This window comes from Microvirga aerophila (assembly GCF_003332305.1).
Lineage (GTDB): Bacteria > Pseudomonadota > Alphaproteobacteria > Rhizobiales > Beijerinckiaceae > Microvirga > Microvirga aerophila.
The window spans coordinates 1-54737 of sequence record NZ_QOIO01000009.1 but is presented as its reverse complement, the minus strand read 5'-3'; the positions used below and the strand labels follow the sequence as shown (position 1 = coordinate 54737).

General features: G+C 64.3%; 57 protein-coding genes. 28 read left to right on the top strand and 29 right to left on the bottom strand.

Features of this window, described 5'->3' with window-relative positions; all coding sequences use genetic code 11:
• Window positions 1–25: 25 nt before the first annotated feature.
• From DRB19_RS06740 to acuI, 3 genes are all read left to right on the top strand, one after another.
• Window positions 26–1486: a M10 family metallopeptidase C-terminal domain-containing protein gene (locus DRB19_RS06740; RefSeq protein WP_162815612.1), complete on the top strand. Its 1461-nt coding sequence runs from the start codon at window positions 26–28 to the stop codon at window positions 1484–1486.
• Between the two features lie 173 nt (window positions 1487–1659).
• Entirely contained in the window at window positions 1660–2904 is a 1245-nt protein-coding gene (locus DRB19_RS06735) for an MFS transporter (protein ID WP_114185269.1), read from the top strand.
• Between the two features lie 99 nt (window positions 2905–3003).
• A complete protein-coding gene (gene acuI, locus DRB19_RS06730) occupies window positions 3004–3990 on the top strand; it encodes an acrylyl-CoA reductase (NADPH) (RefSeq protein ID WP_114185268.1) in 987 nt (328 codons plus the stop codon).
• Here the strand turns inward: acuI and DRB19_RS06725 are convergent, their stop codons facing one another.
• Complete coding sequence (locus DRB19_RS06725; RefSeq protein ID WP_114185267.1) at window positions 3991–4914, bottom strand: LysR family transcriptional regulator; 924 nt, start codon at window positions 4912–4914, stop codon at window positions 3991–3993.
• A 169-nt stretch (window positions 4915–5083) separates the two neighbouring features.
• Here DRB19_RS06725 and wrbA point away from each other — a divergent pair, with 169 nt between their 5' ends.
• Window positions 5084–5683 (top strand): NAD(P)H:quinone oxidoreductase type IV, encoded by a 600-nt coding sequence (gene wrbA / locus DRB19_RS06720; RefSeq protein ID WP_114185266.1) that lies wholly within the window; start codon window positions 5084–5086, stop codon window positions 5681–5683.
• Between the two features lie 16 nt (window positions 5684–5699).
• Here the strand turns inward: wrbA and DRB19_RS06715 are convergent, their stop codons facing one another.
• The gene (locus DRB19_RS06715) at window positions 5700–6671 is read right to left on the bottom strand and encodes an L-threonylcarbamoyladenylate synthase (protein ID WP_114185265.1); all 972 of its coding nucleotides are present in this window, start codon (window positions 6669–6671) and stop codon (window positions 5700–5702) included.
• Window positions 6672–6810: 139 nt separating this feature from the next.
• Between DRB19_RS06715 and DRB19_RS06710 the strand changes: the two genes are divergently transcribed.
• From DRB19_RS06710 to DRB19_RS06695, 4 genes are all read left to right on the top strand, one after another.
• A complete protein-coding gene (locus tag DRB19_RS06710) occupies window positions 6811–8592 on the top strand; it encodes an acyl-CoA dehydrogenase family protein (RefSeq protein ID WP_114185264.1) in 1782 nt (593 codons plus the stop codon).
• A gap of 4 nt (window positions 8593–8596) precedes the next feature.
• Window positions 8597–9448, top strand: a complete 852-nt coding sequence (locus DRB19_RS06705) for an SDR family oxidoreductase (RefSeq protein WP_114185353.1) — start codon at window positions 8597–8599, stop codon at window positions 9446–9448.
• Between the two features lie 43 nt (window positions 9449–9491).
• Window positions 9492–10490 carry a magnesium transporter CorA family protein gene (locus DRB19_RS06700; protein ID WP_114185263.1) on the top strand — a complete coding sequence of 333 codons (999 nt, stop codon included), beginning with the start codon at window positions 9492–9494 and terminating at the stop codon, window positions 10488–10490.
• 119 nt (window positions 10491–10609) lie between these two features.
• Complete coding sequence (locus DRB19_RS06695) at window positions 10610–11359, top strand: SOS response-associated peptidase (protein WP_114185352.1); 750 nt, start codon at window positions 10610–10612, stop codon at window positions 11357–11359.
• 291 nt (window positions 11360–11650) lie between these two features.
• Here the strand turns inward: DRB19_RS06695 and DRB19_RS06690 are convergent, their stop codons facing one another.
• Window positions 11651–12901, bottom strand: a complete 1251-nt coding sequence (locus tag DRB19_RS06690; RefSeq protein ID WP_114185262.1) for a class I SAM-dependent RNA methyltransferase — start codon at window positions 12899–12901, stop codon at window positions 11651–11653.
• The gene (locus DRB19_RS06685; RefSeq protein ID WP_114185261.1) at window positions 12894–13622 is read right to left on the bottom strand and encodes a TlyA family RNA methyltransferase; all 729 of its coding nucleotides are present in this window, start codon (window positions 13620–13622) and stop codon (window positions 12894–12896) included. The genes DRB19_RS06690 and DRB19_RS06685 overlap by 8 nt, the downstream gene beginning before the upstream one ends.
• 110 nt (window positions 13623–13732) lie before the next feature.
• On the opposite strand from DRB19_RS06685, the gene DRB19_RS06680 reads away from it, so the two are divergent.
• Window positions 13733–14452, top strand: a complete 720-nt coding sequence (locus DRB19_RS06680; protein WP_114185260.1) for a superoxide dismutase — start codon at window positions 13733–13735, stop codon at window positions 14450–14452.
• Window positions 14453–14617: 165 nt separating this feature from the next.
• Here the strand turns inward: DRB19_RS06680 and dxs are convergent, their stop codons facing one another.
• The 8 genes from dxs to ygfZ form a co-directional block, all read right to left on the bottom strand.
• Window positions 14618–16525: a 1-deoxy-D-xylulose-5-phosphate synthase gene (gene dxs, locus DRB19_RS06675; protein ID WP_114185259.1), complete on the bottom strand. Its 1908-nt coding sequence runs from the start codon at window positions 16523–16525 to the stop codon at window positions 14618–14620.
• 95 nt (window positions 16526–16620) lie between these two features.
• The gene (locus tag DRB19_RS06670; protein WP_114185258.1) at window positions 16621–16869 is read right to left on the bottom strand and encodes an exodeoxyribonuclease VII small subunit; all 249 of its coding nucleotides are present in this window, start codon (window positions 16867–16869) and stop codon (window positions 16621–16623) included.
• Window positions 16870–16958: 89 nt separating this feature from the next.
• Window positions 16959–17471, bottom strand: a complete 513-nt coding sequence (locus tag DRB19_RS06665; protein WP_114185257.1) for a tyrosine phosphatase family protein — start codon at window positions 17469–17471, stop codon at window positions 16959–16961.
• Between the two features lie 73 nt (window positions 17472–17544).
• Window positions 17545–18144: an HD domain-containing protein gene (locus DRB19_RS06660; RefSeq protein WP_114185256.1), complete on the bottom strand. Its 600-nt coding sequence runs from the start codon at window positions 18142–18144 to the stop codon at window positions 17545–17547.
• Window positions 18144–18752, bottom strand: coding sequence for a DNA-3-methyladenine glycosylase I (locus DRB19_RS06655; RefSeq protein WP_114185255.1), 609 nt, complete (start codon window positions 18750–18752; stop codon window positions 18144–18146). The genes DRB19_RS06660 and DRB19_RS06655 overlap by 1 nt, the downstream gene beginning before the upstream one ends.
• Window positions 18753–18919: 167 nt before the next feature.
• Window positions 18920–19570 carry an FMN-binding negative transcriptional regulator gene (locus DRB19_RS06650; protein WP_114185254.1) on the bottom strand — a complete coding sequence of 217 codons (651 nt, stop codon included), beginning with the start codon at window positions 19568–19570 and terminating at the stop codon, window positions 18920–18922.
• 105 nt (window positions 19571–19675) lie between these two features.
• A complete protein-coding gene (locus DRB19_RS06645; RefSeq protein WP_114185253.1) occupies window positions 19676–21616 on the bottom strand; it encodes a hybrid sensor histidine kinase/response regulator in 1941 nt (646 codons plus the stop codon).
• 138 nt (window positions 21617–21754) lie between these two features.
• Window positions 21755–22624, bottom strand: a complete 870-nt coding sequence (gene ygfZ / locus DRB19_RS06640) for a CAF17-like 4Fe-4S cluster assembly/insertion protein YgfZ (protein WP_114185351.1) — start codon at window positions 22622–22624, stop codon at window positions 21755–21757.
• 74 nt (window positions 22625–22698) lie between these two features.
• On the opposite strand from ygfZ, the gene DRB19_RS06635 reads away from it, so the two are divergent.
• The gene (locus DRB19_RS06635; RefSeq protein WP_114185252.1) at window positions 22699–24039 is read left to right on the top strand and encodes a dihydroorotase; all 1341 of its coding nucleotides are present in this window, start codon (window positions 22699–22701) and stop codon (window positions 24037–24039) included.
• Here DRB19_RS06635 and DRB19_RS06630 read toward each other — a convergent pair whose 3' ends face one another.
• From DRB19_RS06630 to DRB19_RS06610, 5 genes are all read right to left on the bottom strand, one after another.
• Entirely contained in the window at window positions 24040–24864 is an 825-nt protein-coding gene (locus DRB19_RS06630; protein WP_210207446.1) for a prephenate dehydrogenase/arogenate dehydrogenase family protein, read from the bottom strand.
• 206 nt (window positions 24865–25070) lie between these two features.
• The gene (locus DRB19_RS06625) at window positions 25071–25343 is read right to left on the bottom strand and encodes a hypothetical protein (protein WP_114185250.1); all 273 of its coding nucleotides are present in this window, start codon (window positions 25341–25343) and stop codon (window positions 25071–25073) included.
• 133 nt (window positions 25344–25476) lie between these two features.
• Window positions 25477–26061, bottom strand: a complete 585-nt coding sequence (locus DRB19_RS06620) for a TIGR02301 family protein (RefSeq protein WP_245439304.1) — start codon at window positions 26059–26061, stop codon at window positions 25477–25479.
• Window positions 26058–26507, bottom strand: coding sequence for an NUDIX hydrolase (locus DRB19_RS06615; protein ID WP_114185248.1), 450 nt, complete (start codon window positions 26505–26507; stop codon window positions 26058–26060). The genes DRB19_RS06620 and DRB19_RS06615 overlap by 4 nt, the downstream gene beginning before the upstream one ends.
• A complete protein-coding gene (locus DRB19_RS06610) occupies window positions 26504–27616 on the bottom strand; it encodes a citrate synthase (RefSeq protein WP_114185247.1) in 1113 nt (370 codons plus the stop codon). The genes DRB19_RS06615 and DRB19_RS06610 overlap by 4 nt, the downstream gene beginning before the upstream one ends.
• A 76-nt stretch (window positions 27617–27692) precedes the next feature.
• Here DRB19_RS06610 and DRB19_RS06605 point away from each other — a divergent pair, with 76 nt between their 5' ends.
• Window positions 27693–28763 (top strand): citrate synthase/methylcitrate synthase, encoded by a 1071-nt coding sequence (locus DRB19_RS06605; RefSeq protein WP_114185246.1) that lies wholly within the window; start codon window positions 27693–27695, stop codon window positions 28761–28763.
• Here DRB19_RS06605 and DRB19_RS06600 read toward each other — a convergent pair.
• Together DRB19_RS06600 and pdxH are read right to left on the bottom strand one after the other, a co-directional pair.
• On the bottom strand, window positions 28760–29515 hold the full coding sequence (locus tag DRB19_RS06600) for an SDR family NAD(P)-dependent oxidoreductase (RefSeq protein WP_174799918.1): 756 nt from the start codon (window positions 29513–29515) through the stop codon (window positions 28760–28762). The genes DRB19_RS06605 and DRB19_RS06600 overlap by 4 nt on opposite strands.
• Before the next feature lie 222 nt (window positions 29516–29737).
• Window positions 29738–30346 (bottom strand): pyridoxamine 5'-phosphate oxidase, encoded by a 609-nt coding sequence (pdxH, locus tag DRB19_RS06595; RefSeq protein WP_114185245.1) that lies wholly within the window; start codon window positions 30344–30346, stop codon window positions 29738–29740.
• Between the two features lie 49 nt (window positions 30347–30395).
• Between pdxH and DRB19_RS06590 the strand changes: the two genes are divergently transcribed.
• The 6 genes from DRB19_RS06590 (at window position 30396) to DRB19_RS06565 (ending at window position 34956) form a co-directional block, all read left to right on the top strand.
• Window positions 30396–30875, top strand: a complete 480-nt coding sequence (locus tag DRB19_RS06590) for an RT0821/Lpp0805 family surface protein (RefSeq protein ID WP_245439309.1) — start codon at window positions 30396–30398, stop codon at window positions 30873–30875.
• Between the two features lie 128 nt (window positions 30876–31003).
• Window positions 31004–31954, top strand: a complete 951-nt coding sequence (locus DRB19_RS06585; protein WP_114185348.1) for a DnaJ C-terminal domain-containing protein — start codon at window positions 31004–31006, stop codon at window positions 31952–31954.
• 118 nt (window positions 31955–32072) lie between these two features.
• Window positions 32073–32897, top strand: coding sequence for an enoyl-ACP reductase FabI (fabI, locus tag DRB19_RS06580; protein ID WP_114185244.1), 825 nt, complete (start codon window positions 32073–32075; stop codon window positions 32895–32897).
• Window positions 32894–33493, top strand: a complete 600-nt coding sequence (locus DRB19_RS06575; RefSeq protein ID WP_114185243.1) for a histidine phosphatase family protein — start codon at window positions 32894–32896, stop codon at window positions 33491–33493. The genes fabI and DRB19_RS06575 overlap by 4 nt, the downstream gene beginning before the upstream one ends.
• 78 nt (window positions 33494–33571) lie before the next feature.
• Window positions 33572–33964, top strand: coding sequence for a hypothetical protein (locus DRB19_RS06570; RefSeq protein ID WP_114185242.1), 393 nt, complete (start codon window positions 33572–33574; stop codon window positions 33962–33964).
• Window positions 33965–34269: 305 nt separating this feature from the next.
• Window positions 34270–34956, top strand: a complete 687-nt coding sequence (locus DRB19_RS06565) for a hypothetical protein (RefSeq protein WP_114185241.1) — start codon at window positions 34270–34272, stop codon at window positions 34954–34956.
• Window positions 34957–35421: 465 nt separating this feature from the next.
• On the opposite strand, the gene DRB19_RS06555 is transcribed toward DRB19_RS06565, so the two are convergent.
• The gene (locus tag DRB19_RS06555) at window positions 35422–36072 is read right to left on the bottom strand and encodes a LysE family translocator (RefSeq protein ID WP_114185239.1); all 651 of its coding nucleotides are present in this window, start codon (window positions 36070–36072) and stop codon (window positions 35422–35424) included.
• Between the two features lie 155 nt (window positions 36073–36227).
• Here DRB19_RS06555 and DRB19_RS06550 point away from each other — a divergent pair, with 155 nt between their 5' ends.
• Window positions 36228–37112, top strand: coding sequence for a LysR family transcriptional regulator ArgP (locus DRB19_RS06550; RefSeq protein ID WP_114185238.1), 885 nt, complete (start codon window positions 36228–36230; stop codon window positions 37110–37112).
• Here DRB19_RS06550 and DRB19_RS06545 read toward each other — a convergent pair.
• Together DRB19_RS06545 and DRB19_RS06540 are read right to left on the bottom strand one after the other, a co-directional pair.
• On the bottom strand, window positions 37109–38083 hold the full coding sequence (locus tag DRB19_RS06545; protein ID WP_162815611.1) for a patatin-like phospholipase family protein: 975 nt from the start codon (window positions 38081–38083) through the stop codon (window positions 37109–37111). The genes DRB19_RS06550 and DRB19_RS06545 overlap by 4 nt on opposite strands.
• 415 nt (window positions 38084–38498) lie before the next feature.
• Entirely contained in the window at window positions 38499–39866 is a 1368-nt protein-coding gene (locus DRB19_RS06540) for an NAD(P)/FAD-dependent oxidoreductase (protein ID WP_114185236.1), read from the bottom strand.
• Window positions 39867–40102: 236 nt separating this feature from the next.
• Here DRB19_RS06540 and pepT point away from each other — a divergent pair, with 236 nt between their 5' ends.
• From pepT to ribB, 3 genes are all read left to right on the top strand, one after another.
• The gene (gene pepT / locus DRB19_RS06535; protein WP_114185235.1) at window positions 40103–41338 is read left to right on the top strand and encodes a peptidase T; all 1236 of its coding nucleotides are present in this window, start codon (window positions 40103–40105) and stop codon (window positions 41336–41338) included.
• Between the two features lie 277 nt (window positions 41339–41615).
• Window positions 41616–42728, top strand: coding sequence for a chorismate synthase (aroC, locus tag DRB19_RS06530; protein WP_114185234.1), 1113 nt, complete (start codon window positions 41616–41618; stop codon window positions 42726–42728).
• Window positions 42729–42758: 30 nt separating this feature from the next.
• Window positions 42759–43844 (top strand): 3,4-dihydroxy-2-butanone-4-phosphate synthase, encoded by a 1086-nt coding sequence (gene ribB / locus DRB19_RS06525; RefSeq protein ID WP_114185233.1) that lies wholly within the window; start codon window positions 42759–42761, stop codon window positions 43842–43844.
• 19 nt (window positions 43845–43863) lie between these two features.
• Here the strand turns inward: ribB and DRB19_RS06520 are convergent, their stop codons facing one another.
• Window positions 43864–44805, bottom strand: coding sequence for a histone deacetylase family protein (locus DRB19_RS06520; protein ID WP_114185232.1), 942 nt, complete (start codon window positions 44803–44805; stop codon window positions 43864–43866).
• Window positions 44806–44984: 179 nt separating this feature from the next.
• Here DRB19_RS06520 and DRB19_RS06515 point away from each other — a divergent pair, with 179 nt between their 5' ends.
• Window positions 44985–45572 (top strand): L,D-transpeptidase, encoded by a 588-nt coding sequence (locus tag DRB19_RS06515; RefSeq protein ID WP_114185231.1) that lies wholly within the window; start codon window positions 44985–44987, stop codon window positions 45570–45572.
• A gap of 84 nt (window positions 45573–45656) precedes the next feature.
• Here the strand turns inward: DRB19_RS06515 and DRB19_RS06510 are convergent, their stop codons facing one another.
• The 3 genes from DRB19_RS06510 to DRB19_RS06500 all read right to left on the bottom strand — a co-directional run bounded on the left by DRB19_RS06510 (window position 45657) and on the right by DRB19_RS06500 (window position 47393).
• Window positions 45657–45845, bottom strand: coding sequence for a hypothetical protein (locus DRB19_RS06510; protein ID WP_114185230.1), 189 nt, complete (start codon window positions 45843–45845; stop codon window positions 45657–45659).
• A 195-nt stretch (window positions 45846–46040) separates the two neighbouring features.
• Window positions 46041–46883: a patatin-like phospholipase family protein gene (locus DRB19_RS06505; protein WP_114185229.1), complete on the bottom strand. Its 843-nt coding sequence runs from the start codon at window positions 46881–46883 to the stop codon at window positions 46041–46043.
• Window positions 46884–46901: 18 nt separating this feature from the next.
• On the bottom strand, window positions 46902–47393 hold the full coding sequence (locus DRB19_RS06500; RefSeq protein ID WP_114185228.1) for a MarR family winged helix-turn-helix transcriptional regulator: 492 nt from the start codon (window positions 47391–47393) through the stop codon (window positions 46902–46904).
• 168 nt (window positions 47394–47561) lie between these two features.
• Here DRB19_RS06500 and DRB19_RS06495 point away from each other — a divergent pair, with 168 nt between their 5' ends.
• The 3 genes from DRB19_RS06495 to DRB19_RS06485 are packed head-to-tail and all read left to right on the top strand — an operon-like array spanning window position 47562 to window position 50627.
• On the top strand, window positions 47562–48776 hold the full coding sequence (locus DRB19_RS06495; protein ID WP_245439303.1) for a DUF898 family protein: 1215 nt from the start codon (window positions 47562–47564) through the stop codon (window positions 48774–48776).
• A 10-nt stretch (window positions 48777–48786) separates the two neighbouring features.
• Window positions 48787–49848, top strand: a complete 1062-nt coding sequence (locus DRB19_RS06490; RefSeq protein ID WP_162815610.1) for a M48 family metallopeptidase — start codon at window positions 48787–48789, stop codon at window positions 49846–49848.
• Window positions 49848–50627 (top strand): DUF1499 domain-containing protein, encoded by a 780-nt coding sequence (locus tag DRB19_RS06485; protein WP_114185225.1) that lies wholly within the window; start codon window positions 49848–49850, stop codon window positions 50625–50627. Before DRB19_RS06490 ends, DRB19_RS06485 begins: the two co-directional genes overlap by 1 nt.
• A gap of 7 nt (window positions 50628–50634) precedes the next feature.
• On the opposite strand, the gene DRB19_RS06480 is transcribed toward DRB19_RS06485, so the two are convergent.
• Window positions 50635–51546, bottom strand: a complete 912-nt coding sequence (locus DRB19_RS06480; protein ID WP_114185224.1) for an MBL fold metallo-hydrolase — start codon at window positions 51544–51546, stop codon at window positions 50635–50637.
• Between the two features lie 134 nt (window positions 51547–51680).
• Between DRB19_RS06480 and DRB19_RS06475 the strand changes: the two genes are divergently transcribed.
• Window positions 51681–52301, top strand: a complete 621-nt coding sequence (locus DRB19_RS06475) for a biotin transporter BioY (protein ID WP_114185223.1) — start codon at window positions 51681–51683, stop codon at window positions 52299–52301.
• Between the two features lie 90 nt (window positions 52302–52391).
• On the opposite strand, the gene DRB19_RS06470 is transcribed toward DRB19_RS06475, so the two are convergent.
• Window positions 52392–52676, bottom strand: coding sequence for a hypothetical protein (locus DRB19_RS06470; RefSeq protein ID WP_114185347.1), 285 nt, complete (start codon window positions 52674–52676; stop codon window positions 52392–52394).
• Window positions 52677–52817: 141 nt separating this feature from the next.
• Here DRB19_RS06470 and DRB19_RS29795 point away from each other — a divergent pair, with 141 nt between their 5' ends.
• A complete protein-coding gene (locus tag DRB19_RS29795; protein WP_162815609.1) occupies window positions 52818–52958 on the top strand; it encodes a hypothetical protein in 141 nt (46 codons plus the stop codon).
• Window positions 52959–53055: 97 nt separating this feature from the next.
• Entirely contained in the window at window positions 53056–53427 is a 372-nt protein-coding gene (locus tag DRB19_RS06465) for a hypothetical protein (RefSeq protein WP_114185222.1), read from the top strand.
• 118 nt (window positions 53428–53545) lie between these two features.
• On the opposite strand, the gene DRB19_RS06460 is transcribed toward DRB19_RS06465, so the two are convergent.
• Window positions 53546–54538 carry a calcium-binding protein gene (locus tag DRB19_RS06460; RefSeq protein WP_114185221.1) on the bottom strand — a complete coding sequence of 331 codons (993 nt, stop codon included), beginning with the start codon at window positions 54536–54538 and terminating at the stop codon, window positions 53546–53548.
• Window positions 54539–54737 lie beyond the last annotated feature (199 nt).

Sequence of the window (54737 nt, the reverse complement as noted above, 5' to 3'; positions counted from 1 at the left end):
CCATGGACCTCTTACTAATGGCTGGATGTCCGATGAGTTTTTCATAGGGACTTGGTTGGACGAATTTGTTGGAGTTGTTGTCGACGCATTGGATCTCTGCTCGAGCGTATCCAATATCAAATTTCAGCAGGCCCAGACGATTAGCCAAGCCAACATAGTTTGGTGGATGTATCCCCTAGATCATGGTGTTTCAGGCTGGCACGAGACGCCCGCTACTAATAATTCATCCCACCAGCGCTGGGGTCTCTTCCATAGTTTGTTCCCAGAGGTCTTGAGCGAGAGGGAGTTCGGCGGTGAGTTCCGGGCGACCGTGATCCACGAGATTGGCCATGGCTTAGGTCTTGCCCATCCGCACGACGGCGGCGGTCGGGAGGATGGCACAACTTTCCCTGGGGTGAATGGGAAAAATGAACTTGGTCAGAACAACCTGAACCAGTCCGTCTATACGAACATGTCGTACAACGGTGGCCTCAACACCGTCGCAAGTGGTGGCCTCAAGTATGGCAACCAAGGCGGGCTCGGCGCCTTCGACATTGCTGCCATTCAGGTGCTCTATGGCACCAACATGACCACCGCTACCGGCAATAACGTCTACACGCTGCCGACCAAGAACGATAGGGGCACCGGTTGGGCTTCGATCTGGGACGCGGGCGGTAATGATACCATTAGCGGTGTCGGTTCGACGGCACCCGTCACCATCGATCTTCGTGCAGCCACCCTACAGCCTGGTGATCCCAATGCTGGTGGCTATATCTCGCAGCAGAACGCGATCGCCGTCGGCTTCACCATCGCCCGCGGCGTGGTCATCGAGAACGCCGTCGGCAGTGCCCATGGCGACATGCTAATCGGCAATGCCGCCGCTAACGTGCTCGACAGCGGCGCCGGCAACGACACCTACTTCGTCGAGTCGCCCAACGACGAGGTCCGTGACGCCAGCGGCGTGGACACGGTCTACGCCACCTTCAACTTCTCCAATCTCGCCATTGAGAACGTGTTTGTCAACGGCGTGCAGGTGAAGGCGGGCGGCTTGGCAGTGGAGAACGGATTGCGTCTCCTGAAGGGAGGGCGCAGCAAGGATGTGCTAATGGGCAGTGAGGCAAACGATAGGATCGCTGGCGGTCTTGGAAAGGACGTGCTCACAGGTGGCGTAGGCCAGGATATCTTTGTATTCGATACTACGCCGTCAAAGGCCAACACAGACACAATCACCGACTATGTCGTGGCGGACGACACGATCTACATCGACAACAATTATCTGAAGAAGGTGGGTAAGAAGGGCTCAGCCACCAAGCCTGAGGTGTTGAGCAAAAAGTTCTTCACCGTTGGATCTAAGGCCAAAGATAAGGATGACTATCTAGTGTACGACAAGAAGATCGGATTATTATCTTACGATGAGGACGGCTCGGGCGCGAAGGCTGCCATCCCGCTGGTGAAGCTGTCCAAGAGCCCCAAAGGCTTCTCCGCCTCGGAATTCCTCGTCATCTGAGCCTCATCGCGCAACTTACCAATCGTCGGTTTGCATGGGCCTCGGTTCGATATCGTTGTGCGGTAGAAAGGCTGACTCATCACCCCAATTCATACCCAAGGCTACAAACTTTCAATTCTGCTGATGCGCGACTCGCGCTAGGGTGCGGCTTCTTACCGTTCAGGATGGCCGCCATGTCAGCCCAACCCGCTCAAACCCGCGTCTCGCCGGAAATGATTGTGCTTTCCGGCTGTCTGATCGCCCTCATCACCTTCGGGCCGCGGGCGTCGGCAGGCTTGTTCCAGATCCCCATGACGACGGAATATGGCTGGGGGCGCGACGTGTTCGGCCTTGCCATTGCGTTCCAGAACCTCCTTTGGGGGTTGGGTCAGCCCTTCGCCGGAGCCGTGGCGGACCGGTTCGGGGCGTTCCGGGTGCTGTGCGCGGGCGCCGTCCTCTATGCCCTTGGGCTTGTGGTCATGGCTTATGCGACCACGCCGGGCATGCTGCACCTGGGGGCCGGCATCCTGATCGGCTTCGGGTTGTCGGGCTGCTCGTTCAATCTGGTGCTGGGCGCGTTCGGCAAGCTCCTGCCCGAGAAATGGCGACCCATGGCCTTCGGAGCCGGGACGGCCGCCGGGTCTTTCGGTCAGTTCCTCTTCCCGCCCATCGGCAACGTACTCATCGATTCCTTCGGCTGGCAGCAGGCCCTGGTGATCTTCGCAGCCAGCGTCCTGCTCGTGCTGCCCCTGTCCCTGGCGCTCGCCTCCCGGCCGGGCGCCGGCGCAGCGACGGAGAGCGGCCCTACACCCGCGGCGAGCCAGTCGATCCGGCAAGCCCTGCTGGAGGCCTTCCGGCATCGGTCCTATGTGCTGCTGGTGCTGGGCTTCTTCACCTGCGGGTTCCAGCTTGCCTTCATCACGGCGCATCTTCCGGCCTATCTCAAGGATGCGGGCCTCTCGGCGGCCGTGGGCGGCTGGACGCTTGCGGTCATCGGTCTCGCCAATGCGTTCGGCTCGCTCACGTCGGGCTGGCTGTCGACCCGCATGTCGAAGCGCTGGCTGCTTGCCTGGATCTATCTCGGACGTTCCGTCGCCATCGCGGTCTTCGTCCTGCTGCCGGCCTCGCCCCTGACGTCCATCGCGTTCGGCATCTCCATCGGCCTGCTGTGGCTCTCCACGGTGCCGCCGACGTCGTCCCTGGTGATGCTCATGTTCGGCACCCGCTACATGGCCATGCTCTACGGCTTCGCGTTCTTCTCCCATCAGGTGGGCGGCTTCCTGGGCGTTTGGCTCGGCGGGCTCTTCTACGAGGTCTACGGCAACTACACCTTGGTCTGGTGGCTTTCGATCGCGCTTGGCATCGTGTCGGCGCTGATCAACCTGCCGATCAAGGAAGTGCCGGTCGATCGGGCGCCCGCGCTGCAGCCCGCCGAGTAGGGCAGGCGGCTCAAGGCTTTCGTCGAACGGATGAGGCGGTTGCGCTTGCCCTGACCCTCTGCCGCGCCACAAATGGCAGGGCATAGAGGGAGGACCGGGATGAGTGCATTCAAGGCTATCGTCATCGACAAGAACGAGACCGGCCAGACTGTCGAACTAAGGAGTTTCGACGAAGCCGATCTCATGGACGGCGACGTCACCGTCCGCGTGTCGCATTCCACTCTCAACTACAAGGATGGTCTGGCGCTCACCGGCAAGGCTCCGGTGGTCCGCCGCTTCCCGATGATCCCTGGCGTCGATCTCGCGGGAATTGTCGAAACCTCCTCCCATCCGGAGTTCAAGGCGGGCGACGCGGTGGTCCTCAACGGCTGGGGCCTCGGCGAGACGCATCTGGGAGCCTATGCGGAAAAGGTTCGGGTGAAGGGCGACTGGCTGGTTCCGCTGCCGGCAGGTCTCACGGCCGAACAGGCGATGGCGATCGGCACGGCAGGCTACACCGCCATGCTGTGCCTGATGGCGCTGGAGCGGCATGGCCTGCGGCCCGACCGTGGGCCGGCCATCGTGACCGGGGCGGTCGGCGGAGTCGGTTCCGTGGCGGTAGCGCTGCTGGCGAGGGCCGGCTGGCACGTGGTCGCCTCCACCGGGCGGCCGCAGGAGGCGGATTACCTGAAAAGCCTTGGAGCCGCCGAGGTCATCGACCGCAGCGAGTTGTCAGGCGCGGCGCGGCCGCTCGCAAAGGAGCGCTGGGCTGCCGGGGTCGATACGGTGGGGTCGACCACGCTTGCCAATGTGTTGTCCATGACGAAGTACAGCGGCGCGATCGCGGCTTGCGGCCTTGCGGGCGGCATGGATCTGCCGGCCACCGTCGCGCCGTTCATTCTCCGCAACGTGGCGTTGCTCGGCGTGGATTCCGTCATGGCCCCGAAGGCTCTTCGCCTGGAGGCTTGGGGACGCTTGGCGCGCGAGCTTGATCTGGGCAAGCTCGCCGCCATGACGTCGTCGGTTTCCCTCGATCAGGTGAGCCAAGCCGGGCGCGAGATCGTGGAAGGCCGGATCAAGGGGCGGGTGGTGGTCGAGATCAGCTGATCAGGACGCAGCGCGTTTCCCGCTGCCCTCGATCCACCGCTTCTGCTTCCCGATCTCGGTGGCCATGAAATCCATGAAGGCCCGCACTCGGGCCGACTGGCGAAGATCGGGATGGGTTAGAAGCCACAGGCCCGCCGAGAAATCCGGGTTGATGTCCGACAGGCGCACCAGGTTGGGCTTCGCATCGGCAATGAAGCAGGGCAGGGGTCCGATGCCGACGCCTGCCTCCACGGCCTCCGCCAATCCCAGCACCGTATTGACCCGATAGGAGATCAACTCCGGAGCCACGCGCTCCCGCACGTAGCGGGCGGCCTTGAGGGTGGACAGGTTGTCCCCCAGCGCCACCCAGGGTCTTGCGTAGAGAGCAGGCGAATCCTGGACGATCGGGTCGGGGAAATCGACGGCGCGGCCATAGATCGCCCAAGCAATGGTCGCCGCGCGCCGGCCCACCAACGTCTCAGGGGGCGAATCGGTCGCCCTGATGGCCACATCCGCGTCCCGCTTAGACAGGTTCAGGGCCTGGTTGGCCAACACCACGTCAAGGCGCATCTCCGGACAGGAGGTGAGAAAGCGGCTGAAGATCGGCGTAAGCAGGTGAACCAGCAGAGTGTCGTTCGTGGTCACGCGCAACTCGCCCGCAGGCGCTACGGCCTGGCCGGCGAGCTTGCGGGTGAAGGATGTGACGTTCTCCTCCATCTGCTCCGCGAGCGCCGCCATCTCCTCGCCGGCGGGCGTCAGGACATAGCCCGTTCGGTGCCGCTCGAAGAGCTTGACCCCAAGGCCCTCTTCCATCTGACCGAGCCGGCGGAAAACCGTGGAATGGTTGACTCCCAGACGTTCGGCTGCTCCCGCCAGGCCACTGGCCTCGGCGATGATTTTCACGAGCCTGAAATCGTCCCAGTCAAGGTGCTGCTGCTTGGTCATGCGCTTGCATCCACGCAATGAAAGGCCTGCATGTCTAACACTGGTTTTGCAGATTGGAAAGTTTATCCTTTGGTCAACCTGAGGATAGCCGAGCGATCGCGTTACGGCAGAATCACGGCTTCCAGCATTCCGCTTCAACCCGTCTCATTTTCACCGTTCGGAGATCACAATGGCCAAGGTCCTGGTCCTCTATTATTCTGCCTGGGGTCACATCGAAAAGATGGCTTACGCCGCCGCCGAGGGCGCTCGCGAGACCGGGGCCGAAGTGGTCGTGAAGCGCGTGCCCGAACTCGTTCCCCTCGAAGTGGCCCAGAAGGCTCATTACAAGCTCGACCAGGAAGCGCCGATCGCCTCGCCGGAGGAGCTGGCCGAGTACGACGCCATCATCTTCGGCACGGGTACCCGCTACGGTAATATGACGGCCCAGATGAAGAACTTCGTGGACCAGACCGGAGGGCTCTGGGCTCGCGGCGCACTGGTCGGCAAGGTGGGCTCGGTCTTCACGTCGAGCGCCCAGCAGCACGGCGGACAGGAATCGACCATCCTGACCTTTATCCCGGTTCTCATGCATCTCGGCATGGTGGTTGTCGGGCTGCCGTATTCGTTCACCGGCCAGATGGGCCACGACGAGGTCAAAGGCGGCTCCCCTTACGGCGCATCGACGATTGCCGGCGGCGACGGCTCCCGTCAGCCGAGCCAAGCCGAGCTCGACGGCGCCCGCTTCCAGGGCCGTCACGTGGCCGAAATCGCCGCGAAGCTCGCGAAGTAGGTCGTTCCGGCGGGGGTTATCGGTCCGCCGCCGCCCGTGTCAGCCGGTCGTTGATCGCCTCCCCGAGGCCTGCATTCGGAATGGGCCCCACCGCGATGGCATCCGCACCGGAGGCATCGAGCTGCCGCAGATAGGAAAACAGACGAGCGGCGGCCTCCACGAGGTCGCCGCTTTCGCTTAAGTTCAGGGCAACGCGCGCTGCCTCCACTCCTCGTGGCGCATCCTGGCCGAACAGGAGAGCGGCCTCGCCGCTTGCGATCTCCGACACGCCGAGCCGCACCCGCGCCCTAGGCGCGTAGTGGGATTCCAGCATGCCAGGCGCAAGCGGGTTCCCTGTCTCGTCCGCCACTGAATCGAGCGCCTGGCCCAGCATTGCATCGATGGCCTCTCGTGGCACGCCGCCCGGGCGCAGCAGGCGGGGCGGTCCCCCGAGGCAGGCGATGATGGTCGATTCGACCCCGACTAGGGCCGGCCCGCCGTCGAGAACCGCGCCGATCCGGCCTTCCAGGTCTCCCAGCACATGGTCCGCTTCCGTTGGGCTGATCCGGCCGGAACGGTTCGCCGACGGGGCCGCCACCGGGCGGCCCACATGGGCGAGCAGCGCATGGGCGAGCAGATGGGCCGGAACTCTCAGGCCCACGCTGTCCAGGCCCGCCCGGGCGAGATCGGAGATCGTCCCGGTCTTTGCCACCGGCACCACGAGCGTCAGGGGGCCTGGCCAGAAGGCCTTGGCGAGCCGCATAGCTGTGTCGTCGAACTCACCCTGCGCCAGCGCGGCGTCCAGGCTGTCCACATGGGCGATGAGAGGATTGAAGCTCGGACGTTCCTTGGCGGCATAAATGCCCGCGACAGCCTCGGCATTCGTGGCGTCGGCACCAAGGCCGTAGACCGTCTCGGTCGGGAAGGCCACGAGGCCACCGGAGCGAAGGATTTCGGTCGCACGCTCGACGCCTGCTGCATCGGCCGCAAGACGTTCGGTCTGTGCCATTGACCCATGATGGTTCACGTCTAAACTATCCCTCAATACACAAGCGCCGCCAGCGCGGGTTTAGTTGTGCTGCGACGTGCGTCAATATCAAAAGCCGCAGGCCTCGTATCGAACGCCGTGGGCCTAAAGAGGAAACACGATGAGCTACCGAGCGCCTGTCTCCGACATCGTCTTCACCATGCGCCATGTGGCGGGGCTCGATCGCGCCGTCGCGGACGGTCTTTATCCGGACCTCACGGTTGATCTGGCGCAGACGATCCTCGACGAAGCAGGGCGCTTCGCCAATGACGTGATCGCGCCTCTCAACCGGGAGGGCGACCGGCACGGCGCGGTCCTCAAGGACGGCGCCATCACCACCGCGCCGGGCTGGAAGGAAGCCTATAAGGCTTGGACGGAAGCGGGATGGAATGCCCTGCCGGGTCCTGTCGACTATGGCGGGCAGGGGCTGCCGATGCTTCTCAACTCGGCCTGCGTGGAGATGTGGAACTCGGCTTCGATGGCTTTCGGCATCGGTCCCGTGCTGACCATGGGCGCCATAGAGGCGCTGATCAAGCATGGCTCCGACGACCTGAAGGGCGGCTATCTCGAGAAGCTGGTTTCCGGTGAATGGACCGCCACCATGAATCTGACGGAGCCGCAGGCAGGCTCCGATCTCGCGGCCCTTCGCTCCCGCGCCGAGCCCGCAGGCGACGGCACCTATAGGATTTCAGGTCAAAAGATCTTCATCACCTATGGTGAGCATGACCTTACCGACAACATCGTGCATCTGGTGCTCGCGCGGCTGCCCGACGCGCCGGCGGGAACGCGCGGCATCTCGCTCTTCCTCGTGCCGAAATTCCTGCCGGACGGCACGCGCAACGACGTGCGCTGCCACTCGATCGAGCACAAGCTCGGAATCCATGCCTCGCCCACCTGCACCATGATCTTCGGGGACCACGGCGGAGCCATCGGCTGGCTCGTCGGTGAAGAGAACCGCGGCCTCAACTGCATGTTCACGATGATGAACAATGCGCGTCTGGCGGTGGGGTTGCAGGGCGTCGCCATCGCGGAGCGGGCCTATCAGCAAGCGCTGGCCTATGCCAACGAGCGCCGCCAGGGACGCGCCGCCGTCGGGGCGGTCGAGGGCATGAGCCCCATCGTGATGCATCCGGACGTGCAGCGAAATCTTCTGACCATGAAGGCGCTCACGGCCGCCGCGCGCGCGATCTGCTACATGACCGCCGAGGCTCTTGACCGCGCCCATCTGGAGCAGGACGAGGCGAGCCGAAAGAAAGCCCACGAGCGCGCATCCCTGCTGACCCCGGTGGCGAAAGCCTTCTCGACGGATATCGGCGTGGAAGTCGCTTCGCTCGGTGTACAGGTCCACGGCGGCATGGGCTTCGTCGAGGAGACCGGGGCTGCCCAGCATCTGCGGGATGCGCGCATCGCGCCGATCTATGAGGGCACGAACGGCATTCAGGCTATCGATCTCGTGGTGCGGAAGCTGCCGCTGTCCGGTGGCGCGACAGTGCAGGCGCAGATCGCCTCGATGCGCGCCATCGTCACGCGCATCATGAAGGAGGGAACGCCTGCTTTCGGCGCAACGGGACCGCGCCTGCGCGATGCGATCGAGAGCTTGGACCGGTCGACGAGCCATCTCGTCAAATCCTTGTCGTCCAACGCGCCCGCCGAGGCGCTTGCGGGCGCGACGCCTTACCTGCGGCTCTTCGCGCTCGCCCAGGGCGGCGCAGCCTTGGCGGAGGCGGCGCTTGCGGCCAACCGGCTGATATCGGAGGGCGACAACGACCCGGCCCATGCGGCGCGCATCGCGCTCTGCCGCTTCTTCGCAGAGAACATCGCGGTTGGCGCGCAGGGACTGGAGGATACGGTCATGAGCGGCTCGGGCTTCCTGCAGGATGCCTCCCTGGCTCTGGCGAGCTGATCCCATGACGCTTCAGGGAAAGACGCTCTTCATTACCGGCGCATCGCGCGGCATAGGTCTCGCGATCGGCCTTCGGGCGGCGCAGGACGGCGCGAACGTGGTGATTGCTGCCAAGACCGCCGAGCCGCATCCGAAGCTGCCGGGCACGATTTACACGGCCGCGAAGGAAATCGAGGCGGCCGGCGGCCAGGCTCTGCCGCTCGTCGTTGATGTGCGGGACGAAGAGGGCGTGAAGAGCGCCATCGACAAGACGGTGGAAACCTTCGGCGGCCTCGACATCGTTGTGAACAACGCCAGCGCCATCAGCCTCACACCCACGCCCGTGACGGACATGAAGCGGTTCGATCTGATGCACCAGATCAACACGCGCGGCACCTACATGGTGTCGAAATATGCCATTCCGCATCTGGCGAAGTCCGCCAACCCGCACATCCTCATGCTGTCGCCGCCCCTCGACATGAGCGAGAAATGGTTCGCGCCGCATCTGGCCTATTCACTGGCGAAATACGGCATGAGCCTGTGCGTGCTAGGGCTCGCCGGCGAGCTGCGGGGCAGGGGGATTGCGGTCAATGCGCTCTGGCCGCGCACGACGATTGCCACCAGCGCGGTCAAGAACCTGCTCGGGGGCGACGAGATCGTGCAGGCGAGCCGCACGCCTGAGATCCTGGCCGATGCCGCTCATGCGGTCTTCCAGAAGCCCTCGAAGAGTTTTACCGGCCACTTCCTCATCGATGACGTCTTTCTCTCCGGCGAGGGCGTGACGGATTTCGAGAAGTACCGGGTTGATCCGACGAAGCCCCTCATGCCCGATTTCTTCGTGCCGGACGACACGCCGCCGCTCTCACGCTCGTCATGAAAGTTCTGCTAGAACCCTGTCCCGACATCTGGGACCAACGGGCATGATTCTGATACACAAACCAGCCAGGCACTCCATCGCTTCGGCGGAATCGCTGGACCGGTACGCACTGCCGGCCGGGGAGCCGATTCCCGACGACGCCCTGTGGATCGACCTCATCGAGCCTACCCGCGAGGAAGACCTTCTGGTCGAGAGGCATCTCAACATCGAAATCCCCACTCGTGAGGAAATGGCCGATATCGAGCCGTCGGAGATCCTCTACAACGAGAACAACGCCCGCTACATGACCGCCCGCGTCCTGTGCAGCTCCGACACAGACACGCCGAAGCTCCTCGACGTCTCCTTCATCCTAACCGAGCGCTCGCTCGTGACGGTCCGCTACGGCGAACCACGCTCCTTTACCCTGTTCATGTCCCGGGCTGTGAAGCCCGGCGGCTGCCGGCACCAGCCGGAAGCCGTGCTCGACGGCCTGATCGAGACCATCATCGATCGAGCGGCCGAGATTCTCGGCACCGTGGGTTCCCGCATCGATCGCCTCTCGCAGACGATTTTCGAGAACGAGCGACAGGGCACGACGCGCCGCGCGGCATCGTTCCGAGCAGCCCTGAAATCCATTGGCCGGAAAGGGGATGTCATCTCCAACGTGCGGGAGAGCATGGTGTCCATCGAGCGCCTGCTCCTGTTCCTCTCAGCCAGCATCCCTCGGCCACAGCGCCAGCGCGGGTTTCAGGCCGAATGGCGCACGGCCCTGCGCGACGTGCAGTCCATCGAGGAGCACGCGACGTTCCTGTCGAACAAGCTGCAGTTCCTCCTCGACGCGACCCTGGGCCTCGTGACCATCGAGCAGAACGACATCATCAAGCTCTTCTCGGTCATGTCGGTGATCTTTCTGCCGCCGACGTTGATCGCATCGCTCTACGGAATGAATTTCGAGCTGATGCCCGAACTGAGGTGGGATTTCGGCTATCCGTTCGCCATCGGTCTCATGATCCTGGCTGCCGCGCTGCCCTATCTGTTCTTCCGCTGGAAACGGTGGTTGTAGGTTTTGCATCATCCTCGGGCTTGTCCCGGGGCCACGTCTCCTGATCGCAGTGGTCCCAGACGTGGATAGCCGGATCAAGTCCGGCCATGGCGACGTTGAAAAGCGTGGAGGACACCATCATGTGCGGGCGCTATGCCATCACCCTGGCTCCCGAGACCTACCGGGAGTTCTACGGCTACTCCGAGCAGCCGAACTTCCCGCCGCGCTTCAATGTGGCCCCTACGCAGCCGGTCCCCATCGTCATCGACCAGAAGGGCGAGCGACATTTCATGCTCGGGCGCTGGGGGCTTCTGCCGTCCTGGGTGAAGGACCCAAAGGATTTTCCCCTCGTCATCAACGCCCGCGGCGAGACGCTGGAAACCAAGCCCACCTTCAAGGCGGCGCTGAGGCGGCGGCGCTGCGTCTACCTGGCGGACGGCTTCTACGAATGGCAGCGACACGGGCGCGAGAAAGCCCCGTTCCTGATCCGCCCGCGCAGCCGCCAGCCGATGCCGCTCGCCGGCTTGTGGGAAACCTACACGGACGCCAGCGGTGGCGAGATCGACACCGCCGCCATCGTGACGACGGACGCCAACGGCACAATCTCCGGGGTGCATGACCGCATGCCGGTGATCCTTTCGCGCGATGATATCGGCGCATGGCTCGACGTGTCGGACGAACGCGCCGACGTGATGCGCCTCGTGCGCCCCTGTCCGGACGATTGGCTCGACGTGACGCCGGTGTCGAGCCGCGTCAACAAGGTCGAGAATGACGATCCGGGCTTGCAGGAGCCCCTGAGCGCGCCGGAGGTGAAGCCGGTTCCTGAGACGAAGCGCAAGGCGGCGAAGCCTCGCTCAAGCGACGAAGATGAGCAGGGGCGGTTGTTCTAGCTGTCATCCCGGGGCTGCAAAGCAGAACCCGGGATCGCATGAGGAGAAATGCGCAGGCAGCTCTCCTCCCCCCTTGCGGGGAGGAGGTGGAAGTGGGGGTCGGACAGTCGGAGCGCTGTGCTCCATTGTTGAAGCGCGAGGCTGCTACAGCCTCACCTCACTGTCTCTCACCCGGTCACACCACCCCCACCCCTATTCCCTCCCCTTGCGGGGAGGGAATAGGGGGCGCCATCCTCTTCAGGCGATCCCGGATCTTCGCTGGCGCTTCGTCCGGGTGACGATTTGGAAAGTTTACCACCGCTTCTTCGGCGCCTCGCGCCGCAGGATGCCGACCACTTCCAGATGGGGCGTGTGCTTGAACTGGTCGACCGGCACGACCCGCTCCAGTCGATAGCCTGCACCCATCAGGATTGCGGCGTCGCGCGCGAACGTTGCCGCGTCGCAGGATACGCTCACGACGAGGGGCACTTTCGAGAGTGCAAGCTGCTTCGCCTGCGCCTCCGCACCCGCGCGGGGCGGGTCGAGGACGACTGCGTCGAATGCGTTCAACTCCGGCGTGAGCAGCGGGCGTCGGAAGAGGTCGCGCACCTCGGAGCTCACGCGGCGCAGGCCAAGCGTCGCGCGGAACGCCTTGTCGAGAGCAGCGATTGCGCCCTTCTCGGTCTCGACCGCGTGAACCTCCGAGCGCTCCGCGAGCCTGAGGGCGAAGGGTCCTACGCCCGAGAAGAGGTCGGCCACCCGCTTGGTGCTCCGGCAGGCTTCCGTGACGAGCTCCGCAAGGGTCTCCTCCCCGAGGCGGGTGGCCTGCAGGAACGAGCCGGCCGGCGGAACGACCGACGCCCTGCCCATGGAGATCGCAGGAGGGCGGCGTTCGACGATCACGTCCCCATGGATCGACAGACGCGCCAGATCGAGGCGTGCCGCAAGGTCGATGAGGCTCAGTCGGTCCTTGTCCTTGAGCGGGCCGTGGCCGCGCACATCCACGTCGAAGCCCGTTCCCACAGCGGTGATTTGAACATCAAGGGGCTTGTGGGCGGCGCGCAGGTGCTCGCCGATGGCTCGGGCGATGCCGGGAGCCTGATCCTTGAGGGTCGACTCCGCGATGGGACAGAAGGCAATCTCCACGATCTGGTGACTTCTCGCCGCCATATAGCCCACATGCATGGCGCGATCGGGAAAGCGCACGTGGAGCGTGACCCGGCGACGACCTTCGCCGTGGGCGTCGATCAAGGGGTCGAGCGGCGCGTCGATGCGCGCCTGCCGCAAGGTGTGGGCGAGGGTGTTGCGCTTCCAATCCTGGTAGAAGTCGTGCCCCATGTGCTGGGTCGCGCAGCCGCCGCACTCGTCGAAATAGGGGCAGAACGGGGTCACGCGCTCGGACGAGGCGGCCTCGACCGACACGAGGTCCGCCCGCGATCCGTCCCGCTCGATGAGCACGGTTTCGCCCGGAAGCGCCTTGGGGACGAAAACGGGTCCGGATTCGCTGTCCGCAATCCCGTCGGCCTTTGCGCCGAGGCGTGTGATCGTCACCTGTTCAGCCACGGCGTGCTCCCAGCAGAAATTCCCGATTGCCGTCCCCGCCCTCGATGGGCGAGGGGGCGAGCCCCAGGGGCGTGAAGCCCAGCGAAGCCACGAAGGCCGTCATATCCTCGCAGACCGCGCGATGCACAGCCTCGTCCCGCACGATCCCCTTCTTCACGTGGTCGCGCCCCGCCTCGAATTGTGGTTTCACCAGAACCGCCAGAGCCGCGTGAGGTTTCAGAAGGGCGATGGCCGGGGGCAGCACGAGCTTGAGCGAGATGAAGCTCACGTCCGACACAAGAAGGTCCACGGCCTGCGGCACGAGGGTGGGGCTTAAGGAACGGGCATCGGTGCCCTCCAGGCTCGTGACGCGCGGCTCGCCTGCCACCTTCGGGTGCAACTGGCCGTGTCCGACATCCACCGCATACACATGGGCCGCACCCCGGAGCAGGAGCACTTCCGTGAAGCCGCCCGTGGAGGATCCGACATCCAGGCAGACGCAGCCCTGGGGATCGATGCCGAAAGCGTCGAGGGCGGCTGCGAGCTTCACGCCGCCTCGGGACACGTAAGGGTGGGGCTGCTCGGCGGCGATCTCAGCATCGCCCGGGACCGCTTCGGAGGCTTTTCGCAGAGGCGTTCCGTTGACGCTCACTAGGCCTGCCGCGATGGCCTCCTGGGCTCGTGCGCGGCTCGTGAAGAAGCCGCGCTCGACCAGGAGCACGTCGGCGCGTTTGCGGGTCATGACGCCCTCGTGATCGGTAGGTTCATCGTCTTGTCCATCGTCGCTCGTGAAACCCGTGGAATGGGCACTATCTGCGTTCCGTCGCCTCGTTGCTGTCCAATGGAGGAACCATGCAGACCGTCAGCCGTCGAAATCTTCTCATCGGTGCAACCCTGCTGGGCGCCAGCGCTGCCATTCCTCGGGCCTGGGCGCAAGGCCCCTCGGGTCCGTTCAAGCTCGATCCGCTGCCCTATGCGCCGTCGAAGAACGAGCCGCATATCGATGCGCAGACCATGGAGCTGCACTTCGACAAGCACCACAGAGCATATCTCAACAATCTCAATGCGGCGCTCAGCCAAAATGCCGAGATAGCCAAGATGCCCCTCCACGAGGTGCTGGCCAACCTGAACAAGGCGCCGGAATCGATCCGCACGGCGATCCGCAACAACGGCGGCGGCCACGCCAACCACACCATGTTCTGGCAGATCATGGGCGGATCCGGGGGCGAGCCCTCCGGCGAGTTGAAGGCCGCCATCGACCGGGACCTGGGCGGCTTTCAGAAGTTCCAGACCGATTTCAACACGGCGGGCGAGCGGCAATTCGGCTCCGGCTGGGTGTTCGTGACCGTCGATCAGGCGGGCAAGCTCGCCATCGTGCCCAAGCCCAACCAGGACACGCCCCTCATGGACGGCCAGCGTGTCCTCATGGGCAACGATGTGTGGGAGCACGCTTATTACCTCAAGTACGAGAACCGGCGCCCGGAATACCTCAAGGCGTGGTGGAACGTGCTCGACTGGGAGAAGATCGGCCAGCGCTACGCCGCCGCCAAGGCCGGGACGCTGACGGTCTAACGCCGCGCCGTCATTCCAGGGTGGCTCGCAGGACCGAGCCCGGAACCCATAACCGCAATGGCTGTAGGAAAGGACAATATGCGTCCCGCCTCTACCTGCATTGTCAGCGGCTATGGGTTCCGGGCTCTCGCTATTGCTCGCCCCTGAATGACGGTGGAGTGACGATCAGGCCCGCGCCTTGCGCGGCGCTTCCTGCCCGAGCGCCTCGAATACCTTGGTGACGATCCCGGCCGCATCCAGCCCGGCCTGGGCATACATGCGCTCCGGCTTATCATGATCCTGATAGGTATCGGGCAGGATCATCGAGCGCACCTTGAGGGTGCCGCGGTCGAGCGCGCCCTTGTCGGACAAAAGCTGCAGCACGAAGGACCCGAAACCGCCGATGGAGCCTTCCTCGATGGTGATCAGCACCTCGTGGTCGCGGGCAAGCCGCAGGATCAGCTCCTCGTCCAGAGGCTTGGCGAAACGGGCATCGGCCACGGTGGTGGAGAGGCCGCGGGCCTCCAGGTCTTCGGCGGCCCTCAAGGCCTCAGCCAGGCGGGTGCCCAGGGACAGGATGGCGACGCGGCTGCCCTCGCGGATGATGCGGCCCTTGCCGATGGCAAGCGGAACGCCCTCTTCGGGCATGTCCACGCCTACGCCTTCGCCGCGTGGGTAGCGGAATGCGATAGGACCGTCGTCATAGGCGGCGGCGGTTGCCACCATGTGCACAAGTTCCGCCTCGTCGGCCGCAGCCATCACCACCATGTTGGGCAGGCAGCCGAGATAGGCCACGTCGAAGGAGCCCGCATGGGTGGCCCCGTCCGCGCCCACAAGGCCCGCCCGGTCGAGGGCGAAGCGCACGGGCAGGTTCTGGATCGCCACGTCGTGCACCACCTGATCGTAGGCGCGCTGCAGGAAGGTCGAGTAGATGGCGCAGAACGGTTTGTAGCCTTCCGTCGCCATGCCGGCCGCGAACGTCACCGCATGCTGCTCGGCGATGCCCACATCGAAGGTGCGGGTGGGGAATTCCTTATGGAACAGGTCAACGCCCGTGCCGGTGGGCATGGCGGCCGTGATGGCGACGATCTTGTCGTCCTTTCCGGCTTCCTTGATCAGGCTCTCACCGAACACCTTGGTGTAGGCGGGCGCGTTGGCCTTGGCCTTGGTCTGGGCCCCGGTCACCACGTCGAAGGTCACGACCCCGTGGTACTTGTCGGCGGAGGCTTCAGCCGGCGCGTAGCCCTTGCCCTTCTGGGTCACCACGTGGACCAGGATCGGGCCGGTGCCGGAATCGCGCACGTTCTTCAGGATCGGCAGCAGGTGGTCGAGGTTGTGGCCGTCGATGGGGCCGACATAGTAGAAGCCAAGCTCCTCGAACATCGTCCCGCCGGTCCAGAATCCACGGGCGAATTCCTCGGCCTTGGCGGCCTTGTCGTAGATGAATTTCGGCAGCTTCTTGGCCAGCTGCTTGGCGGTTTCGCGCAGGCTCCGATAGGTGCCGCCCGACACGAGACGGGCGAGATACGACGACATGGCTCCGGTCGGGGGTGCGATGGACATGTCGTTGTCGTTGAGGATAACGATCAGGCGCGAGTGCATGGCTCCCGCGTTGTTCATGGCCTCATAGGCCATGCCGGCCGACATGGCCCCGTCGCCGATCACGGCGATCACGTTGTTCTGCTTAGCGTCGAGATCCCGCGCCACGGCCATGCCGAGGCCCGCCGAGATCGACGTGGACGAGTGAGCAGCCCCGAAAGGGTCGTATTCGCTCTCCTGGCGCTTGGTGAAGCCCGACAGGCCGCCGGCCTGACGCAGGGTTCGGATCCGGTTGCGGCGGCCGGTGAGGATCTTGTGCGGATAGGCCTGGTGGCCCACGTCCCAGATCAGCCGGTCGCGGGGAGTGTCGAAAACGTAATGCAGGGCGACTGTCAGTTCCACGACGCCCAGGCCCGCGCCCAAGTGTCCGCCCGTGACGGACACGGCGCTGATCGTCTCGGTCCGCAACTCATCGGCCACCTGACGGAGCTGGTCTTCCTGGAACTGACGGAGGTCTTCCGGCGTCGAAATGGTGTCGAGGAGAGGTGTGGACAAAATTGTTCTCGCCTGAGCGTTCTTGTGGCTAGGAGATAGGGTTCCCAAGGCCCTGGGTCAAACTGAAGGCTTAGCCGTTTTCCTTGAAAACCAAGCTATTCGGCCACATCGAGAGGGGCTGTTCCGCCGGCTTGACCGTCCGGACCGATGGTGATTTTCTCAATCCGGGCCTCAGCCTTCTTCAAAAGCTGCTCGCAGTGCTTCTTCAGGGCCTCCCCGCGCTCGTAGATGGCGATCGAGTCCTCCAGCGGCACATCGCCCCGCTCGAGCCGCCGCACGATCTCCTCGAGTTCGGCCAGGGCCTTCTCGAACGGGAGGGTCTTGATGGTAGTGGTGTCGGTCATGCCCGCTATCCGCCATTGCTTGTTCCCGCGTTATGCGGATTGCGAAGCCTCCTGGCAAGCCGCCGCCGCGGCGTGGCTTTGCCGCGCCGTCACGCGAGGCGCAGGGTGAAGGGTGTTCCCTCAGAGGCCTCCTGGCCGCGCCCGATCCGTTTCACCGCATCCACCATGCGGCCGCTTCGCCCGAGAATGTCGTCGGCAAGCGCGATGAAGCGGGCATTCGGCGTGGCGCTCGGGGAGGCCTCCCGCAGGGCGCGGGCGATGGAATCCTCGTCCCGCTCCGGCGCGAGGGCGCAGGCCGAGATGTAGGCTGCGGCTGTCGAGCGGCTGATTCCCGCCCAGCAGTGGAATACCAGCGGGCTTTCCCGGCCCCATCTCCGCACGAAGCCGAGAAGCTCTTCGATATGCTGGGCCTCCGGGAGGATATGGCCCTCCAGAGGCTCGACGATGTCGCTGACCCCGATGAACAGGTGGCGGTCCGCCGCAATCGACGTCGGGCGCTCCACCTGCGAGCCCACATTGATCAGGGTTACCACATGGCTCGCGCGGGTGGTGGCGACGGTGTCGTGCAGGCAGGACAGGGGGCAGACGTGCAGGGTCGGCATGATTGTCTCTTGATTGTCTCTTGGCGGTTGTCTTGGTCGAAGGCTCAAGCCTTACACGGATTGGATGGCCTTATCAGGGAGGCGCGGCCGTGACGGCGGTCACCCGCTCGCTGAAGCGCTCCTCGGCCTCGGAGACAGGCCAAGGCTCCAGATAGTTCAGGATCGCGCGGGGCAGGGGCTCGGGCCGGCCGAAGAACTTCTCTGCCTCCTCTCGGCCGAACCCGGCCAGATGGGTCGCCTCGAGATAGGCCGCCTGCCGGTCCGCCCGCTTGATGAACCGCTTGAGAACGGCGGCGGGCTCGGGAGCCAGGCCGAAATGGATGTGGATGGCTCCCAGGAGCCCGCCTTCGATCGCCTTGTAGGCGTCCCCGATCACGGCCTTGAAGGGCGAGATGATGTCGCCGATCACGTATTCGGGGGCATCGTGCAACAGGGTGGCGAGGCGCCAGGCCCGGGACATGTCGGGATTGAGATGGTCGGCGATAGCCTCCACCAGAAGGCTGTGCTGGGCCACGGAAAAGATGTGGTCACCGGCCGTCTGGCCGTTCCAGCGCGCCACCCGGGCAAGCCCATGGGCAATGTCGTCGAGCTCCACGTCGAGGGGCGAGGGGTTCAGGAGGTCGAGGCGTCTGCCGGAAAGCATCCGCTGCCAGACGCGGGGTTCCTTCGACATCACCGGGTCTCGGCGAGCGCCGCGCATTCCGCGTGGCGGAAGCATCCGGTGAGATGGTCGTTCACCATGCCGACCGCCTGCATGAAGGCATACACGATGGTGGGGCCCACGAAGTTGAAGCCCTCGGCCTTCAGGGCCTTGGAAATCCGACGGGAAACCTCCGTCTCGGGCCGCACGTCGGCCCGGCTCCTGAGGTTGTTCTGCACCGGACGGCCATCGACGAAGTCCCACAGGTAGCGCGAGAAGCCGCGCCGCTCCTGGATGGTGAGCCAGGCCCGGGCTCCCGCGATGGTGGCTTCGATCTTGGCCCGGTTGCGGACGATGCCGGGGTCGAGCATGAGCGCTTCCACCTGCGCCTGGTCGAAACGGGCAATCACGGCCGGGTCGAAGCCCGCGAAGGCCCGGCGGAAGTTCTCGCGCTTGCGCAGGATGGTGATCCAGGACAAGCCGGCCTGGAAGCCGTCGAGAATGAGCTTCTCGAACAGGGCCCGGTCATCGAATTCCGGCACGCCCCATTCGGTGTCGTGATAGGCGATGTAGAAATCGTCGTGCCCGGGCCACCAGCAGCGTGCCTTGTTGTCGGGGTGCAGGATCAATCCATCAGTCATGCGACACGTGTAGCGGGCTCTCGCGGAGTCGGGAAGATGGCAGGGGCGTTTGTCTCATAACGCAGATCCGCTTCGGCCTCGTTCCGGATCGGGTCCGGGGCAGGCTCTCCCGGATGCTGCCCTCCTCGGAGGCTGGCCCATCAAGGGTGAAGCGCCCAGCGCAGCCCTCAGGTTGAAGCTGGGGAAGGGCCAAACGCCTCCACGAGTTCCGCCATCCGCCGCGCCGCGTCATCCTCCGAGGTTCGCAAGCCTTCAGCCACACCCCGACGGTCGGCTTCCGGTCGATTCTGGCTGACCTTCCACTTGCCCTCGATCCTGGTGATTTCGATTTCCACGCCGATGATTCCCTTGAGCTGCGCGGCCACGAAGGAGGCGGGTGCGTCGTCCATCGACCAAGGCTCCGTCTGCCTGGCTTCCTGCCCCTGGGTCATCTCGGTAATCTGCCGCATGAGCCAAGCCGGGTCGTCAACGACCTTCATCGCCCCGTAGGCCTGCACGACCGCATAGTTCCAAGTGGGCACCACCTTGCCGGTCTCGCGCTTCGTCTCGTACCAGGACGGCGTCACATAGGCCTCGACACTCTGGAAGATCACGAGCGCCTCCCGGGTCGAATCGAAATCGCGCCACTGCGTGTTGGCCCGGGACAGGTGAGCCCTCAAGGTTCCCAGGGACGACGCAGAGGCATCCAGCCAGAAGGGCAAGGGATTGGCCACCAATCCGGCGCTGCCCAGAGTCACGAGCATGCCGAGGGGATGCGACCGGATCAGCTCATGCTGAACCTCGAGGCGCTCTTGGCGGAAGTGCGGGGGCTGATACATGGCAAACCTATTGTTCGGTCGTGGCTTCACCTAAGCAAAATCCGAGGCCGTCGACCAATCAAAGCTAGCCTTAGCGTCCATCACCCGAAGCGATGGGTGGGATTTTCAGGGTTTCGTGCGCAGCAGCCGCAGCTTCTCGGCAAGCTCGGTCCAGCGATAGGGCTTGCTGATGAAGGACGAGCCATCCGGCATCCCGTGCATGGGCAGAGTCGAGACCGGGTAGCCCGACGCGAGGAGGATTCTGATATCGGGCCGAAGCTGCCGGGCTTCCTTGGCGAGTTCGAGGCCGTTCATGCCACGCGGCATCACCACGTCTGAGAACAGCACGTCGATCGGAGCGCTGCTTTTCAGGATTTCGAGAGCAGCCGTCGCGTCGGCCGCCGTGAGCACGTCATAGCCGAGGCTGTCGAAGATTTCCGTCGCAATGTCGAGCACCTCCGGCTCGTCCTCGACGATCAGTACTTTTCCGGCGGTCTGCCGGATCTGATGCTCATCTCCCGAAGGGGTCTCTGTCTCCTCCTCGCCATCTTGGGCCGGGAGCAGCATGGTGATCGTCGTGCCCTCTCCAGGCACGCTGTCGATCCCGATATGGCCCCCGGACTGATTGACGAAGCCATAGACCTGGCTCAAGCCTAGGCCCGTTCCCTTGCCGATCTCCTTGGTGGTGAAGAACGGCTCAAAGGCTCGGGAAACCGTGTCGGACGACATGCCTTCGCCGGTATCCCGCACGGTGACGCAGATATAATCGCCTGGCTCGACCTGGCGGGTCGCGCCTTCTTCCGGGGTGAGCGTCAGGTTGCCGGTCGTGATCGTGATCGTCCCTCCGTTTCCCATAGCATCGCGGGCATTCACGACGAGGTTGAGGAGGGAGGTCTCGAATTGCGACCCGTCGACGTTCACGGATTTCAGACCCGAGCCGAGCGAGAGCCGAAGGTCGATGGCTTCGCCGCAGGCGCGGTGAAGCACGGGCTCGAATGCGGCGATCAGGCTGTTCGGATTATTGAGCTCGGGCTGGAGGGGCTGCCGGCGAGAGAAGGCCAGCAGTTGCTGCGTCAGCTTCGCGCCCCGGTCGGCCGCGCGCTGTGCGCTGTCGATCAGCCGCTTGTCCCGGGGATCGGTGGCGCTGCGGGTCAGAAGATCGAGATTGTTGACGATGATCGTCAGGAGGTTGTTGAAATCGTGGGCGATGCCGCCCGTGAGCTGCCCGACCGCTTCCATCTTCTGGGATTGGAACAGGGCGGCCTGGGCCTGCGCCAGGGCCTCCTGCGCCTCTCGCCGCTCGGTGATGTCGCGGGTGATCTTCGCAAAACCGATCAAATCGCCCCGATCATCGTAGATCGGGTCGACGACCACGCTCGCCCAGAAGCGCGTGCCGTCCTTGCGGAGGCGCCAGCCCTCATTCTCGAACTTGCCCTCGCGGGCTGCGGTCTGGAGAGCCCTTTCCGGAAGGCCCCCCGCGCGATCCTCGGGCGTGTAGAAACGGGAGAAGTGCTGCCCGACGATCTCGTCCCGTTGGTATCCCTTGATCCGCTGCGCCCCGGCATTCCAGTTGCTGACATGACCCTGAGGGTCCAGCATGTAGATGGCGTAATCGGTCACGCCCTGCACGAGCAGCCGGAAGCGCTGCTCGCTGTGCTTGAGCGCCTCCTCGGCGGCCCGCTTATCAGTGAGGTCTCGGGTGATCTTCGCGTAGCCGACCAGTTCGCGCTGCTCGTTGTAGATCGGATCGATGACCACATGGGCCCAGAAGCGGGTTCCGTCCTTGCGCAGGCGCCAGCCTTCGTTCTCGAATTTCCCATGGGCGGCGGCGATGGAGAGCGCCCGCTGCGGAAGGCCGGCGGCGCGATCTTCAGGCGTGTAGAACTTTGAAAAATGCGATCCTAGGATTTCCGCTTCCTGGTATCCCTTGAAGCGCTGCGCGCCTGCATTCCAGCTCGAAACGATTCCGGCAGGGTCCAGCATGTAGATGGCGTAATCGGTGATGGAATCGACAAGGAGCTGGAAGCGTTCGGCCGTTGGCGCTTCATACGCTGATACTGCATTCATCTAAGCTTCCCCGCGCAGCCGACATTGCGCTTATAAAAGGCGCATTCGCGGCTTGACCAAGAGTAACGCAGGTTTGTCCTCTCGGTTCCATAGAATTTATGCCTGCCCACGTGGCTGTCCTCGTTGCCCAGACAGGGTTTAGGCCTTTCGCACGGGGACTTCGAAGCCCATCCAGGCCGGCTTTTCAAGTTGCACCGGGATGCCGCCGGCCCGGATCGCCTCTCCGGCCGCCAAGGCGTCGCCCGCGCGGTCGAGCCGGATCATCACGAGGCCGCGTCCCCCGGCCCCGGTCCCGGTCTTGCCCAGCGATTTCTCGCCTGCCGTCACCTCGACCCCTGTTTCGGCCGCGAACCCACCGTCGTAAATCGCCGGCACGATGCGAGTGCGCGCGGTCCCGCGATGCTGCATACGGGACACGACCTCCTGGCCCACATAACAGCCCTTGTCGAAATCGACGCCGTGCAACTGGTCCATGAGAGCTTCGTGCGGGAAGGCGTCTCCGAACAGGAAGTCCCGGCCGCCCTCGGGGACGCCCAGGGCGATGCGGCGGGCATGGTAAGCCTCGGGTGCAACCTTGGCGAATTCCGCCGCATCCTCGGCCGCCACGATCGCACGCCAGCCGAGGGCGGGCAGACGAGGGTCGTCGGCCACCAAGCCCGCCTCGTCGTCCGGCCGGGGCTCGTCCCACCCCGCCGCGACGGCCAGGGTCTCCGAGAGGTCCTGGATCGTCACCTTGGCGCGCAGCTTGTAGAAGCCGAGGCGCTTGGCGAGTTCGGGCGCATGAACCCTGAGGATATCGAGATAGTAGCCGCCCTCGATCGCCTGCGGGGCTTCGAAGACGATGAAATCGAACAGGATCTTGCCCTGGGGGGTCAGCAGCGCCCCGAAGCGCGCCTGCTGCGGCGAGACCCGGTCGAGGTCGCAGGTGACGAGCCCGTCGAGAAATGTCTTGGCGGCCTCGCCGGACACCCTTACCACGCCCCGGTCGGCCAAATGCGCTGACGGCATGTCCTGCTCCAGTTGCTCTTCGCTGAAGCGTGACATATGCCCACTCGGCATCAGCCTCAAGGGACGAGTTCACCATGCCCCAGACCTATGACCTGATCCTCAAGGGCGGCATCGTCGTCAATCACGACGGCCGCATCGAGCGCGACGTAGGCGTGCGGGGAGGCGCCATCGCGCATATCGGCGATCTCTCCCAGGCAAGCGCCGAGCGCGAGATCAACTGCCGGGGGCTGCATATCCTGCCCGGCGTCATCGACACTCAGGTCCATTTCCGCGAGCCCGGGCTCGACCATAAGGAAGATCTGGAATCCGGCTCCCGCGCGGCCGCTATGGGCGGCGTGACGGCGGTGTTCGAGATGCCCAACACCGATCCGCAGACCACGAGCGCCGAGGCTTTGGCCGACAAGGTGCGGCGTGGCCACCATCGCATGCACTGCGATTTCGCCTTCTGGGTCGGTGGCACCCATGAGAACGTTGCCGACGTTCCCGAGCTCGAGCGTCTTCCCGGCGCAGCGGGCATCAAGGTGTTCATGGGCTCGTCCACGGGCTCGCTCCTTGTGGAGGATGACCAGGGCGTCGCCGAGATCCTGCGCCGGACCCGCCGTCGCTCCGCCTTCCATTCCGAGGACGAGGCGATGCTGCGCGAGCGCAAGCACTTGCGCGTCGAGGGTGATCCGCGCTCCCATCCGGTCTGGCGCTCGGCGGAGGTTGCGCTCACCTGCACGAAGCGCCTCGTGCGCCTCGCCCGCGATACCGGCGCGCGCATCCATGTCCTGCATGTCACCACCGCCGACGAGATGGCGTTCTTGCGGGATTACAAGGACGTGGCCTCTGTCGAGGTCACGCCCCATCACCTGACCCTGGTGGCGCCCGACGCCTATGAACGGCTGGGCACCTATGTGCAGATGAACCCGCCTGTGCGCGACGAATATCACCGTCATGGGATCTGGCAGGGTCTCGACGAGGGCGTCGCCGACATTCTCGGGTCGGACCACGCGCCCCATCTTCGCGAGGAGAAAGACGGGACGTATCCCAACACGCCCTCCGGCATGACCGGCGTGCAGACGCTGGTTCCCATCATGCTCGACCATGTGAGCAAGATGCGCCTGACCCTGGAGCGCTTCGTCGACATGACCAGCGCCAGCCCGAGGCGTCTCTTCGGCATCGCCCGCAAGGGCCGGATCGCCGTGGGCTACGACGCGGATTTCACCATCGTGGACATGAAGCGCATCGAGACGATCACCAACAACTGGATCGCGTCCAAATGCGGCTGGACCCCCTACGACGGCCAGACGGTCACAGGCTGGCCCATCGGCACGGTGGTGCGCGGGAACGTAGTCATGTGGGACGGCGCTCTGGAGACGCCGTCCGTGGGCGAGGTGGTGCGGTTCGAGGAGACCCTGCGGACAGGCCAGTAGTCACGACAGGACCTCCCGGTCGGCCGAGTAGCCGAAAGGCTGCAGCACGTCGTTGGTTGCCCTGACGAACGATCCGACCACGTCGGCCGCAAAGGGGTTGTCGGCGATGATCGTTCGAAAGAGCTCGTCGGAATCCTGCCGCACCATGTCCTTCATCTTTTCCAGGTGGGAAAAGGTGGCGGTCGTGTGATCGAAGCGCGGCACCTCCATCGCCACCATGATGCGGGCGATCAGGTGCGTCATGCCCTGAACATAGGCCATCTGCCGGTCGTGCTGCTCGGCCGTGGTGCGGATGACGTCGAGCTTCAGCCGGCTCCGCAGGAATCTCTCTACAAGCCGTTCCCGGCGTCCTCGTCCCGGGCAGAGCGCGATGCGGAGCCCTGTAATGCCGTCGCGCCCGCTCTGCGGACCGAACAGCGGGTGCGTCCCGACGATGTCGACGGTCGAGTGAAGCTCCTCGGTCAGGACGGCCAGGGGCTTCGACTTGATCGAGCACACGTCGACCACGAGGCTTCCCGGGCGCATATGCGGCGCGATGGCTCTCGCGGTGGATCGGAGCTGACTGAAGGGCACGGCTAACAGCACGACGTCCTGTCTGGCGGCTCCTGGCAGGTCGACGGCTTCGACGTCGTGCCGCCGGCACAGGTCTTCGAGGTTTCGTCCGCTGTCGCAAAGCCGCACGGTGAAGAAGCCGCGAAGGTGCGGGATGCAGAATTCTCCGAACGCGCCGACGCCGATGAGGGCGATGCTGGGTTTCTCGGGGTCCGGTGCAGGCCGCTGCTCCTGCTGCGCGGCATCGGGTCCCTCGGGTTGATGGCTGATCATGTGGTCCTCGGTGGCTTGGAGCCGCCGCCGGGACATCACTGGAAATGACAATGCCGCCAAGCGGCGGCATCATTTCGATAAAGACAATCGACCCGTGCCGCTTCTATGAAGACGGCCGATAATAAGACGTGGCGAGGTGGAGGGTCATGGTCATACACGCGATCATGACCGGATTATCCGGCAGGTCAAGCCTGTTGGGGGGCTGCCTAATGCTTCAGCGACATGGCCATGGAGAAAACGCCGCTGCGGATCCGGTCAGGAAGGCCGGCGGCGTATTCGGCGACCGCATCCTCGCCGTAGGTAGTGACCAGTTCCGTGAAGGCCGCGAAGAGAGCCGCCTGCGCCATGCAATCGCCGTCGAGCCCGTCGAGCTCGGCCTCGGCGAAAGCCTCGGTCACGTAGCTCAGGGCCGCCTGCTTGATGGCAGTCAGCTCCGGCAGCTCCGACAGGTCTGAGAGAGGGACGTCGTTGTCGTTCATGGATCCATGCCCCTTTGAGGGGCCAGCGCGCGGGTTCGGTTGATTCGAACTTAGATGGCGCGCGGGCCCAGAGCCAGCATCACCTTGCAAAGAGGTTAACGCGAGGGGGCGATAGCCGAAGGGTGTGGATAAATCAGCCGCCGTAACGGCCGGTGATGTTACGAGCTAGGACCTCGCCTTCCGCGAGGTAGCGGGCCGATGCCTCCTGGGCCGAGGCGGTACAGACCCGGTAGGTGAGGGCGAAGGCCTGGTAGCCCTTGTTGTAGGCCCCTGCCAGCCGCTCCCGCCGTCCAGGGGTCGTGCCCTCGGCCTCGAGCAGCACCTGCATGCGCTTGCTCCACTCGGCCGCGTCCGGGGCCGTGCAGAGCGGACGCAGCAGGGCAAGCGACCCCATGATCTCGGCAAGGCGCAGCAGCTCCGTCTCGTAGGGAGCCGGCGGCGGCTCCGCCGTCGGGGCAGGCTCCGCCTGCTGCTGAGGCTGCGCCGGGGCCTGCTGGGGAGCGGAGCGCTGCTGGGGCGGCTGCTGGGGCGGCGGACGCCGCTGCTGCGGCTGGTACTGGGGCTGGGGCCGATACTGCGGAGGGGGCTGAAACCGCTGCTGCGGAGCCGGCTGTCCCTGGGGTGCGCCGAACAGGCGTTCAAAGAAGTTCTGGGCGGTTGCCGGCTGGAGCGATGCAATTAGCGCCGCCCCGATGAACGGGATGCGCAGCCGTTTCACCGGGCGGCGTCCTGCCGCTCGAGCCGGAAGGCCTGCTCCAGAACGCCGGCAAGACCCGGCGTTGTTGGCAGATTGGCGATGTCCCGTTCCGTGACCCAACGGATTTCCCTTGCTTCCGGCCCTGTTTGAGGCTCGCCTGAAACCCAGCGCGCGGCATGGGCGGCGATGACGATGTGATGCTTTACACGGCCATCTGCCTCCCGTTCAATCAATTCTATGGGGGTCACGAGGCCGATCAGCTTGGCCTTAACCCCAACTTCCTCCTGAAGTTCCCGAAGCGCCGCCTCTCCAAGGGTTTCGCCAGCCTCCACATGTCCGCCCGGCAATGAGAAGAGGCCAATCCACGGGGGCTTCCCTCGGGAGGCGAGAAGAACCCGCCCGTCGCGGAAGACAGCCACGGAGGCGGCCAGCACGGGGCGGACAGGGGACAAACGCTCATCGGTCATCGGGACGATGCCTCCGTCAGCACATAGCGGGCCCGGGGGCGGATCAGGGTGGCCTGGCCGCGCTGCTCGATCGCATGGGCAATCCACCCAGCGGTCCGCCCGATAGCGAACAGCGCAAAGGCCACGCCGACAGGCAGGCCATAGGCCCGCTCCACCATCACGAGGGCGGTGTCGATGCTGGGCTTGCCGGAGGCGCTCTCCATCGCCTGCAGTGTCGCGACGTCGCTGGCCAGGAGGGGTACGTTTTCGAGCAGGGCCTTGGCCCGTGGATCTCCATCCGGATAAAGACGGTGTTTGAAGCCCAGGGGAGGGCGTGTCCCAGGTGCGTCCAGATAGGCCCTGACCCTGTCGATCATGCCTCCATGGTACGGCCCGCTCAGGGCGACGAGACCCGCGATGACCGCGTTGCGCAGGGTCGCCCCGGTCGAGGCCGTCACCCGCACGGCGAAGGCCGAGGAGCTGAGTTCGTGGTCGGCGCAGAGGACAAGGGACCGCCTGATCGCATCCGCGGCCCTCGGCGCGTTCCAGGATGAGGCGAGATGTCGGTGAATCGCCTCGGTTGCCGGATCGCCGCCGCTGCCGGCTGCCGCCACGAGGCGCAGGATCGCCGCAACCTCGGCGGCCCGCGTCTCCCTCGCAACAGAGGCGGACAGGAGGCGGATCGCCTGGGTGACGAAGGCGTGGGGGCCGAGCGCGGGACTGGGCAGGGGGCCGGGACCTCTGGACGGATGTCGGAACGGCTCCTCATCGAGGCCGCCGATCAGGAGGCGGGCGGTCTCTTCGAAGGTGGCGGTGCAGGCCAGGGCTATGGCGTCATGCTCCCGGTAGAACAGACGTCCGTCCTTGATCCGGGTGATGCTCGTCTCCAGGACCGGGAGCCCCCAGTCGAGGGCCGTCGCCGCCGCTGCCGCCGGTCGGCGGTAACGACTCCGACGCTCCACGAGGGTTTCCACGTCCTCCACCGCGTAGAGCCGTTGGCGCGGGTCGTGCGGTGACGAGAAGGAGCGGATCAGGCCCCGGCTCACATAGGCATAGAGGCTCGCCCGGCTGATGCCGAGGCGGCTCGAGGCGTCCTGGGCCGTAGTGAGATCGAGGGATGCGCCGCTCATAGGTTGATATGTTGATTCAAGATTGACCTGTAGGCAATGCCGGCGGGAAGCTGATCCACCACAAAGGAGAAGCCCTATGAAACTCGGTCTTGATGACGTCATTGCCGCCGAAACCGTTCTCAGCGACGTAGATGGCGAGGCCGGTCGCCTGATCGTCCGTGGGCACGATCTGGAGGAACTGGCTGGCCAAGTTTCTTTCGAAGAGGCGGTCTCAATCCTTTGGCAGTGGCTTGTCCCCGGCTCAACGGAGGATCTTCGGGCCCGGTTCGCCAGGGCGCGGGTTTGCGCCTTCGGCCACTTGGCGGCGCTCTCGGGCTGCCTCGCGGGCCTCACCCCCGTGGAGGGGATGCGCCTTCTGCTCGGCGCTCTGCCGGATGCGGACGAGGACCCGGCGGCCCTGGCGGTCGGCGGAGCGGCGGTGGCGGCCGCCATGGCCGTCCGCTGCACCAAAGGGCTTTTCCCCGTCGCACCCAATCACTCCTTCGGACATGCGGCCGATCTGCTGCGCATGTTGCGCGGTTCGCCTGCCGACGAAGGCGAGGCGGCTGGTCTCGACACCTATCTCGTCACCATCATGGATCACGGGCTCAACGCCTCCACCTTCACGGCCCGCGTGGTGGCCTCCACGGAGGCCGGCATTATCTCATCCGTCGTCGCCGGATTGTGCGCCCTGAAGGGGCCGCTCCACGGGGGCGCGCCCGGACCGGTGCTGGATATGCTCGACGCCATCGGAACGGCTGATCGGGCGGAGGCGTGGCTCGACGAGGCCATCGGACGCGGCGAACGGCTCATGGGCTTCGGCCATCGCATCTACCGGGTCCGCGATCCGCGGGCGGACGTGCTGAAGGCGGCTGCTGGCCGGCTCAAGGGGCGACACAACCGCATCGCCTTCGCGGAGGACGTCGAGAGGGCGGCGCTCGCCGTTCTTGAACGGCGCAAGCCGGGGCGCAGGCTCGACACAAACGTGGAGTTCTACACGGCGCTCCTGCTGGAAGCGCTCGGGGTTCCCGGCGAGGGCTTCACGCCGCTCTTCGGCGCCGGCCGCACCGCGGGCTGGGTGGCTCATGCGGTCGAGCAGGTGAAGACGGGCCGCATCATCCGGCCCCAATCGCGCTACGTGGGGCCGCGACCCGCGGAGGCGGCTTAAACGTGCTGGCCACCGTTGATGTGCAGCTCCGCGCCGGTCACGTAGGACGAGGCGTCGGTGCACAGGAAATAGATCGCCTTCGCGACCTCGTCGGGGGTGCCAAGCCGCCGTAGGGGAAGTTGCTCGACGATCTTCTCGGTTCCGGGCGACAGGATGGACGTGTCGATCTCGCCGGGCGAGATGGCGTTCACGCGAACGCCCAAAGGGCCGAAATCGGCCGCCATTTCCCGGGTAAGGGAGGCGAGCGCCGCCTTGGAGGTGGCATAGGCCGCGCCCGCGAAGGGGTGGACCCGGGAGCCGGCGATGGAGGTGACGTTGACCACCGAGCCCTTGGCCTTGGTCAGTTCGTCCTGCAGGCCGCGCGCCAGCATGATCGACGCGAAGAAGTTCACATGGAAGACGTGGATCCAGTCCTCGTAGCGGGTATCGATGGCGCCGAGGCGGGAGCCGTCCTGGCCCTTGGGCGAGATGCCCGCATTGTTGACGAGCGCATGCAGGACGCCGCCTTCGACAGCGAGCCTCTCCTTCACGTCGGCGATGGCCCGGCGCGTATCCTCCGGGTCCGCGAGATCGACCTGAAGATGGTCTTCCGGACCCATCTCCCAGGGGCAGTTTTCAGGAAATGCGTGGCGCGAGCAGGTGATGATCCGCCAACCGGCGGCCGAGAAGCGCTTCACCGTGGCATGCCCGATCCCGCGGCTGGCGCCGGTGAGCAGCATGATGCGGCGGGGGGTATTGGTCGAAGTGGACATGGTGACCTGATCCGGGACCGGGGCGACGGCGCAAACCGTGCGGGAACCCGAACCCATAACCACAAACGCGGCTCAAGGAAACGGCCTGAGCATTACATCAGAACCGTTCGAAACTGGTCGTGGGTTGTTTCAAACCGTACGCTCCGCTTCCGTCATTCCGGGGCGAGCGGTAGCGAGAACACGGAATGACAAGCAGGGTGGCTCCGGAACGACAATGGCATGCTACGGGTAAAGCCGGTTTCTGAGCCAGCCATCCCCTTCGCGCGTGAAGGCGATTCGGTCATGGAGCCTGAAGGGGCGGTCCTGCCAGAATTCGATATAGACCGGGGCGATCCTGAAGCCCGTCCAGTATGGCGGGCGCGGGACGTCGCCGAGGGCGTATTTCGCCGCGTGGAGCGCCACGGACTTCTCCAGCGCGAAGCGGCTCTCGAGCGGCCGGGATTGCTGGCTCGCCCAGGCGCCGATGCGGCTGTCCCGCGGCCGGCTCTGGAAATAGGCATCCGCCTCCGCATCGCTCACCATCGTCACGAGCCCGCGCACACGGATCTGCCGCCGAAGGCTCTTCCAGTGAATGACCAGGGCGGCCTTCGGCTGGCCGAGAAGCTCGCGTCCCTTGTTCGACTCCGTGTTGGTGTAGAACACGAAGCCGGTCTCGTCCGCGGACTTGAGCAGGACCATGCGCACATCCGGAAGGCCGTTCTCATCCACGGTCGCCAGCGCCATGGCGTTGGGATCGTTCGGCTCCGAGGCCTTGGCCTCCTCCATCCACGACTGAAACAGTGTGAAAGGCTCGCTCGCTTCGGTGAAGTCACCGGTTGTTAACTCGTTCAAGGTTTTATCCTGAGATGTGACTTTTTCGCTCTCGGAGAACCGACGCGTGATGATGTGGGCCGCTGCGCGCCGTTATAGATCAGACGCTGTCTTGCGCGAAGCCTTGAAAGTGCTGGCCGTTGGGATGATCGCCCTGTCGACAGGCGCTTGCAGCCTCGTGGTCGGCGTAGTCGGTCTGGAAGAAGAGGAACCGCAGACGACGGGCAGCCTGCCGTCAAATGCCGGCCGGGTGCTGTCCCCCGACCTGAACGACGAGGACTGGCGCCGGGCCAAGGCGGCGCTCGGGGTGGCGCTGGACCCGCAGGGTCCCGGCACGCGGGTTTCCTGGGACAATCCCGCCTCGTCCATGAAGGGCTCCTTCACGCCCACGGGGGCCCCCTTCGTGAAGGACGACCAGATCTGCCGGACGTTCGCGTCGGCCCTCAGCGGCCCCGCGACCGCCTCGCTGCAAGGAACCGCCTGCCGCCCCTCGGGCGGCGAATGGGTGATCAAGGACGTGAAGCCTACTAAAGCGCAGGCGAAGGCGTAGGGCGGCTCGCCCGAAAATGCCCTAGCTTTCGGTGTAAATGGGCGTTGCAAACACGCAACACTTTTCCCATATGGTCGACAGACCCGTTGGGCTGCCAGCCCCAAATCTGACGGCTAATGGATTCCACGATGCGCAACCCCTACGACATTCTCGGCGTGCCCAAATCCGCGGACGAGGCGGAGATCAAGAAGGCGTTCCGCAAGCTCGCCAAGAAATACCATCCGGACACGAATGCCGACGATCCCAAGGCCAAGGACAAATTCGCCGAGGTGAACTCGGCCTACGAGATCTTGGGCGACGCCCCGAAACGCGCCCAGTTCGACCGTGGCGAGATCGATGCCGAGGGAAAACCGCGCTTCCAAGGGTTCGAAGGGTTCAATAGCGCGCGCGGCGGAGGCGGCGGACGCGGCGATTTCTCGGGCTTCAACTTCAATGCAGGCGGACGCCGCGGCGGGCGCACCTCGGGTTTCGGCGCCGAGGCTGGCGACGACTTCTTCTCGCAGATCTTCGGCGAGGCGTTCCGGACCGCGGGCGCGGCCGGTGAACCGCCGCGGCAAAGCCGCACGCGCACACAGAAGGGCGAGGACGTTGCGGCCACGCTCACTGTGACCCTTGAAGAGGTCGCCGGGGAAGCCAAGAAGCGCCTGAGGCTGCCGACTGGGCGCGACGTGGACGTGGTCATCCCCAAGGGCGTGGTCGACGGGCAGGTCATCCGCCTGCGCGGGCTGGGGCAGGGCGCTCCGGGCGTCGACCCGGGAGATGCGCTGCTGACCATCAAGATCGCCCCTCATGAGCGCTTCACCCCGGAGGGAACGAATCTCCGACTGCGGCTGCCGATCGAGATCGAGGAGGCCATCCTCGGAGGGGCCATCCGTGTGCCGACCCTCAATGGCGCGGTCCACATGACCATTCCGCCCCTGACCAATTCGGGCCGCACCTTCCGGCTGCGCGGTAAGGGACTGCCCGGAAAGACCGGGCCGGGGGATCTCCTGCTGACCGTGGAGATCAAGCTGCCGGAGGTCGTGAGCGAGGATCTCATGGACTATGCCCACAAGCGCCGTTCGGCCAAGGCTCAATAGGAATATGGGCCTTTCGGCGGATTGAATCACATCCGTTCGACCGATAGGTCTTCCCCCTCGTCGCCGGGTCGGCTAAAGAGGCCGTCTTTCGGACCTGTTCAGCGACGATTGGTGAATCATGGCGGAGACAACGGCGCACGGCATCCTGGCCGGCAAGCGCGGCTTGATCATGGGTGTGGCGAACAATCGTTCGATCGCATGGGGCATTGCGCAGGCAGCGCGCAAGCATGGGGCCGAACTGGCCTTCACGTATCAGGGCGAGGCCCTGAAGAAGCGCGTCGAGCCCCTGGCGAAGGAACTCGGCGGCGCCGTGGTCGGCCACTGCGACGTGACGGACGGGGCGAGCATCGACGCGGTGTTCGAAGAGGTAAAGAACCTCTGGGGCGGCCTCGACTTCCTGGTCCACTGCATCGCCTTCTCCGACAAGGACGAGCTGACGGGCCGCTACGTGGAGACCTCCGAGGGCAACTTCACCAAGTCGCTCCTCATTTCGTGCTATTCCTTCACGGCCATTGCCCAGCGGGCTGAGAAGCTGATGAACGACGGCGGTTCGCTGCTCACACTCACCTATTACGGCGCCGAGAAGTGGATGCCGCACTACAACGTCATGGGCGTCGCGAAGGCGGCCCTCGAGGCATCCGTGCGCTATCTGGCGGCCGATCTCGGTCCCAAAAACATCCGCGTCAACGCGATCTCCGCGGGCCCGATCAAGACGCTCGCCGCCTCCGGGATCGGCGATTTCCGCTACATTCTCAAGTGGAACGAGTACAACTCGCCGCTGCGCCGCACGGTCACCACCGAGGAGGTCGGGGAGACCGCCGCCTATCTGGTATCGGACATGTCCCGCGGGATGACGGGTGAGATCCTCCATGTGGATGCCGGTTACCACGTTGTCGGCATGAAGAACCCCGAGGCTCCCGACCTCTCCCTCGACAAAGAATGACCGCGAGCGAAACCCGCCCCACGATCTACTTCGTCCGCCATGGGGAGACGGACTGGAACCTCGAAGGGCGGCTCCAGGGGCAGCGGGACATTCCGCTCAACGATGTCGGCCGCGTTCAGGCCGAGGAGGCGGGCCGGCGCCTCCAGGCCCTCGTGCCGAACCCCGAGGACCTCGCCTATGTGGCGAGCCCCATGAGCCGCACCCGCGAAACCATGGAGCGGCTGCGCAAGGTCATCGGCCTTCACCCGGAATCCTATCGCCTGGACGAGCGTCTCGTGGAGCTCACCTTCGGCGAGTGGGAAGGCATGACCTGGAAGGAAGTGCGCAAGAAGGAGCCGCAACGGGCCTCCCTGCGCGAGCGCGACAAGTGGAACTACGCCCCGCCCGGCGGGGGCGAGAGCTACGCCATGCTGGTCGACCGGGTTCGTCCGGTCCTGAACGATCTCACCCGCGACACGGTTCTCGTCGCTCACGGAGGCGTCGCCCGCGCGTTCCTGGCGGCCGCCTGCGGAGTTTCGACCCGGGACGCCGCCAGCATCGACATCTGGCAGGGCAAGATCCTGGTGATCGAAGGTCGCAAACACCGCTGGGTGTGAACATCCTCAGCCCGGCTTGAGCTGTTTGGGAAGATGTGCTCAAAGTGAAACTAAGTTTCATTTCTGAGAGGATTCCCCATGCGCCGTCTCGCCGTCATCGCAGCAGGGTTCTGCCTGCTGGCCGGGCCCGCTGCCGCCGAGACCGTGGAGCGGACGGTCAAGGTCAACACACGCGCCGGTATCGGCGGGTTCTTGGGCTACGAGGTCGATACCTGCTATCCCTCGGCCATTCCCACCGTGACGGTTCGCGATCGGCCCGCCAACGGCAACATCCAGATTCTTCCCCACGAGCAGGTGCTGGGCAAGGACAGCCTTTGCCCAGGCACGAAGGTCCGTGGGCTGGCCTTCGTCTACACGCCCAATAAGGGCTTCCGAGGCGCTGACGAGCTCACTCTCGACGTGCCTTGGCATTCGACGGATAGCGGTCCCGAGACAATCCGGTCCTATACGTTCCGAATTCGTGTCGAGTAGCAACGCCGTTCGCTGGCAGAGGGTTCTGAGACCCGAAGCCAGGTGCGGCCCGGTTCGTGCTCGCTTAGGCTACTTCCATCTCATAAAACATGGATGTCTAGCGCAGGCATGTTGCCGTCCATGATAGGAAGGCGATAGAGTGACGATGTAACTTTGTTTATAGCGGCATCTATCTTGTGCAGTTCCCGTCGCCGTCTTGTTGCTCACGATCCATGGCTGTCAGGCACCGGCTGTGTAATTGACGTGCTCGGTGCAGGCTGTTCTGCGTCGGATGCTTTTGAGCCTGCTTCGGGACCGGTGGCGCCATGAACGCAAGCGAACCGGACCCGCAGGTTCTCGAACTCCCAAGCACACCCGCAATCTGGCGCACCACGGATCTTCCGCCGCGGTATGTCGAGCTGCCATGGCTGGGGCGAATGACCCGTGGGAAGATGCTGACAGTTCTCATCCTCGGGATACCACTCATGATTCTAGTGGCAATCCTGTATCCGGCCATCCTAGTCGGCGATGCATTGGTATTCAATGAAGTCCCGTTCGAACTCATAAAAACTTTGCTTTTCCTCGTAATCGGCCTGCCCTTTCTCTTGGTTGGCGGCGAAGCCACTTTCATCTCTCTTCAAGGCCTGTTCCATGATGGCTATCATGTTGGGTTCGATACAGAAAAGTTTTGGCACTTTCAGCTGTCGGACCCCATTCCATTCAGCAACATCAAACGTGTTGAGATTCTCAACGCCAGACATGGTCCCATGGCTCTTCGCCTCACGATGGATCAGCCAATCCAATTGGGGTTTAGCTCCCTTTTTAATCGGCGCAGGGTCCCGCGACGAGGAAACAGTGCGGCTGTTTTCAGTTTTTCATTCGGTATGCTCCCCGGGGATAAGATGCTGCTCAGCGACGCCGTAAGTCATCTGGTGAAGGCAAACGGCGGCATTGCCGAGCGGAAGGAACTTGCATCTCTCTGGTGGGAGATCTTCTTGCCGTGGCTTCGATGAAGAAACAGTCCCAAGCGTGCTCAGCGGCCGAAAGATCATGCATACGTTGATCGCAGCTCTCTTCGAAGCTCTATTTGGCCTTCTGCTACGTCGTTGGAAAGCCAGTGCGAGAATTTTCGAGATCATCAAGAAGATCTTGGGCATACTGTTCTTTACATGGCTGGTCGGTTTCTGCTTCTTCAACCTTTACTGGTTGATCGTCTCGGGTCTCGTGTTCCGGGCGGCTCGAAGAAATCGAGGGTGGATCGATTTTACGGATGACCCTATAGCGTTCATTGCTTGGTCTACTCTCTACAGCGTGCCTCTTTTCGTAGCTGCTCTGGCGGTCTTCGCGTTCATGTCGCAACGGAGGGAGCATCAGCGCGCAACCTTTCGTCACGTCCCGGCTTGATCCGCCGCCTCCGCTCGTCCAAGTCATGGACCCACCAGCACCGGATAGGCCGAACGTGAGTAACGGGCCAGCAATCAGGCCGACGGGCGTCCGGCCAGAGCAAGGCCCAGGCCAAGGGCGATCATAGCGGCTCCGGACCCTTCGCGCAGGCGGCGGATCAAGCCGGGACGTGCCACCGCGCCGGCGCGGATGCCGCTTGCCGCGAAGGCCACCACGATGTCGGCGAGGGTGTTGAGAGTAACGGACACAAAGCCGAGTACGGCGAATTGCAGAGCCACGTTGCCGGCGGTCGGGTCCACGAACTGCGGCACGAAGGCCAGGAAGAAGGCCGCTGTCTTGGGGTTCAAGGCTTCCACCAGCACTCCTTCTCGGAAAGCCCGGTGCGCGCCGACCGGCGGCGCTGCGGTTCCATCCGCCAAGACAGCCAGTGCGTCCCGCCGCGCCGCCTGCAAGGTCCGTAGGCCGATCCAGACCAGATAGGCAGCACCCACCAGCTTCAGGACGGTGAACAACTCTGCGCTTGCCAGCACGACAGCGGATACCCCTAAGCTGCCGGCGAGGACATGGACCATGCCGCCCAATCCTGTGCCAAAGCTGGACGCTACCCCCTCCGCACGGCCACCGGAGAGTGTGCGGGCAGCAACATAGAAGATGCCTGGCCCGGGCGTTACGGCGAGGACTAAGGCTGCGGCGGCGAACAGGGCGAGTTGAGCAATGTCGGGCATAGGCATTTCTTAGGGTTTAGGAGGCTCAGCGTCGGCCGGAAGCCTGAGAAAAGAGAGATTGTCATGTCGGACCTCATCAGCGTCGGCATGAGGTAGGCGATCGAAGTCGATTAGGATAGTTAAAGTTTCTCATATCTCATTAGCGGTCCTAATTCATGCTCGACTATGCCCATCTGTCTGCCCTCGCGGCTGTCATTCGGACCGGCAGCTTCGATCGGGCTGCGCAACAGCTCAATGTCACACCTTCGGCCATCTCCCAGAGGATCAAGCTGCTGGAAGAACGGCTGGGAACTGTGCTTGTGGTCCGGGGGCAGCCTTGCACGGCAACCGAGGTGGGCCAGCGCTTGTGCCAGCATGTGGAGCAGGTTGCGCTGCTCGAAAGCTCCTTACGTGGGAGCCTCCCTGGCCTTCAGGCCGGCAGCCAGCCCGTGACCCTGCGAATTGCCGTGAATGCCGACAGTCTCGCAACTTGGTTCATCCCTGCTATGGCACAGACGGAGGGATACCTGTTCGACCTGGTGCTGGACGACGAGGACCACAGTGCGGAATGGCTGCGGCGCGGGGAGGTGGTGGCGGCTGTTACCGGGCACGGCACGCTAATCCAGGGCTGTGACTGCCATCCTCTTGGAGCCATGCGCTACGTTGCGACGGCAAGCCCGGGCTACTACGCGCGGTGGTTTTCTGACGGCTTCGACGAGCCTGCGGCCGCCCGCGCTCCATGCCTGATCTTCAACCAGAAGGATCGACTCCAGGCGGAATGGCTGCGGCAGGTGTTTGGGCTCAGCCTTCAGCCTCCGCTGCACTGGCTGCCCTCGTCTCAAGCCTTTGTGGATGCGGGCCTGGCCGGGATCGGCTGGGGCATGAATCCGGAGCCGCTCGTGATCGACCACCTTCGCGCTGGGAGGCTGGTCGCGCTCAAGCCGGACCAGCCCTTGGAAATTCCGTTGTTCCTGCAGCAGAGCCGCATCGCGAGCCCTGTACTGGGCGAGGTGACCCGGGCCGTCGTGCACACGGCCAGGACGATTCTGGCCCCGGTCTAGCTTGAGCGCAAGGGCTCAGGGCTTTGTGCGATGTCTGCCGTCGATTGCTGTGAAAGCCACGCATCCGCTGCCGACCGGCCATGATCCCGCAGATGCTGCAGATGGTCCCAATCCGTGTTCATGAAGCTGAACCCGCTCAGGCCATCGACACAATCCTCGGCAATCAGGCGGTGCACCTTGAGGCGTTGCAGCTTACGCCCGAGGCCCGAGCTCTGCATGTCGCCCTCCCGGCAGAGCTGAGCCATCATCGACAAGGCTTCCAAATCCCTCTGCAGTGAGTTGCTGAAGGTGATCTGGTTCACCCGCTTGTCGATGGCCTGCGACGTTACCGGCAAATCGGCATAGTTCGTGGGAATGATCTGCACCACCAGCAGCGTCGATGCCCGTGTGGCGGTAACCAGCGGGATCAGGGGAGGATTGGCCGCGTAGCCGCCGTCCCAATGCGGCTCGCCATCAATCAGGACCGCCTGATGCAGTTGTGGCAGGCATGCGGACGCGAGGACGACGTCATAGGTCAGCTCTTTGTTGCGGAAGAGCCGTAACGCTCCGTCCCGGACCCGTGTGGCGCCAAGCAGCAGCCGAACGGGCGCGCGCCGGCAAACCGCCTCGATATCGACCTCCGTCGTGAGGATGTCACGCAAGGGGCTCAGGTCGAAGGGGTTGAACTGGTAGGGTGAAAGTTGCGACGTCACTCCCGTCAGGATGGGATTTGACGTAAGGAAGCGGCTCTGTCTGCCTGCCTCGCTGACCTTGCGCCAAAAACGCTCCAGCGTGGCGCGCGCTTCCGTTGCGCCACCCTGCGCCAGTCCGGAGGCGAGCAGCACGGCGTTCATGGCGCCCGCACTGGCGCCACTCACGGCGTCGAAGGCAACACCCTCCTCAAGAAGCCGATCGAGTACGCCCCATGTAAAAGCGCCGAAAGCGCCTCCACCCTGTAATGCGAGTGAGATCCGTTTCGGTCTCGCGCCCACCTGTTTGACACGGGAGGACGGAGAGACGTGCTGATTGCCTGCCCCAGCCAGTGGGAACTGCTCTGTAATGGGATCGAGAAGAGTAATGGTCTGCCTCCATCTTGCCGCGGGTTATGGTTGTATTGACCGGTAGTGCGGAACGGCCGGCCGTATTAGCCAGCCCTCACCGGAGCAATATCAACGCCTGACATAAGTCGCGGTTGCTGCATTGCAGCATAGGCTTGGCGGTATGCTGCAATGCGCACACGGCATGGAACAAGACGCAATGCACAATGTCGATGCTATTGCGGCGGTGTCGGCATGCCGATGGCCACCGGATGGGACGATGTCGTAGCGGCCAAAGCGGCAACCCCGATGTCTGCCGCACTTGGCGACAGACAGGCTTCCCAGGCGTCCCGGGCTTTTGACGTGGGCGTCAGAGCTGGCCGCCGTCGCCCCATTGGTCAAGCAAGGCGCCATAGGCGGCGTCCTGATAACGGGACAGGAGAAAGGCTGGCGCATAATCGGGCAATTCGGCCCCGGTGATGTGGCGGGCGATGAGCTCTCCGCTTGCGCACGATCCCATCACGCCAAAGCCCGAGAAGGCGCACGAGATGTAGGCGCCTTCCACCGGAACAGGTCCGATCAGCGGTCGGTTCTCCCGCGTCCGCATATAATAGCCGCCGTCGATGTAAGGTCGCGGCACCTTCCCGTTATAGGCCCGGAGCGCCGGCACCATGGTCGACATGCCCCGAAGAGCGATCTCGGCATAATATTCCGGCTCCGGCAGCGGGAAGATCGGGTCGACCGCATCGCCGTGGTGGTTGAAGAGAATGAGCGTCGCCGAGGCCCCATCCGGTCGCCCGTGCACGCCCTCAGGGAACTGCCCGAGGAGCCAATGGGCCTCCTCGTCTTCAGCGAGCGCGGCGCGTTCCTCATCGCTCCAGGGCAGACGCTGCTCGTCCAGCCAGATCAGCATCGGCGCGTTGCGTGGCATGCCGCCGAGCGTATCGGCGAAGCTGACCTTGAAGTGGCGTTCGGCCCTGATCGGCAGGTCGACGCCGATCATGCGCGCCATCTCGGCTTGCATCGGCCCGGCGGCCAGCACCACATGCGTCGCCGCGAGCGTCTGGCGCTCGCCCTGCTGTTCGACGTGAACTGCACGAGCCCGGCCACCCGCGGTGTCTATGCCCACGACCCGGCCTTTCACGATCTGCACGCCGTGCGCGCGGACCGCCTCCAGCATCACCATTCCGAGCTGCTGGGCGCTGAGCCATCCCGCGCGCCGCGCATGCGCGACTGCAATCGTCTCGGGCGCCAGAAAGGGATAATGCCGGCGGATCAGGCTCACATCCGTGATGATGTCCGCACCGTCCAACGCACCTTCGAAGCCGCGTTCGGGGGACGGTGTATAGGGGCTTTGCGGCGTATCGTGAAACCGAGCTGCTCCCCCGCCACGTTCCTCGGCAGATCTCGCCATGGTTTCGAGAAATGGGATCTTGCCGGCATCGGCGGTCGCGAACACGTAGCCGCGACGATTGAGATTGATGCGGTTGTCGGTTGCGCGCGCGATGCCCTCGATGAGATCGATGCTGCGGTTCATGAAGGCGGTCATGGCCGTATCGGGGCCGGGCCACCAATTGCGGTAGGCTTCGGTCGATTTGTCCGACGTGAGCGAGAGGGGATTGCCCTCGTCAACCAACACCACGTTGTCGAGCCCATAGTCGACGGCGAGATAATAGGCGGCCGCGACGCCCGCGATTCCGGCGCCACAGATGACAACTTTCGATGATGAAGGGGACATTGCGGTCTCATACGTCAAGCCGCTCACCGCGGCCCGGGAGCGGCCTTCCTATACCAGACGACGCGACCGGACGGCAGCTGCTTTTTCCAAGGAAGGTGGTCCAAGGGGGCCATGCGCCGCTCACGCCGGAAGGGCCCGCTTGGCAGGGCGTCTCCTCAACATTCCCGCACCCCATTCACGGGACCACCTTACCCCGCTACAAGTCCATGCCTTTTCTCGCAACGGGATCCCGCCTCATGGCCGACAGCGCTGCCGATCGTTTTCTCCGCTACGTCGTCATCGACACCCAGTCCGACGCCGCGTCTCCAACCCAGCCTTCCACCGAGAAGCAGAAAAATCTCGGCCGACTGCTGGTCGAGGAATTGCTCGCCATCGGGGTCGCCGATGCGCATCTCGACGAGCACGGCTATGTCTATGGGACCATTCCGTCGAACACGCCGAAGAACAACGTTCCGGTCATCTGCTTCTGTTCGCACATGGACACGGCGCCGGACTTCAGCGGCACCAACGTCAAGCCGCAGGTCATCAGAAACTACCAGGGCGGGGACATCCGGCTGCCGGGGGATCCCCACCAGGTCATTCGGGTCGCGGACCATCCGGTGCTCAAGGACCTGGTCGGCCACGATATCATCACGTCGGACGGGACGACTCTACTCGGCGCGGACGACAAGGCCGGGATCGCCGAGATCATGGCGGCGGCCGAGTTCCTGATCAACAATCCGGACGTGAAGCACGGCACGATCCGCATCCTCTTCACCACCGACGAGGAGATCGGCCGCGGGGTCGACAAGGTGGATCTCGAAAAGCTCGGCGCAGCCTTCGGCTACACGATGGATGGAGAGACGGCCGGGACTATCGAGGACGAGACGTTTTCCGCCGACGCGGTCGAGATCGCCATCAAGGGCGTGGCGATCCATCCGGGCTTTGCCTACGGCAAGATGGAGAACGCCATCAGGATCGCGGGCGACATCATCGCGCGCCTGCCGAAGGACATGACGCCCGAAACTACCAAGGGCCGCGACGGCTTCATCCATCCCACCGGGGTGTCCGGCGTGATGGAGAAGGCCAATCTCAGCCTCATCATCCGCGATTTCACGGAGGAGGGGCTCAAAGCGAAGGAGGGGCTGCTGGAGAACATCACCAAGGAGGTGATGAAGAGTTATCCAGGTTCCAGCTACACCTTCACGGTCAAGGAGCAGTACCGCAACATGAAGATCGTGCTCGACCGGCACTCGGAGATCGTCGAGTACGCCGTTGAGGCGATCCGCCGAGCCGGCATGGAGCCGGTGCGCGGCAGCATTCGCGGAGGCACGGACGGCTCGCGCCTCTCCTTCATGGGATTGCCCTGCGCCAACATCTTCGCCGGCGGCCACGCCTTCCATTCCCCGCTGGAATTCGTCAGCAGCCAGGACATGGACAAGGCCGTGAAGACCATCGTCGAGCTAGCCAAGCTCTGGGAGGAGCGCGCCTGAGGCGCCTCCTATCCCTCGCTCGAACGATATTCTTGCCGTGACGGAGCGGCTCTCCGCCGTCATCCCGGGGCGGCGCAGCCGGGCCCGAGATGACGCTTCACCTTGCAACCGCCCTCAGCCGTCATCCCGGACTTGTTCCGGGACCCACGCCTCTTCAGCGCTGCGGTTCTAAGGTGTGGTCGGCCGGGACAAGCCCGGCCATGACGATGGGGGCATATGCCGGGCGTGACACCTCGGCCCTTTGGCTCTAAGACGCACTGAACCTTTTGTTGGCGCCATGTCCCATAACACCTTCGGTCACCTTTTTCGCGTCACCACCTTCGGCGAGAGCCACGGACCCGCCCTAGGCTGCGTCATCGACGGCTGCCCGCCGCGGATCCCTCTCGAGGCCGCCGAGATTCAGGCGGAGCTCGACCGCCGCCGTCCGGGCCAGTCGCGCTTCACCACCCAGCGGCAGGAGCCCGACCAGGTGAAGATCCTGTCCGGCGTGTTCATCGACGAGCGCACCGGACAGCAGGTCACCACCGGTACGCCCATCGCGCTGATGATCGAGAACGTCGATCAGCGCTCGAAGGATTACTCCGAGATCAAGGAGTCTTACCGCCCGGGCCATGCCGACTTCACCTACGACGTGAAATACGGCATCCGCGACTATCGCGGCGGCGGACGCTCCTCTGCGCGGGAAACCGCTGCTCGCGTGGCGGCCGGTGCAGTGGCCAGGAAGGTTCTGCCGGGCGTGACCATCCGCGGGGCGCTCGTGCAGATGGGCCCTCATGCGATCAACCGCGGTCAGTGGGACTGGGACGAGGTCTCGCGCAATCCATTCTTCTGCCCGGATTCCGAGGCGGCGGCCTTCTATGAGGGTTATCTCGACGGGTTGCGCAAAGAGGGCTCGTCCATCGGGGCGGTTCTGGAGATCGTGGCCGAAGGGGTTCCGGCAGGGCTCGGCGCTCCCATCTACGGCAAGCTCGACTCGGATCTCGCAGCCGCGCTCATGTCGATCAACGCCGTCAAGGGCGTCGAGATCGGCGATGGTTTCGCGGCGGCCGCCCTGCGCGGCGAGGAGAACGCCGACGAGATGCGGCCTGGCAACGCGGGCGCGCCGACCTTCCTGTCGAACCACGCCGGCGGCGTGCTCGGCGGCATCTCGACGGGGCAGCCGGTGGTGTGCCGCTTCGCCGTGAAGCCCACCTCGTCGATCCTCACCCCCCGCGCCAGCGTGACCCGCTCCGGCGCCGAGGCGGAGGTGATGACCAAGGGACGGCATGACCCCTGCGTGGGCATTCGCGCGGTGCCGGTGGGCGAGGCCATGGTGGCTTGCGTTCTGGTAGACCATGTCTTGCGCCATCGCGGGCAGGTCGGGGCTGCCGTCCAGTGGCCGTTCCAGTAGAGCATTCGGCAAAGATTTAAGGATAACGAGATGACGGCCCACAGCGTCACCGAAGCCATCGAAGCCTTTGCGCAGGGCGAAATCGTCATCGTCACCGATGACGACGATCGCGAGAACGAAGGCGACCTCATCGTCGCCGCGTCACTGTGCACGCCGGAGAAGATGGCTTTCATCATCCGCAACACCTGCGGCATCGTCTGCGCGCCCCTGACCGTGTCCGAGGCGCGGCGCCTGCGCCTCGATCCGATGGTGGCTTCCAACGACGCGCCGCTGGGCACCGCCTTCACGGTAACGGTGGACGTGAAGCACGGGCTCACCACGGGCATCTCGGCGGAGCAGCGCTCGAATACCGTGCGGGCGCTTGCCAACAACAACATGGGCGCGGCCGATTTCGTGCGCCCGGGCCACGTGTTCCCGCTGATCGCCAAGGACGGCGGCGTGCTCATGCGCTCGGGTCACACGGAAGCGGCGGTCGATTTGTGCAAGCTCGCCGGACTTCCGCCGGTCGGCGTCATCTGCGAACTCGCCAATGACGACGGCACGGTGATGAAGGGCGAGCAGATCGACACCTTCGCCGAAAACCATGGACTCAAGCGCATCTCGGTCGCGGAACTGATCGCCTACCGCCAGGCCCGCGAGAAGCTGGTGGAGCGGATCGCCACGTTCCCAGTGGAGACCCAGTGGGGCCATTTCACCGGCTATGCCTATTCGACACCCTACGACAGCGTGCAGCACATGGCTCTCGTCCATGGCCGGATCGGCGACGGCAGGAACATCCCCGTGCGGCTTCACCGCGCCAATGCGCTCACAGACGTGTTCGAGGGCGGCAAGACCGTCAATGCGGCCCTGCAGCGCTTCGCCAAGGAAGGCCGCGGTGTGCTGGTCTATCTGCGCGACGGCACGGCGGGCGTTCCGGTGACGAACCTGTCCGAAACCGAGGCGAGCGCTTCGGAGGCCATGCGCTCGAATCAGTGGCGCGAGATCGGCCTCGGCGCGCAGATCCTCAAGGATCTCGGCGTCGCCTCCATCCGCAACCTCGCCACGTCAACACGCTCCTATGTGGGCCTGAGCGGGTTCGGGATCGAACTCCTCGGCGAGGAGCCGATCGAGAGCTGAGCGCAAGGCTCTCGGCGCCTCACGTGCGCACGTCGCGTCCCATGAGCACGTCGAGGTGGGCGGCGGTGGATTTCGACAGGCCGTCGAGATCGTAGCCGCCTTCCAGGACCGACACGATCCGCCGTCCGCAATGCGTCTCGGCGAGGCTCATCAGCCGGTGCGTGGCCCAAGCGAAATCGGATTCCGTCAGGTTTAGGCTTGCCAGCGGATCGCGCCAATGAGCATCGAAGCCCGCCGAGATGATGATTAGGTCGGGCGCGAAGCTATCGATGCGCGGGAGCACGGCGGTCTCCATGGCCTCCCGGAAAGCATCGCTGCCGTCGCCCGCGCTCAAGGGCGCGTTCACGATCGTCCCATGCTCTCCAGTCTCGGAGAGCGCCCCGGTTCCGGGATAGAGCGGCGCCTCGTGGGTTGAGCAATACATCACGCTGGCGTCGCTCCAGAAGATGTCCTGCGTGCCGTTGCCGTGGTGCACGTCCCAGTCGAGGATCGCGACGCGCTCCGCGCCGTGACGGCTTTGGGCACGGCGTGCTGCAATCGCCGCGTTGTTGAAAAAGCAGAATCCCATGGCCTGGACGCGCTCCGCGTGATGCCCAGGCGGCCGCATGGCCACAAAGGCGTTGGCCACCTGACCGGTCATCACCTCGTCGACGGCCCTCACGGCGCCGCCCGCGCCCCTCAGGGCCGCCTCATAGGTGCCAGGCGACATGATCGTGTCCGCGTCGACGCGGACGACGCCCTCCCGTGGGCTCATGTCACGGATCGAGACGACGTAGGGTTCCGGGTGGGCGAGAGTCAGGCTCTCCATCTCTGCCATGGGGGCCTGTTCGCGAATCAACGACGCGAATCGCTCCTTCTCGAGGATCCTCTCGATGGCCAGTATTCGGTCTGGCCTCTCCGGATGTCCCAGGGGCGTCTGATGGTCGAGGGCGGCCGGATGGCTGATGTAAAGTGTGGACATGGAGGCTCTGAAAGGGAGGACGCCGCCAATGTCGCAGCGTCGCGATCTCCTGTCCATGTTGTTGCGACGCAACACCCTTCCACAATGACGCATGGCAGGCTGTTAATGATTCGTCCTCCTGTTAAGAGGGCGTCGTGAAACAAGCGTGGCCGCTCCGGCTGCGAGCAGGACTCAGTTCAATGCGCCTCTTCAGCCTGACCATCCTTCTGGCCGCCGTGACGGCTCTCGCGGGATGTAACTTCAAGAGTGTCCCGGAACCGCAGGTGTCGGCGCGGGACGCCGAGTGGCTGGCGCAGGTGCCCAAGGCTGAAGAAGACATCCGCTACGCCCGCTATCTCATGGACGACGAGACCGGCGAGACCCCTGGCACCATCGTAGTCGATACGAAACAGCGCTTCCTCTACTACGTGCTGCCCGACCGGAAGATGATTCGCTACGGCGTGACCGTCGGCGACGAGGCCTATGGCTGGACCGGCACCTCCCGCGTGGCCCGTAAGGCGGAGTGGCCGAACTGGAATCCGCCGGCCGAGATGAAGGCCCGCTGGCCGCATGTGCACCCCATGCAGGGTGGTCCGGCAAATCCCCTCGGGGCCCGCGCGCTCTACCTGTATGAAGGGAACAAGGACACGCTTTACCGCATCCACGGCACGAACGAGCCGGAGAAGATCGGCCTCGCCGTGTCGTCGGGCTGCATCCGGATGCGCAATATCGATGTGATCGACCTCTACAACCGCGTCGATCTGAACGCGAAGGTCATCGTGCGCTAGGGCTATCCTCGCTGACGAGACAGCTGCCCTTAAAACGACAAGCGCCCATTGGGCGCTTGTTCTCTTTGTGAGGCTGGCGGGACGTCAGCCCAGCAGGGCTTCCTTGCGCAGAATGGCCGGGAGTTCCTGGACTTTGGGCGATTGCGGCTGAAATCTCGCGGCCTGCATGGCGGCTGCGAGAGCCGGCAGAGCAACCGGCTTGAAGGCCGGTGCTTCAGGGCGGGCCGTCGAAGGCTGGACCGGAACGCGGCGATCCGTGGACAAGTGAGTCATGTTCTCTCCCAGGCTCGTTAAAGCATTGTGCGCAAAGATGGAACGGCTCTTCGTTCGCACGATGCGGCTAGACAAAGCCATTGTTCATGGCCCGCGCATGAAGCCGGATCGGCATGACCACATCTGGGCAGACCAATGATCATTTGCTGGCTTGGCGGCAAATGCTCCCATCAGGCTTAATGGCCCATTAACGGGTTATAGAATTGCATTCATCCGGTGGCCTAAGGCTTCCCCGTCGCGCAGGCCCATCTCGTAGGCCTTCCGGATGCCGGCCGGATTGGTGATGTCGAACTGCCCGATGGGCACGGGCTCGGACGGCTGGACGTAGGTCCGTCCGGAGACATGCGGAAAGGCCCGGTAGAGGCGGGACAGAATAACCAGCGTGCTGGCCCCGCGCTTTTCCAGAGCTTCCAGGGGCTCGACCGGGACGTTGTCCACGAGGCCCCCGTCAAGAGCCGCCATTCCACCGACGCGCCCCACCGGCATGAAGGGCGGAACGCTGGCGCTTGCCATCAGGGTAGCCGACAGGTCGGACGCGGAGGAGAGATCCCGTACGCGCACGAATTCAGGCCGGAACCCGATGGCACGCCCGCCTTTCGGGTGAACCGGCGAGCGCCACTTCTTCTCGACCTGATAGGTTGCGATGCCCAGGGGAATTGCGACGGAGAGGGGGAGGCGGTTCGGTTTGCGGGCAAGGCCGATCAGCACGTCAGGACCCTGCTTCAGGCGTGCCAGGGCAGCTTCATCGATCACCGCCTCGATCAGGCTGCGATACATGCGCGAGACTGGCCAGGGAGAACCTTCGCTATGCCAGGCCCGCCATTCGAAGTTACGGCGGCCGAGGCTGCAACCCTCCGCCACCATCTCGTTCACCTTGCGGCCGAGACCCAGCAGGCTGTAGCAGGCGGACCAGGCTCCCGCACTCACGCCGATCACGGTCTCGGGCTTGAGATCGAGCAGGGGCGCGGCCGCTTCCCAGAAGCCGCCCTGCCAATAGCAGCGATTCCCTCCGCCGGCGAAGGCCACTGCGTCGAACATGGATTCCCGGTCCCTGACTTACCCTTCGAGCCGCGCCAAGGTTGCGTCCTCGGCCACTCGGGCCCGCTCACGCCACGCCAGCACGATCCGTTCGAGATCGGCCAGATCCTGGGGAGGCAGACCTCCAAGGGTTCCTTCCACGTAGGACTTCTGCGTCGCGATGCCCTTTTCAGCGAGGCCACGTCCCTTCTCGGTCAGATACAGGGCATTGGAGCGCCGGTCGCCGGGGATTGCCCGGCGCTCGACGAGGCCGGCCTCCACCATCCTGTCCAGAAGACCCGACACATTGCCCTTGGTCACGTAAAGCCGCTCCGCCAATTCCTGCTGGCTCAGTCCCTCCCGCTCCGTCAGAGTCGACAGCAGGTCGAATTGCGGCACCGACAGGCCGAGCCCTTTGAGTTCCGCCGCGATGGTGTTCAGGGCGCGCCGATGCAGGCGGATGAAACGGAACCAGACGCGAAGCGGGTCGGCGACCTCGTTCGCCGCAGGGACAGGGGAGGGCGATGACAAAGACGAACTCCTCGCGACAACAGCATAGTTTACATCGGAACCATTCTCTTCGTCATCCCCGCCTCATGGCGTAAGATGTGCACAGACGAACCATGATAGCTCTGGGATGTTCTAAAGTTTCATTTCCATGCTAAGGCGTGGCCAAGACATTTCTCGAGGGCCGCGCTTATGACAGCGTCATATGTTTCCAATCTGACCCCCGCCGCGCCGCATGAAGCGCGCATGTCCTTTTCGGGGCGCGGGCGGGAGTTCCTGAGGCTGCTCGTCACCGGCAGCCTGTTCCAGATCCCCACCTTCGGATTCTACCGGTTCTGGCTGATCACCAAGCTGCGCCGGCATCTTTGGGCCAACACGCAAGTTGGCGGTGAAGCCTTCGAGTATACGGGCACCGCCAAGGAGCTCCTGATCGGCTTCCTGATCGCGCTCGCGGTCCTGACCCCGATCTATCTCGGCTACTTCATCCTGGGCATCATCGCCGAAGAGCAGAAGGCTCTCGCCAGCATCCCGCTGGTGCTCATCATGTACGTGCTGATGCATTTCGCATCGTACCGGGTCCGTCGCTGCCGGGCCACCCGCACGGTGTTTCGCGGCGTGCGCTTCTGGATGAAGGGGTCGGGCTGGGCCTATGCGATGCGCGCCATCCTGTGGGATATCGCCACCATGCTGACCCTGGGCCTTGCCCTGCCATGGGCGACCGCCTCCCTGGAGCGCTATCGGATGCGGCACACCTATTTCGGCAGCATCCAGGGCAGCTTTACCAGGAGTGGTTGGGGGCTGTTCAAGCGTGGTTGGTGGGTTTGGGGTTTGGGTATGGCGTCTATATTAGGGGCCTTGGCCCTCCTAACGTATTTGGACGCTATCAAAGCTAAAAACATTAACATTTTCGGGGGGGTCATACTGCTTCTCCCCATCCCCGTCGTGCTTGCGCTCTTGCCCCTCGTCATGGCGATTTTCACCCGCTGGCAAATGGAAGGCCTCCGCGTTGGAGAGGTCGCTGTGTCTTCCAACCTCGCCAAAGGCGCGTTCTACGGCACTTTCCTCAAGCTCATCTTCTCGTCCATCGGCTTCCTGCTGGTTTTCGGCGTGCTGTTCAGCCTCGGGGGCTATCTGTTTGTCGAAAAGCTGCAAGCCCTTCAGCTTGGCGAAATCAGCTGGGAGACCGGCAGCGTGATCGTGCTTGGAGCGCTGGCTTATCTGGCGCTGCTGCTCGGGATGGGAATCATCCAGCGGTACTTCATGGGGCGTGGCCTTTGGGCCGTGGTGGTGAATTCGATCACGGTATCGAACCTGCAAGCGGTGAATGCCGCCGTCGCGGCGGGCCAGCCATCCGGCGTTCTGGGCGAGGGCCTCGCAGACGCTCTCGATTTCGAGATCGGAATCTAAGGAGCGTTCAATGGCCGATGCGGTGTTCTATGACGGGGAGACGGCGCGACGGCGAACCGTTTCCCTCAAGATCGGCGCATCGAGCCTCGACCTCCATGAGGGTGATGATTGGATTGCCTCGTGGCCGACCGGCGCGGTGCGGCGGCGGGAGGCTGCCAGCGGAGTGTTACGGCTGATGCTCGAAGGCGGGCCGGCCCTGGCGCGCCTCGATGTGACCGATCCGGGCGATCAAGCCTCCATCCGGGCCCACTGCGCGCGCCTGGAGCTTGGCGAGCCCAAGGAAAGAACGGGCCGGATCATCTTTTGGTCGGCACTGGCCGCCGTGTCACTCACCCTGTGCGTCGTGTTTCTGCTTCCCATCGTGGCGGAGCGGCTGACGCCGCTCATCCCGCTCTCGGTCGAACGCCGGTTGGGCACGGCCGTCGACAACCAGGTCAAGTTCATCTTCGGCGGCAAGGTTTGTGACGGGACTCGCGGCCTTGCGGCCCTTGAGACGTTGAGTGCGCGATTGAGGGCTTCCACCGACGTCGGGATGGAAACTCATATTGCGGTTCTCGAATCCAAGATCCCCAACGCCATCGCGCTGCCGGGAGGCAGGATCTACCTGTTCAAAGGTTTGTTGGACCAAGCCGAGTCGGCGGACGAAGTCGCGGGCGTGCTTGCTCATGAGATGGGCCATGCTGCGCACCGGGACAGCCTGCGGAGCCTGATCCAGTCAGGCGGGGCGTCCTACCTGCTCGGCCTGCTGTTCGGCGATGTCAGCGGGGGAGGGGCGGTCGTGATCGCAACGCAACTCCTGATCGACAGCGCCCATTCCCGCGAGGCGGAGACGGCGGCCGACGCCTTCGCGGCCCAAGCGATGCTCGCCCTTGGCCGGCCGCCCAAGGCCATGGGGCTTCTTCTCAAGCGCATCGAAGGGAACGAAAAGAAGCTTCCGGCTTTTCTGTCCACCCACCCGGTGACCGATCAACGTCTCAAATCCCTTGAGCAGCAGGCGCCGGCCCACACCGGCGAGCCACTTCTTTCAGAAGAGGAGTGGCGCGCGCTCAAAGAGATTTGTAAGACGTCCTGATGCGCCATTTCATCCTCGAGGAACCATACTCCCGCCCGGCAAAGTGGTCCCCCATGCTCGCATGGTTCGCCCTTGCCGTGACTGTCATGGCGGTCCTGATGATCCGCTTCGGCCGGATCGACTACGACGCGGGTTTCGTTGCCCTCGGAGGAGGGCTCGCAGCCGCTCTCCTGGCCGTGGGCCTGTCGATCATCGGCTTCGTGCGAATCTGGCAGGAGGGCCGTCGCGGCCTGGGGAGCGCCATCAAGGGCTTGATCATCGCCTCCCTCGTGCTGGCCTATCCGGCATGGTTGTCCGTCAGGGCCGTCACCCTTCCGGCCATCGCGGACGTATCCACCGACACTGACGATCCGCCGGCCTTCTCGCGCTCCCGCGCGGCCCTCGATGCCCGCAAGGGGTTGGTCCCGCCGGACGTCTCCCCAGAGGCCCGCGAGATGCAGCGGGAGGCCTATGTGCAAATCGCGCCGCTCACCCTCGATCTCGGCCCCGAGGAGGCGTTCGCCCTGGTGCGCAAAGCCGCCGAGAATCTCGGTTGGCAGGTGATCGAGGCGGTGCCGCCCGGCGGGCGAATGGGCACGGGACGCCTCGAGGCCGTCGACAGAACCATGTTCCTGAGGCTGCCCGACGACGTCACGGTGCGCATCCGTCCCCGCGTCGACGGCACCCGGATCGACATCCGCTCCGCCTCACGCATGGGGCGCCACGATTTCGGAGCCAATGCCAAGCGCATCCGGGCTTTCCTGGAAGAGGCATCGAACCTGGCGCTTGCCGCCAACTGATTTCTCGTCAGGCGAGGCGGTATTCGCCGTCCAGCGATGGAGCGCCGTCGGTTCTCACCAGACCCTTAGCGACCAGATCCTCCAGATGGGCGAAGACCGATAGGCCGGCCGCGCCGATCAGAGCCGGCTTCAGGCCCTGATAGATAGCCGCCACGATGGCCGGGATCGTCCTGTCGCCGGCCGCCAGCCGGTTGAGGATCGACGCTTCCCGCTGCCGTCTGTGGTGGGCCAGCGCCCGCACGAAGCGCTGAGGCTCCCGCACCGGACCCCCATGGCCCGGCCAGTACACGGCTTCATCCCGCCCTCTCAGCTTGTCCAGAGATGCCATGAAATCGCTCATGGATCCGTCGGGAGGCGCGACGACAGTGGTGGACCAGGCCATCACGTGATCGCCGGAAAAGAGGGCGGCCTCCTCCGGCAGCGCGAAGGCGAGGTGGTTCGCCATATGGCCTGGCGTCGCCAGAGCCTCCAGGCTCCAACCGGGCCCCTCGATCCTATCGCCCTCCGCGAGTTCCTGGTCCGGGGCGTAGTCCCGGTCCGAACTCGTCTCCAGCAGATTGACCTCGCCGTCGAAGAGCGCACGGGCGCTGCGGTGGGGACTGCACCCGACGAGGCGCGCGCCGGTGGCGGCCTTGATGGCTCTTGCGGCCGGCGAATGGTCCTTGTGGGTGTGGGTCACGAGGATATGCGTGACCGTCTCGGCTTGAACGGCGGCCAGCAGGGCGTCGATGTGTTCCGGCAGGTCCGGTCCCGGATCGATGATCGCGACCCGCCCCGAGCCGACGATATAGCTGCAGGTGCCCGTGAAGGTGATGGGGCCTGGATTAGTGGCGATGATTCGTCGAACGAGGGGGCTGACGCGTACGCACTCGCCGGCCTTGGCGGGCGGCTGGGCGTCGAAGGTGAGGTCGTCGGACATTCCAGGTTTCCCAGAAAATTTGCACCGCAAGGGTATGGAGTTCCCACAGCGCGGCTTGAGCGGTTCGCCCGCCCCCCCTATAAGGCCTTTATGAACCGTCTGCGAATGGCGGAACAAGATCTGGAGATCTGCTGATGTCGACTGGCGCTACCGCCCTTGCCGCTCCGTCCACTCTCGTGGGGCTTCTTTGGCCCTCTCGGGACGACGCCCGTTTCGCCGCCCTTCGCGCCGCCGTCCTGATGGTCGTGGGTTCGGCGCTGCTCACCATCTCGGCGAAAGTCCAGGTGCCGCTGCCCTACGTTCCGATGACGCTGCAGACTCTGGTCGTGCTCATGATCGGAGCCGCCTACGGCTGGCGTCTCGGCGCTGCCACCGTGGCCGTTTACCTCATCCAGGGTGCCACGGGCCTGCCGGTCTTCGCCAATACGCCGCCCATGGCGGCCGGCATCGCGTATTTCGCAAGCCCCACCGGCGGCTTCCTGTTCGGCTTCCTGGCGGCGGCCCTGGCCGTGGGCTTCATGGCCGAGCGCGGTTGGGACCGGTCGCTTCTGCGCGTCATCGTCATGATGAGCGTCGGACACGCGCTGATCTTCCTGTTCGGCCTCGCCCAGCTCTCCCTGGTCATGCCCATCGCCAAGGCCTGGTCCGTCGGCGCCGCGCCCTTCGTGGCCGCCACCCTGGTCAAGACGGCGCTCGCCGTTGCGTTAATGCAGGCCGCCTGGAGCGTCACGCGCCGAGGCGAAGGCTCTCGCTAAGAAGCCAGACCAAAGCCTTCTCAAAGCCGCCTTCGGGCGGCTTTGTCGTTTCTGCGTGCGGGTCAGTGCAGGCGGTGCGCGATCGGGCGATCAGCCGATCGAGTGAACGAGCCTGAGAGCAGGCTTGGCGCTGCCCTGGCGGAAGCTGAGGCTCACCCATTCGTCGTCGCCGTTGCCTTCGACCACGTGATAATCGAGCTGTCGGGCAATAGCCCTGACCTGGTCCATGTTGGCCCGGGAGATCCAGCGCGTGAATTCGCGTTCTCCCTGATCCATGAGAACCGCCAGCATGCCGATCTCGACACCTTGGTCGAACTCTTCGCTGCGGCCTGGAAAACGCAGACGCAGGCCATCGTCCAGATGAATATGACGCATGATATAATGCCCCAAATCGCCGTTGTTCGGCGTCGTTTGCAGCAGAGTAACCTAGCCGCCGCCATCAATGGAGGGGGACAAGGGGGCGCACTGGTTTTGCCCCGCCCGGTAACAGATTGCTTACCATGCTAGGAACTCGCTTTGATCCTTAAGCCGCGTCAGGCGTTGCTTCTCCAGACGAGTAAGGAGTTCGCCATGACCATCCTCGACCCCAAAACCGGACAGATCGTCACGATCAACCTGTCGTCCAAACCGGGTCGGAGGGCTGTTCAGGGTTTCTGAGGCAGGCGAGCGAAAAGCCGCCGCTCCGCTGAAACATATTCGGGCCTGGTCGGTAGTACCCACCAGATGTCCGATTGGTGCAAGTTGGAGAACGCACATGTCAAAAGGTTTGTCGTGCCGTCTGGTCCTGGCGACGGCATTGTCTCTCGCGGCCGGCGGCGCCCTGGCTCAGGCCGGCATGGGGTCGATGGATGGAGCAGCCGGGTCGTCCAAGGCTTCTCCGAGCGTCGATACGGGCGCGGCCGGCACCAACAAGTTCCCGCTCCGCGAGACCTCGGACCCGAAGGTCACCGGATCGTCGATCGTGGGGGACCCCTCGGTTAATCCTCCGGGCAACCCTTCCGGCACTATCCCGCCCAATGCGGATGCTGCCGCCAAGGCGGGAGCGAGCGGAAAGAGTCCTTGTTTTTCGGAAAACCAGCAGCCGGCCGGCACGACCAACCCATCCAGCGCGCCCAGCCGGTGCTAGGGTTGGCTTCACTGCGCCGGGATACTGTCTAGCGCCCTTCGTGGCTGAACATTCCATTTGAAAAGGACAGAGCCGGTTCCGCTCGCGAGGAACCGGCTCTGTTTGTGTCCCCCGGCAATCAGATCACGAAGAGATCCGAGGCCGACATCTTGAGGTTCTTCTTCAGGGTCGCGATCTCAACTGCTTTGCCGCCACCCGATCCATCGGCGTCGTAGTACAGGACGCCCTTCTTGTTGTCGTAGACCACGTAGTCGTTCCGGTCCTTGGCGCTGTCCGCGATCTTGAAGAACGCCTTGTTGATCTTGGCGGGCGCGAATTCCGACCCCTTGCCGCCGAGCTTCTTGAAGATGGCGTTGTCGAGATAGACCGAGTCGTCCTTCACGTTGTAGTCGACGATCTTGTCGAGGTTCGTCTTCTTGTTCGGCTTGGTGTCGAACACGAAGGCGTCCTTGCCTTTGCCGCCGGTCATGGTGTCCTTGCCAGTTCCGCCGTAAAGCTTATCCGCCGCAGTGCTGCCGAACAGGCGATCGTTTCCGGCTCCGCCTTTCAGGGTGTGGGCGAGAGAGCCGCTCCGCAGCGTGTCATTCCCGGCCAAGCCGTCGATGATCTGTTCGACGGCCGTGCCCACCATTTGGTCGGCTCCGGCCGTTCCCAACCGCGTCAAGACATCGCCTGCAGCCAATGCAACCGGGCCTAGCGCCGCCAACTGCGCGTCCGTGAGCGACAGCGCATTGTTCGTGGCGTTGAGGGCCGTGACGCCCTTGCCCGCAAGGCCCCTGATCTGATCCGGCGTAAGAGTGCCGAGATTGATGCCGTTGTCAGTCAGAACCATGGTGTCGCCTGGGCTCAGCGGTACCTGCAGGGCATTGAAATGCGCAACCGAAAACGTGACGACGTTTCCGTTGTCCACCACGTCCACGAAGTCGACGTTCTTGCGGGCAAGGCCGGCGACCTGCGCCACCGTACCGGTGGTCAATTCTTCGTTCGTGTCGCGCAGTATCACCGTATCGTTCGGCGCAAATACCATCTCGGCAAGGCCGATGTCCTGCAAGGTGTTGTAGACGATCAGGTTGTCCGTCGCGTCGAGGACGTCGACGTTGTTGGCCGCCATGTTGAAAAGGTTGGCCTTCGTGAGCGATGCGATATTGGCGCCGGTATCGGCGATAGTGATATCATCGGCCTCCGCAAATGGTTTGACGGTTGCGGCGTTGAAATACTGGGCAATCGTATAAGTAATACCAAGTCCCGCTGATCAGAACCGGTGCGCCCACTCCCGCAGGCCGAGGGACATGATCGTCCAGGGTCGATCC

What these genes read in the sequence shown, in the direction of transcription:
- DRB19_RS06740 (WP_162815612.1), top strand. Translation starts at nt 26, where the DNA reads ATGTCCGATGAGTTTTTCATAGGGACTTGGTTGGACGAATTTGTTGGA.
- DRB19_RS06735 (WP_114185269.1), top strand. Translation starts at nt 1,660, where the DNA reads ATGTCAGCCCAACCCGCTCAAACCCGCGTCTCGCCGGAAATGATTGTG.
- acuI (WP_114185268.1), top strand. Translation starts at nt 3,004, where the DNA reads ATGAGTGCATTCAAGGCTATCGTCATCGACAAGAACGAGACCGGCCAG.
- DRB19_RS06725 (WP_114185267.1), bottom strand. Translation starts at nt 4,914, where the DNA reads ATGACCAAGCAGCAGCACCTTGACTGGGACGATTTCAGGCTCGTGAAA.
- wrbA (WP_114185266.1), top strand. Translation starts at nt 5,084, where the DNA reads ATGGCCAAGGTCCTGGTCCTCTATTATTCTGCCTGGGGTCACATCGAA.
- DRB19_RS06715 (WP_114185265.1), bottom strand. Translation starts at nt 6,671, where the DNA reads ATGGCACAGACCGAACGTCTTGCGGCCGATGCAGCAGGCGTCGAGCGT.
- DRB19_RS06710 (WP_114185264.1), top strand. Translation starts at nt 6,811, where the DNA reads ATGAGCTACCGAGCGCCTGTCTCCGACATCGTCTTCACCATGCGCCAT.
- DRB19_RS06705 (WP_114185353.1), top strand. Translation starts at nt 8,597, where the DNA reads ATGACGCTTCAGGGAAAGACGCTCTTCATTACCGGCGCATCGCGCGGC.
- DRB19_RS06700 (WP_114185263.1), top strand. Translation starts at nt 9,492, where the DNA reads ATGATTCTGATACACAAACCAGCCAGGCACTCCATCGCTTCGGCGGAA.
- DRB19_RS06695 (WP_114185352.1), top strand. Translation starts at nt 10,610, where the DNA reads ATGTGCGGGCGCTATGCCATCACCCTGGCTCCCGAGACCTACCGGGAG.
- DRB19_RS06685 (WP_114185261.1), bottom strand. Translation starts at nt 13,622, where the DNA reads ATGACCCGCAAACGCGCCGACGTGCTCCTGGTCGAGCGCGGCTTCTTC.
- DRB19_RS06680 (WP_114185260.1), top strand. Translation starts at nt 13,733, where the DNA reads ATGCAGACCGTCAGCCGTCGAAATCTTCTCATCGGTGCAACCCTGCTG.
- DRB19_RS06670 (WP_114185258.1), bottom strand. Translation starts at nt 16,869, where the DNA reads ATGACCGACACCACTACCATCAAGACCCTCCCGTTCGAGAAGGCCCTG.
- DRB19_RS06665 (WP_114185257.1), bottom strand. Translation starts at nt 17,471, where the DNA reads ATGCCGACCCTGCACGTCTGCCCCCTGTCCTGCCTGCACGACACCGTC.
- DRB19_RS06660 (WP_114185256.1), bottom strand. Translation starts at nt 18,144, where the DNA reads ATGTCGAAGGAACCCCGCGTCTGGCAGCGGATGCTTTCCGGCAGACGC.
- DRB19_RS06655 (WP_114185255.1), bottom strand. Translation starts at nt 18,752, where the DNA reads ATGACTGATGGATTGATCCTGCACCCCGACAACAAGGCACGCTGCTGG.
- DRB19_RS06650 (WP_114185254.1), bottom strand. Translation starts at nt 19,570, where the DNA reads ATGTATCAGCCCCCGCACTTCCGCCAAGAGCGCCTCGAGGTTCAGCAT.
- DRB19_RS06645 (WP_114185253.1), bottom strand. Translation starts at nt 21,616, where the DNA reads ATGAATGCAGTATCAGCGTATGAAGCGCCAACGGCCGAACGCTTCCAG.
- ygfZ (WP_114185351.1), bottom strand. Translation starts at nt 22,624, where the DNA reads ATGCCGTCAGCGCATTTGGCCGACCGGGGCGTGGTAAGGGTGTCCGGC.
- DRB19_RS06635 (WP_114185252.1), top strand. Translation starts at nt 22,699, where the DNA reads ATGCCCCAGACCTATGACCTGATCCTCAAGGGCGGCATCGTCGTCAAT.
- DRB19_RS06630 (WP_210207446.1), bottom strand. Translation starts at nt 24,864, where the DNA reads ATGATCAGCCATCAACCCGAGGGACCCGATGCCGCGCAGCAGGAGCAG.
- DRB19_RS06625 (WP_114185250.1), bottom strand. Translation starts at nt 25,343, where the DNA reads ATGAACGACAACGACGTCCCTCTCTCAGACCTGTCGGAGCTGCCGGAG.
- DRB19_RS06615 (WP_114185248.1), bottom strand. Translation starts at nt 26,507, where the DNA reads ATGACCGATGAGCGTTTGTCCCCTGTCCGCCCCGTGCTGGCCGCCTCC.
- DRB19_RS06610 (WP_114185247.1), bottom strand. Translation starts at nt 27,616, where the DNA reads ATGAGCGGCGCATCCCTCGATCTCACTACGGCCCAGGACGCCTCGAGC.
- DRB19_RS06605 (WP_114185246.1), top strand. Translation starts at nt 27,693, where the DNA reads ATGAAACTCGGTCTTGATGACGTCATTGCCGCCGAAACCGTTCTCAGC.
- DRB19_RS06600 (WP_174799918.1), bottom strand. Translation starts at nt 29,515, where the DNA reads ATGTCCACTTCGACCAATACCCCCCGCCGCATCATGCTGCTCACCGGC.
- DRB19_RS06590 (WP_245439309.1), top strand. Translation starts at nt 30,396, where the DNA reads ATGATGTGGGCCGCTGCGCGCCGTTATAGATCAGACGCTGTCTTGCGC.
- DRB19_RS06585 (WP_114185348.1), top strand. Translation starts at nt 31,004, where the DNA reads ATGCGCAACCCCTACGACATTCTCGGCGTGCCCAAATCCGCGGACGAG.
- fabI (WP_114185244.1), top strand. Translation starts at nt 32,073, where the DNA reads ATGGCGGAGACAACGGCGCACGGCATCCTGGCCGGCAAGCGCGGCTTG.
- DRB19_RS06575 (WP_114185243.1), top strand. Translation starts at nt 32,894, where the DNA reads ATGACCGCGAGCGAAACCCGCCCCACGATCTACTTCGTCCGCCATGGG.
- DRB19_RS06570 (WP_114185242.1), top strand. Translation starts at nt 33,572, where the DNA reads ATGCGCCGTCTCGCCGTCATCGCAGCAGGGTTCTGCCTGCTGGCCGGG.
- DRB19_RS06565 (WP_114185241.1), top strand. Translation starts at nt 34,270, where the DNA reads ATGAACGCAAGCGAACCGGACCCGCAGGTTCTCGAACTCCCAAGCACA.
- DRB19_RS06555 (WP_114185239.1), bottom strand. Translation starts at nt 36,072, where the DNA reads ATGCCCGACATTGCTCAACTCGCCCTGTTCGCCGCCGCAGCCTTAGTC.
- DRB19_RS06550 (WP_114185238.1), top strand. Translation starts at nt 36,228, where the DNA reads ATGCTCGACTATGCCCATCTGTCTGCCCTCGCGGCTGTCATTCGGACC.
- DRB19_RS06540 (WP_114185236.1), bottom strand. Translation starts at nt 39,866, where the DNA reads ATGTCCCCTTCATCATCGAAAGTTGTCATCTGTGGCGCCGGAATCGCG.
- pepT (WP_114185235.1), top strand. Translation starts at nt 40,103, where the DNA reads ATGGCCGACAGCGCTGCCGATCGTTTTCTCCGCTACGTCGTCATCGAC.
- aroC (WP_114185234.1), top strand. Translation starts at nt 41,616, where the DNA reads ATGTCCCATAACACCTTCGGTCACCTTTTTCGCGTCACCACCTTCGGC.
- ribB (WP_114185233.1), top strand. Translation starts at nt 42,759, where the DNA reads ATGACGGCCCACAGCGTCACCGAAGCCATCGAAGCCTTTGCGCAGGGC.
- DRB19_RS06520 (WP_114185232.1), bottom strand. Translation starts at nt 44,805, where the DNA reads ATGTCCACACTTTACATCAGCCATCCGGCCGCCCTCGACCATCAGACG.
- DRB19_RS06515 (WP_114185231.1), top strand. Translation starts at nt 44,985, where the DNA reads ATGCGCCTCTTCAGCCTGACCATCCTTCTGGCCGCCGTGACGGCTCTC.
- DRB19_RS06510 (WP_114185230.1), bottom strand. Translation starts at nt 45,845, where the DNA reads ATGACTCACTTGTCCACGGATCGCCGCGTTCCGGTCCAGCCTTCGACG.
- DRB19_RS06505 (WP_114185229.1), bottom strand. Translation starts at nt 46,883, where the DNA reads ATGTTCGACGCAGTGGCCTTCGCCGGCGGAGGGAATCGCTGCTATTGG.
- DRB19_RS06495 (WP_245439303.1), top strand. Translation starts at nt 47,562, where the DNA reads ATGACAGCGTCATATGTTTCCAATCTGACCCCCGCCGCGCCGCATGAA.
- DRB19_RS06490 (WP_162815610.1), top strand. Translation starts at nt 48,787, where the DNA reads ATGGCCGATGCGGTGTTCTATGACGGGGAGACGGCGCGACGGCGAACC.
- DRB19_RS06485 (WP_114185225.1), top strand. Translation starts at nt 49,848, where the DNA reads ATGCGCCATTTCATCCTCGAGGAACCATACTCCCGCCCGGCAAAGTGG.
- DRB19_RS06480 (WP_114185224.1), bottom strand. Translation starts at nt 51,546, where the DNA reads ATGTCCGACGACCTCACCTTCGACGCCCAGCCGCCCGCCAAGGCCGGC.
- DRB19_RS06475 (WP_114185223.1), top strand. Translation starts at nt 51,681, where the DNA reads ATGTCGACTGGCGCTACCGCCCTTGCCGCTCCGTCCACTCTCGTGGGG.
- DRB19_RS06470 (WP_114185347.1), bottom strand. Translation starts at nt 52,676, where the DNA reads ATGCGTCATATTCATCTGGACGATGGCCTGCGTCTGCGTTTTCCAGGC.
- DRB19_RS06465 (WP_114185222.1), top strand. Translation starts at nt 53,056, where the DNA reads ATGTCAAAAGGTTTGTCGTGCCGTCTGGTCCTGGCGACGGCATTGTCT.
- DRB19_RS06460 (WP_114185221.1), bottom strand. Translation starts at nt 54,538, where the DNA reads ATGGCGGCCAACAACGTCGACGTCCTCGACGCGACGGACAACCTGATC.